This window comes from Klebsiella sp. CN_Kp066, assembly GCF_040065135.1.
GTDB lineage: Bacteria > Pseudomonadota > Gammaproteobacteria > Enterobacterales > Enterobacteriaceae > Klebsiella > Klebsiella oxytoca.
Window position 1 is genome coordinate 56,484 of the sequence record NZ_JBEAIU010000054.1, and the last position, 57,671, is coordinate 114,154.

At 54.7% G+C, this 57,671-nt stretch carries 53 protein-coding genes and 1 pseudogene (2 of these 54 cut by a window edge); 27 read left to right on the plus strand and 27 right to left on the minus strand.

Annotation, left to right across the window (positions count from 1 at the left end; translation table 11 throughout):
* A protein-coding gene (ptsP, locus tag ABLV75_RS21780) for a phosphoenolpyruvate--protein phosphotransferase (RefSeq protein WP_004105247.1) crosses the window boundary here: on the minus strand, positions 1-1,439 show its 5' portion. The gene continues 808 nt to the left of window position 1, outside the view; 1,439 of the gene's 2,247 nt are visible here — the first part of the coding sequence; the start codon lies at positions 1,437-1,439; its stop codon lies beyond the left edge, outside the window.
* A gap of 12 nt (positions 1,440-1,451) precedes the next feature.
* Complete coding sequence (gene rppH / locus ABLV75_RS21785; protein WP_004105248.1) at positions 1,452-1,982, minus strand: RNA pyrophosphohydrolase; 531 nt, start codon at positions 1,980-1,982, stop codon at positions 1,452-1,454.
* Between the two features lie 453 nt (positions 1,983-2,435).
* Between rppH and ABLV75_RS21790 the strand changes: the two are divergent.
* The 5 genes and pseudogenes from ABLV75_RS21790 to ABLV75_RS21810 all read left to right on the plus strand — a co-directional run.
* A pseudogene (locus ABLV75_RS21790) lies at positions 2,436-2,543 on the plus strand (hypothetical protein); the annotation flags it as partial.
* Between the two features lie 121 nt (positions 2,544-2,664).
* Positions 2,665-3,360: a DNA mismatch repair endonuclease MutH gene (mutH, locus tag ABLV75_RS21795; protein WP_004105252.1), complete on the plus strand. Its 696-nt coding sequence runs from the start codon at positions 2,665-2,667 to the stop codon at positions 3,358-3,360.
* Positions 3,361-3,546: 186 nt separating this feature from the next.
* Complete coding sequence (locus ABLV75_RS21800; protein ID WP_004105253.1) at positions 3,547-4,260, plus strand: TerC family protein; 714 nt, start codon at positions 3,547-3,549, stop codon at positions 4,258-4,260.
* A gap of 124 nt (positions 4,261-4,384) precedes the next feature.
* Positions 4,385-4,603: a YgdI/YgdR family lipoprotein gene (locus ABLV75_RS21805; RefSeq protein ID WP_004105255.1), complete on the plus strand. Its 219-nt coding sequence runs from the start codon at positions 4,385-4,387 to the stop codon at positions 4,601-4,603.
* 237 nt (positions 4,604-4,840) lie between these two features.
* A complete protein-coding gene (locus tag ABLV75_RS21810; RefSeq protein WP_004105257.1) occupies positions 4,841-5,881 on the plus strand; it encodes an NADP(H)-dependent aldo-keto reductase in 1,041 nt (346 codons plus the stop codon).
* Positions 5,882-6,185: 304 nt separating this feature from the next.
* On the opposite strand, the gene lplT is transcribed toward ABLV75_RS21810, so the two are convergent.
* Positions 6,186-7,379, minus strand: coding sequence for a lysophospholipid transporter LplT (gene lplT, locus ABLV75_RS21815; RefSeq protein ID WP_004105260.1), 1,194 nt, complete (start codon positions 7,377-7,379; stop codon positions 6,186-6,188).
* The gene (aas, locus tag ABLV75_RS21820; protein WP_004105262.1) at positions 7,372-9,531 is read right to left on the minus strand and encodes a bifunctional acyl-ACP--phospholipid O-acyltransferase/long-chain-fatty-acid--ACP ligase; all 2,160 of its coding nucleotides are present in this window, start codon (positions 9,529-9,531) and stop codon (positions 7,372-7,374) included. Before aas ends, lplT begins: the two co-directional genes overlap by 8 nt.
* A gap of 622 nt (positions 9,532-10,153) precedes the next feature.
* Here aas and galR point away from each other — a divergent pair.
* Entirely contained in the window at positions 10,154-11,170 is a 1,017-nt protein-coding gene (gene galR / locus ABLV75_RS21825; RefSeq protein WP_004105264.1) for an HTH-type transcriptional regulator GalR, read from the plus strand.
* Here galR and ABLV75_RS21830 read toward each other — a convergent pair.
* The 4 genes from ABLV75_RS21830 to ABLV75_RS21845 form a co-directional block, all read right to left on the minus strand.
* A complete protein-coding gene (locus ABLV75_RS21830; RefSeq protein WP_016809909.1) occupies positions 11,131-11,610 on the minus strand; it encodes a GNAT family N-acetyltransferase in 480 nt (159 codons plus the stop codon). The genes galR and ABLV75_RS21830 overlap by 40 nt on opposite strands.
* Positions 11,607-12,380: a GntR family transcriptional regulator gene (locus ABLV75_RS21835; RefSeq protein ID WP_004105268.1), complete on the minus strand. Its 774-nt coding sequence runs from the start codon at positions 12,378-12,380 to the stop codon at positions 11,607-11,609. The genes ABLV75_RS21830 and ABLV75_RS21835 overlap by 4 nt, the downstream gene beginning before the upstream one ends.
* A gap of 68 nt (positions 12,381-12,448) precedes the next feature.
* The gene (locus tag ABLV75_RS21840; protein ID WP_004105271.1) at positions 12,449-13,876 is read right to left on the minus strand and encodes a glycoside hydrolase family 1 protein; all 1,428 of its coding nucleotides are present in this window, start codon (positions 13,874-13,876) and stop codon (positions 12,449-12,451) included.
* A 7-nt stretch (positions 13,877-13,883) separates the two neighbouring features.
* Positions 13,884-15,221 carry a PTS transporter subunit EIIC gene (locus ABLV75_RS21845; protein WP_004105273.1) on the minus strand — a complete coding sequence of 446 codons (1,338 nt, stop codon included), beginning with the start codon at positions 15,219-15,221 and terminating at the stop codon, positions 13,884-13,886.
* Positions 15,222-15,524: 303 nt separating this feature from the next.
* Between ABLV75_RS21845 and ABLV75_RS21850 the strand changes: the two genes are divergently transcribed.
* The gene (locus tag ABLV75_RS21850) at positions 15,525-16,526 is read left to right on the plus strand and encodes a LacI family DNA-binding transcriptional regulator (RefSeq protein WP_162098332.1); all 1,002 of its coding nucleotides are present in this window, start codon (positions 15,525-15,527) and stop codon (positions 16,524-16,526) included.
* A 39-nt stretch (positions 16,527-16,565) separates the two neighbouring features.
* On the opposite strand, the gene lysA is transcribed toward ABLV75_RS21850, so the two are convergent.
* Positions 16,566-17,828 (minus strand): diaminopimelate decarboxylase, encoded by a 1,263-nt coding sequence (gene lysA, locus ABLV75_RS21855; protein WP_023321566.1) that lies wholly within the window; start codon positions 17,826-17,828, stop codon positions 16,566-16,568.
* Between the two features lie 134 nt (positions 17,829-17,962).
* Here lysA and ABLV75_RS21860 point away from each other — a divergent pair, with 134 nt between their 5' ends.
* Complete coding sequence (locus ABLV75_RS21860) at positions 17,963-18,889, plus strand: LysR family transcriptional regulator (protein ID WP_004105279.1); 927 nt, start codon at positions 17,963-17,965, stop codon at positions 18,887-18,889.
* On the opposite strand, the gene ABLV75_RS21865 is transcribed toward ABLV75_RS21860, so the two are convergent.
* Positions 18,876-19,568, minus strand: a complete 693-nt coding sequence (locus tag ABLV75_RS21865) for an aspartate/glutamate racemase (protein WP_004105281.1) — start codon at positions 19,566-19,568, stop codon at positions 18,876-18,878. The genes ABLV75_RS21860 and ABLV75_RS21865 overlap by 14 nt on opposite strands.
* A gap of 136 nt (positions 19,569-19,704) precedes the next feature.
* Here ABLV75_RS21865 and ABLV75_RS21870 point away from each other — a divergent pair, with 136 nt between their 5' ends.
* The 6 genes from ABLV75_RS21870 to ABLV75_RS21895 all read left to right on the plus strand — a co-directional run bounded on the left by ABLV75_RS21870 (position 19,705) and on the right by ABLV75_RS21895 (position 25,952).
* The gene (locus ABLV75_RS21870) at positions 19,705-20,031 is read left to right on the plus strand and encodes a cupin domain-containing protein (protein WP_004105284.1); all 327 of its coding nucleotides are present in this window, start codon (positions 19,705-19,707) and stop codon (positions 20,029-20,031) included.
* Between the two features lie 493 nt (positions 20,032-20,524).
* Positions 20,525-21,415 carry a sugar ABC transporter permease gene (locus ABLV75_RS21875; protein WP_004105287.1) on the plus strand — a complete coding sequence of 297 codons (891 nt, stop codon included), beginning with the start codon at positions 20,525-20,527 and terminating at the stop codon, positions 21,413-21,415.
* A complete protein-coding gene (locus tag ABLV75_RS21880; RefSeq protein WP_004105302.1) occupies positions 21,408-22,310 on the plus strand; it encodes a carbohydrate ABC transporter permease in 903 nt (300 codons plus the stop codon). The genes ABLV75_RS21875 and ABLV75_RS21880 overlap by 8 nt, the downstream gene beginning before the upstream one ends.
* 12 nt (positions 22,311-22,322) lie before the next feature.
* The gene (locus ABLV75_RS21885; RefSeq protein ID WP_004105304.1) at positions 22,323-23,450 is read left to right on the plus strand and encodes an ABC transporter ATP-binding protein; all 1,128 of its coding nucleotides are present in this window, start codon (positions 22,323-22,325) and stop codon (positions 23,448-23,450) included.
* 16 nt (positions 23,451-23,466) lie between these two features.
* Entirely contained in the window at positions 23,467-24,753 is a 1,287-nt protein-coding gene (locus ABLV75_RS21890) for an ABC transporter substrate-binding protein (RefSeq protein WP_004105307.1), read from the plus strand.
* Positions 24,754-24,821: 68 nt separating this feature from the next.
* Positions 24,822-25,952, plus strand: a complete 1,131-nt coding sequence (locus ABLV75_RS21895; RefSeq protein WP_032692184.1) for an oligogalacturonate lyase family protein — start codon at positions 24,822-24,824, stop codon at positions 25,950-25,952.
* A gap of 338 nt (positions 25,953-26,290) precedes the next feature.
* Here ABLV75_RS21895 and ABLV75_RS21900 read toward each other — a convergent pair whose 3' ends face one another.
* The 3 genes from ABLV75_RS21900 to ABLV75_RS21910 form a co-directional block, all read right to left on the minus strand.
* Positions 26,291-27,637, minus strand: a complete 1,347-nt coding sequence (locus ABLV75_RS21900; RefSeq protein WP_004115141.1) for a carbohydrate porin — start codon at positions 27,635-27,637, stop codon at positions 26,291-26,293.
* A 113-nt stretch (positions 27,638-27,750) separates the two neighbouring features.
* Positions 27,751-29,184 (minus strand): glycoside hydrolase family 32 protein, encoded by a 1,434-nt coding sequence (locus ABLV75_RS21905; protein ID WP_032729072.1) that lies wholly within the window; start codon positions 29,182-29,184, stop codon positions 27,751-27,753.
* Between the two features lie 18 nt (positions 29,185-29,202).
* Positions 29,203-30,444, minus strand: a complete 1,242-nt coding sequence (locus ABLV75_RS21910) for an MFS transporter (RefSeq protein ID WP_004105313.1) — start codon at positions 30,442-30,444, stop codon at positions 29,203-29,205.
* Between the two features lie 241 nt (positions 30,445-30,685).
* Between ABLV75_RS21910 and ABLV75_RS21915 the strand changes: the two genes are divergently transcribed.
* A complete protein-coding gene (locus tag ABLV75_RS21915) occupies positions 30,686-31,681 on the plus strand; it encodes a LacI family DNA-binding transcriptional regulator (RefSeq protein WP_004105314.1) in 996 nt (331 codons plus the stop codon).
* Here ABLV75_RS21915 and ABLV75_RS21920 read toward each other — a convergent pair whose 3' ends face one another.
* Entirely contained in the window at positions 31,682-33,100 is a 1,419-nt protein-coding gene (locus ABLV75_RS21920; protein WP_004105316.1) for a sugar porter family MFS transporter, read from the minus strand.
* A 311-nt stretch (positions 33,101-33,411) separates the two neighbouring features.
* Entirely contained in the window at positions 33,412-34,173 is a 762-nt protein-coding gene (gene kduD, locus ABLV75_RS21925) for a 2-dehydro-3-deoxy-D-gluconate 5-dehydrogenase KduD (RefSeq protein ID WP_004105319.1), read from the minus strand.
* A gap of 542 nt (positions 34,174-34,715) precedes the next feature.
* Between kduD and ABLV75_RS21930 the strand changes: the two genes are divergently transcribed.
* Positions 34,716-35,891: an oligogalacturonate lyase family protein gene (locus tag ABLV75_RS21930; RefSeq protein ID WP_049129055.1), complete on the plus strand. Its 1,176-nt coding sequence runs from the start codon at positions 34,716-34,718 to the stop codon at positions 35,889-35,891.
* 254 nt (positions 35,892-36,145) lie between these two features.
* Here the strand turns inward: ABLV75_RS21930 and ABLV75_RS21935 are convergent, their stop codons facing one another.
* From ABLV75_RS21935 to ABLV75_RS21945, 3 genes are all read right to left on the minus strand, one after another.
* A complete protein-coding gene (locus ABLV75_RS21935; protein WP_004105324.1) occupies positions 36,146-36,841 on the minus strand; it encodes a porin in 696 nt (231 codons plus the stop codon).
* Between the two features lie 243 nt (positions 36,842-37,084).
* On the minus strand, positions 37,085-38,260 hold the full coding sequence (locus ABLV75_RS21940; protein ID WP_016808901.1) for an acetyl-CoA C-acetyltransferase: 1,176 nt from the start codon (positions 38,258-38,260) through the stop codon (positions 37,085-37,087).
* A 290-nt stretch (positions 38,261-38,550) separates the two neighbouring features.
* On the minus strand, positions 38,551-39,423 hold the full coding sequence (locus ABLV75_RS21945; protein WP_004105330.1) for a LysR family transcriptional regulator: 873 nt from the start codon (positions 39,421-39,423) through the stop codon (positions 38,551-38,553).
* 96 nt (positions 39,424-39,519) lie between these two features.
* On the opposite strand from ABLV75_RS21945, the gene ABLV75_RS21950 reads away from it, so the two are divergent.
* From ABLV75_RS21950 to ABLV75_RS21975, 6 genes are all read left to right on the plus strand, one after another.
* The gene (locus ABLV75_RS21950; protein ID WP_348855152.1) at positions 39,520-39,981 is read left to right on the plus strand and encodes a multidrug/biocide efflux PACE transporter; all 462 of its coding nucleotides are present in this window, start codon (positions 39,520-39,522) and stop codon (positions 39,979-39,981) included.
* 135 nt (positions 39,982-40,116) lie between these two features.
* Positions 40,117-41,346, plus strand: coding sequence for an amino acid permease (locus tag ABLV75_RS21955; RefSeq protein ID WP_004105334.1), 1,230 nt, complete (start codon positions 40,117-40,119; stop codon positions 41,344-41,346).
* A gap of 115 nt (positions 41,347-41,461) precedes the next feature.
* A complete protein-coding gene (locus tag ABLV75_RS21960; RefSeq protein ID WP_348855154.1) occupies positions 41,462-42,334 on the plus strand; it encodes an aldo/keto reductase family oxidoreductase in 873 nt (290 codons plus the stop codon).
* Positions 42,335-42,721: 387 nt separating this feature from the next.
* The gene (locus tag ABLV75_RS21965) at positions 42,722-43,423 is read left to right on the plus strand and encodes a hypothetical protein (RefSeq protein WP_004105340.1); all 702 of its coding nucleotides are present in this window, start codon (positions 42,722-42,724) and stop codon (positions 43,421-43,423) included.
* A gap of 4 nt (positions 43,424-43,427) precedes the next feature.
* Positions 43,428-44,012: a helix-turn-helix transcriptional regulator gene (locus ABLV75_RS21970; RefSeq protein ID WP_024274662.1), complete on the plus strand. Its 585-nt coding sequence runs from the start codon at positions 43,428-43,430 to the stop codon at positions 44,010-44,012.
* 140 nt (positions 44,013-44,152) lie between these two features.
* Positions 44,153-44,869 carry an EAL domain-containing protein gene (locus tag ABLV75_RS21975; RefSeq protein ID WP_064370284.1) on the plus strand — a complete coding sequence of 239 codons (717 nt, stop codon included), beginning with the start codon at positions 44,153-44,155 and terminating at the stop codon, positions 44,867-44,869.
* 57 nt (positions 44,870-44,926) lie between these two features.
* On the opposite strand, the gene ABLV75_RS21980 is transcribed toward ABLV75_RS21975, so the two are convergent.
* From ABLV75_RS21980 to ABLV75_RS22010, 7 genes are all read right to left on the minus strand, one after another.
* On the minus strand, positions 44,927-45,577 hold the full coding sequence (locus ABLV75_RS21980; RefSeq protein ID WP_004115158.1) for a type 1 fimbrial protein: 651 nt from the start codon (positions 45,575-45,577) through the stop codon (positions 44,927-44,929).
* A 14-nt stretch (positions 45,578-45,591) separates the two neighbouring features.
* Positions 45,592-46,587, minus strand: coding sequence for a fimbrial protein (locus tag ABLV75_RS21985; RefSeq protein WP_004105348.1), 996 nt, complete (start codon positions 46,585-46,587; stop codon positions 45,592-45,594).
* On the minus strand, positions 46,578-49,064 hold the full coding sequence (locus tag ABLV75_RS21990) for a fimbria/pilus outer membrane usher protein (RefSeq protein WP_004105350.1): 2,487 nt from the start codon (positions 49,062-49,064) through the stop codon (positions 46,578-46,580). The genes ABLV75_RS21985 and ABLV75_RS21990 overlap by 10 nt, the downstream gene beginning before the upstream one ends.
* Positions 49,065-49,075: 11 nt before the next feature.
* Entirely contained in the window at positions 49,076-49,777 is a 702-nt protein-coding gene (locus tag ABLV75_RS21995; protein ID WP_004105352.1) for a molecular chaperone, read from the minus strand.
* A gap of 289 nt (positions 49,778-50,066) precedes the next feature.
* On the minus strand, positions 50,067-50,675 hold the full coding sequence (gene mrkA / locus ABLV75_RS22000) for a type 3 fimbria major subunit MrkA (RefSeq protein WP_004105354.1): 609 nt from the start codon (positions 50,673-50,675) through the stop codon (positions 50,067-50,069).
* Between the two features lie 394 nt (positions 50,676-51,069).
* Positions 51,070-51,792 (minus strand): winged helix-turn-helix domain-containing protein, encoded by a 723-nt coding sequence (locus tag ABLV75_RS22005; RefSeq protein WP_004105356.1) that lies wholly within the window; start codon positions 51,790-51,792, stop codon positions 51,070-51,072.
* 45 nt (positions 51,793-51,837) lie between these two features.
* The gene (locus tag ABLV75_RS22010; protein ID WP_004105358.1) at positions 51,838-52,149 is read right to left on the minus strand and encodes an antibiotic biosynthesis monooxygenase; all 312 of its coding nucleotides are present in this window, start codon (positions 52,147-52,149) and stop codon (positions 51,838-51,840) included.
* 383 nt (positions 52,150-52,532) lie between these two features.
* Between ABLV75_RS22010 and ABLV75_RS22015 the strand changes: the two genes are divergently transcribed.
* Positions 52,533-52,742, plus strand: a complete 210-nt coding sequence (locus tag ABLV75_RS22015) for a YdgH/BhsA/McbA-like domain containing protein (protein ID WP_004105360.1) — start codon at positions 52,533-52,535, stop codon at positions 52,740-52,742.
* Positions 52,743-53,103: 361 nt separating this feature from the next.
* On the opposite strand, the gene ABLV75_RS22020 is transcribed toward ABLV75_RS22015, so the two are convergent.
* Positions 53,104-53,988 (minus strand): EamA family transporter, encoded by an 885-nt coding sequence (locus ABLV75_RS22020; protein WP_004105362.1) that lies wholly within the window; start codon positions 53,986-53,988, stop codon positions 53,104-53,106.
* An 80-nt stretch (positions 53,989-54,068) separates the two neighbouring features.
* Between ABLV75_RS22020 and ABLV75_RS22025 the strand changes: the two genes are divergently transcribed.
* On the plus strand, positions 54,069-54,575 hold the full coding sequence (locus tag ABLV75_RS22025; RefSeq protein ID WP_004105364.1) for a MarR family transcriptional regulator: 507 nt from the start codon (positions 54,069-54,071) through the stop codon (positions 54,573-54,575).
* 106 nt (positions 54,576-54,681) lie between these two features.
* On the opposite strand, the gene ABLV75_RS22030 is transcribed toward ABLV75_RS22025, so the two are convergent.
* On the minus strand, positions 54,682-55,143 hold the full coding sequence (locus tag ABLV75_RS22030; protein WP_004105365.1) for an Lrp/AsnC family transcriptional regulator: 462 nt from the start codon (positions 55,141-55,143) through the stop codon (positions 54,682-54,684).
* A 149-nt stretch (positions 55,144-55,292) separates the two neighbouring features.
* On the opposite strand from ABLV75_RS22030, the gene ABLV75_RS22035 reads away from it, so the two are divergent.
* The 3 genes from ABLV75_RS22035 to ABLV75_RS22045 form a co-directional block, all read left to right on the plus strand.
* Complete coding sequence (locus tag ABLV75_RS22035; RefSeq protein WP_004105367.1) at positions 55,293-55,904, plus strand: LysE family translocator; 612 nt, start codon at positions 55,293-55,295, stop codon at positions 55,902-55,904.
* Positions 55,905-56,444: 540 nt separating this feature from the next.
* Positions 56,445-57,050, plus strand: a complete 606-nt coding sequence (locus ABLV75_RS22040; protein ID WP_004105369.1) for a tyrosine-type DNA invertase — start codon at positions 56,445-56,447, stop codon at positions 57,048-57,050.
* 441 nt (positions 57,051-57,491) lie between these two features.
* On the plus strand, positions 57,492-57,671 hold the beginning of the coding sequence (locus ABLV75_RS22045; RefSeq protein ID WP_004105371.1) for a tyrosine-type DNA invertase. 447 nt of this gene lie beyond the right edge of the window; the window shows 180 of its 627 coding nt (coding positions 1-180); it begins with the start codon at positions 57,492-57,494; its stop codon lies off the right edge, out of view.

Consider the following 57,671-nt stretch of genomic DNA (forward strand, 5'->3'; position numbering starts at 1 on the left):
ACCTGCTCCTCTTCAGAGGGGAAGCCGCTTTGCAGCATAAAGGGGATTTCGGTACGGTAAAGTCCAATCCCGTCGACGAAGTTGCCGAGCTTTTCTTCATGCTCGGGGCTCAGGCCCGCGTTGAGCATCACTTTTACCCGCTCGCCGCTTTTCAGTTCCGAAGCGCGTTCAAGATCGTCCTCAGCCAGGCGGCTAAGCTCGTTTTCTTCGCTGATCAGGCGCTGATACTCTTGCAGCAGCACCGGCTCCGGGTCGACCAGCAGCTCGCCGCGATAGCCATCGACAATCAGCGTATGGCCGTGCAGCAACGAAGGCTGGATATCCGCCCCCATCACCGTCGGAATGCCCAACGCGCGGACCATAATCGCGGCATGGGAGTTCGCCGCGCCATCGCGCACCACCACGCCGGCTAAACGATCCTGAGGAACCTCCGCTAAGGTGGTGGCCGACAGTTCATCCGCCACCAGCACGATGCGCTCCGGCCAGGTATTTGGCCCCTGAATACTGTCGTCGAGATGGAAAAGCAGCCGCTGGCCCAGCGTGCGCAGATCGCCCGCGCGCTCTTTCAGATAGCCATCGCTGAGCGCGGCAAACTGTTCGGCGAATTTCTCGATGATCTTTTTCACCGCCCATTCGGCCACCGCGCCTTTATCCACTTCGGCAAACAGCTCGCGGCGCAGGCGCGCGTCAGAGAGCAGGTGCGAATAGAGGTCAAAAATGGCCGCCGTCTCTTTCTGCGCGCCGGCAGAGTAGCGTTTGCTGTAGCGGCGAAACTCATTCGCCGCCTCTTCCAGCGCGCCGGTCAGCCGCTCGCGCTCGGAAGCGGTATCGAGGGTTGAGGCTTCATAAACCTGCTCCATCAGCGGCAGGCTGACGTCCATCCAGCCTTCGGCAATTGCTACGCCGGACGATGCGGGCAGCGCGCGGATGCGGGTCTGACGATACTGACCAAATAGCGCGTTTAGCTGGGACTGGGAGAGAATGCCGGCGATTTGCGTGGCCAGCGTGACAAGAAAAGACTCTTCGCTTTCGTCAAACTGGCGCAGCTCGCGCTGCTGTACCACCAGCACGCCGAGCAGCTGACGCCGCTGGATAATCGGCACCCCGAGGAAAGCGCGAAAGCGGCCCTCTTTTACGGCAGGAATATATTTAAAGCTGGGGTGCTTTTGCGCGTCGGCGAGGTTGATGGGTTCCGCCAGGCGGCCGACCAGGCCGACCAGGCCTTCATCAAAAGCAAGCGCAACGATGCGCCCGCGGGGCTTTTTCAACCCGCGCGTCGCCATCAGGTAATAACAGCGTCGGTCATGATCAGCCAGATAAACCGAACAAACTTCCGTCTCCATCGCAGCGCAGATATCGGTTACCAGGATATCCAGCGCCTCGTTTAAACGTGGCGCACTCGCGACCTTCTCGACTATTTCTCGCAACCGAGTGAGCATAATGTGCGTGGCTTAACCTCTTTTACGTCGATATGCAGGCGCGCTTTGCGGCTTAGGCGTGTTTTCCGCCAGCGCCATTGTGACGCTGGCAAACTCTTTCATCACCCTGCGGTATACGTCGCGCTTAAACGACACCACCTGACGCACCGGGTACCAGTAGCTTACCCATCGCCAGCCATCAAACTCAGGTGTACTGCTGGTTTGCATATTGACATCTGCATCACTGCCTATCAATTGCAGGAGAAACCACTTCTGTTTCTGGCCGATACATACCGGCTTTGTGTCCCAACGCACCAAACGTTTAGGCAATTTGTAACGCAACCAGTTACGGGTTGAAGCGAGGATCCGCACATCTTTGCGGCTAAGCCCGACTTCTTCGAACAATTCCCGATACATCGCCTGCTCTGCTGATTCTCCTGGATTTATGCCCCCTTGCGGGAACTGCCACGAGTGCTGACCATAGCGCCTGGCCCACATAACCTGGCCCTGGCGATTACAGATTACAATACCGACATTTGGGCGGTAGCCATCGTCATCAATCACCGGACTACCTCAAAATAAGCTTCAATGTGAATGATTGTTTCACACTCGCTGGAAACGGTAAACCACTCTGTGAGGGCGATGAGATCGAATAACATTTGAATAACTCACAGTAATACCCGGAGTTATAAACAGCGAAAGCCGTACCCGGACGATTTTATTCACTTTTTCTGTGGATAGAGTTGTGAAGAAGTACGGAATTAACCAGGGAAAACCCGGAATCATCCGAACGGCGTAGTCATAACCCTCGATAATAATGACCTAATTTTCATTAAGTTAGCATGATGAAATTTCATAATCCACTGCATAACGTGACGATCATCACATAAGCGATCCCGGAACTGATGAAAGATCGAGCAATGTTGGTTTTATCCACAGATTACGCAAGCGCTCTGGGCATATTTTGTCTAAAAACTCGATTTTCCTCTCACGTCAAGGCTGTAAATGGAAACAGTAGTGGGGCTTTTCCCCAGTTATCCCATTTTTCTGTGGATAACATGGTGTAAGATCCTGTTCATTGTCGGTGACCAGTTCTGGAAAACCCGGTTTTACAAATTTCATCGCGGCAAAAAATCGCAAAAAAAGCTATATGAATCATCAAATTGTCATACTTACCCAAGAAAAGGTAAACTCTATCCACAACGGATGAAATTACCGCTCATTTTTTAGCCAGAGGTTTTACGTTATGTCGACCATCGCGCCGCTGTTATCCCCCCCGCAAAGCCAGGCGCAGCTGCTGGCCCAGGCGCAGCAGCTGGCAGGCTATTCGCTGGGAGAGCTGGCGATGCTTGCCGGAATTCCCATTCCGCGCGATTTAAAACGTGATAAAGGCTGGATCGGTATTCTGCTGGAAATATGGCTGGGGGCGAGCGCAGGCAGCAAGCCAGAGCAGGATTTCGCCGCCCTCGGCGTTGAGCTGAAAACAATTCCCATCGATGCTTTTGGCCGGCCGCTGGAAACCACCTTCGTCTGCGTCGCGCCGCTAACCGGCAACAGCGGCGTTACCTGGGAGAGCAGCCACGTTCGTCACAAGCTTAAGCGCGTGCTGTGGGTACCGGTAGAGGGCGATCGTGCGATCCCTTTAGCCGACCGCCGCGTTGGGGCTCCGCTGCTGTGGAGCCCCAGCGAAGAAGAAGAGCGACAGCTACGTATGGATTGGGAAGAGCTGATGGACCTGATCGTCCTTGGCCAGGTCGAACGTATCACCGCTCGCCACGGCGAAGTTCTGCAGCTGCGCCCGAAAGCGGCCAACAGCAAAGCGCTGACCGAGGCCGTAGGCGCCCGCGGCGAACCGATCCTCACCTTACCGCGCGGTTTCTATCTGAAGAAAAATTTTACCGCCGCCCTGCTCGCCCGCCATTTTCTTCTTTACCCTAAATAAATCGGCTTGCTTCACGGCGGTCATTAAACGCCTGCCGAAGCGTAGAAACCTTACGCGACCTGGGTCAGCGCAATCGGCTAACAATAAGGGAAACCGAAGCTGAACGGCCTGGATGATGATTAATTTTTTGTTCTGCCATGACGGTTGCATATAATTGCTTCTTTCTATTTTGCAGGACTTTGAACGATGTTATTTGCATGGGTAACCGATCCTAACGCCTGGCTGGCGCTTGGTACGCTGACGCTGCTGGAGATAGTGCTCGGGATCGATAATATTATTTTCCTCTCTCTGGTGGTCGCTAAGCTGCCCACGGCGCAACGGGCACATGCCCGCCGCATTGGGCTGATGGGCGCGATGATCATGCGTCTGGCGCTGCTGGCGTCAATCGCATGGGTCGTCAAGCTCACTAACCCTCTCTTTACCGTATTAGGTCAGGAGATCTCTTTTCGCGATCTGATCCTGCTGCTCGGCGGGCTGTTTCTGATCTGGAAAGCGAGTAAAGAGATCCACGAATCCATCGAAGGCGAAGAAGAAGGGCTGAAAACCAACGTCCATTCATTTATGGGCGCTATCGTGCAGATTATGCTGCTGGATATTATTTTCAGCCTCGATTCGGTCATTACCGCCGTTGGGCTGTCGGATCATCTGTTTATAATGATGGCGGCAGTAGTTATCGCGGTGCTGGTGATGATGGTTGCCGCCCGCTCGATAGGCGATTTTGTCGATCGCCACCCTTCGGTAAAAATGCTGGCGCTGTCGTTTTTGATCCTTGTCGGCTTTACGCTGATGCTCGAAAGTTTCGACGTGCACGTGCCGAAAGGTTACATCTATTTCGCCATGTTCTTCTCGATTGCGGTTGAGAGCCTCAACCTGCTGCGAAATAAAAAAAATCCGCTGTAGAGCGCTAAAATGCAGCCCTGAAACGGGCTGCAATCTTTTTTTAAGACTTAACTGCTTTTTATGTCTCACAAATCAGGCTATTAATATACTGGTACGAGGTGCGGCTATAATAGGGGTGATAACGATGAAAAAATGGGCAGTATTGATTTCCGCCGTAGGACTGGCGTTCTCGGTTTCAGGTTGCAGCAGCGATTACGTCATGGCAACCAAAGATGGTCGCATGATTCTGACTGACGGCAAACCCGCTATAGACGACGATACCGGCCTTATCAGCTACGAAGATCAGCAGGGTAATAAAATGCAGATCAATCGTGATGACGTTTCGCAGATTATTAAACGTTAAGACTCGCCGCTACGCAGCGATGGCTCCTTTATCGCTCGCCTGAGCAGGTTTCAATATTCTTCAGCATTAAAATAAAAGTCGGGATACACCTGATCTGTCCGTGAGGATTCGTCAGGCCTGATTCCGCCAGCCCGGCTTTTTTGATTTTTTTACTTCCCCTTTTTCTTCCCCTCTGCCATTTTTATATTCCTTTGTCGGGGAACGCCTGACCTTGTTGATAAAAAAAGGAAGCCGGCTATGCAGTATCACCGTATCCCACACAGTTCTCTTGAAATCAGCACGCTGGGGCTGGGCACAATGACGTTTGGTGAGCAGAATAGCGAGGCAGACGCCCATGAGCAGCTCGATTACGCCGTGAGCCAGGGCATAAACCTGATCGATGTCGCTGAAATGTATCCCGTCCCGCCGCGCCCGGAAACCCAGGGTCTGACGGAAACCTACGTCGGCAACTGGCTGGCGAAGCGCGGTAACCGCGAGAAGCTGGTTATCGCCTCTAAAGTCAGCGGCCCTGCCCGCAATAACGACAGCAGCATCCGTCCTGACCACAAACTGGATCGTAAAAATATCCGCGAGGCGCTTCACGACAGCCTGAAGCGCCTGCAGACCGATTATCTCGATCTCTATCAGGTACACTGGCCGCAGCGCCCAACCAACTGTTTCGGCAAACTGGGCTACACCTGGGCCGATTCCGCGCCGGTCGTCACTCTCCTGGATACGCTGGATGCTCTGGCTGAATTCCAGCGTGCCGGCAAAATTCGCTATATCGGCGTTTCCAACGAAACAGCATTTGGCGTCATGCGTTACCTTCATCTTGCGGATAAACACGACCTGCCGCGCATTGTGACGATCCAGAACCCGTACAGCCTGGTGAACCGCAGCTATGAAGTGGGCCTGGCGGAAGTTAGCCAGTATGAAGGCGTTGAACTGCTGGCCTATTCCTGCCTCGCGTTCGGTACGCTGACCGGGAAGTACCTCAATGGCGCAAAACCGGCCGGCGCGCGCAATACGCTGTTCAGCCGTTTTACGCGCTATAGCGGCGAGCAAACGCAAAAAGCGGTGGCGGCCTATGTCGATATCGCGAAGCGGCATAACCTTGACCCGGCACAAATGGCGCTGGCCTTCGTGCGTCGTCAGCCGTTTGTCGCCAGTACCCTGCTGGGCGCGACGACCATGGAACAGCTGAAAACCAACGTCGAAAGCCTCCATCTGGAGCTGAGCGCAGAGGTGTTAGCGGAGATTGAAGCGGTGCATCAGGTCTATACCTACCCGGCGCCGTAAGAGCGTAAAGTCCCGGTCGCGGCGTGAACGCCTTGTCCGGGCGACAAAATGGCGCAACCATACAGGCCTCTTTCCCGGAGGCGATGCTAAGCATCTTTTCGGGCTACAAGTTCTAAAAGCTCCCGGATTGCGGCTGACGCCTTATCCGGGCTACAACATCGCCGCAGGCACGGAACGGCAGCCTGGCTAAACGCTGCGCATGCGGGGGGATATTCCCGGATTGCGGCTGACGCCTTATCCGGGCTACAGCGTCACCGCATAGGCGGAACGGTAGCCTGGCTAAGCGCAGCGCGAGCCGGGGATGTTATTTGCGCCGTCCCCAGATCCACAGGGCGGTAATTGCCAGCGCGAACACTACGCCAAAACCCATCCCCACGCCGACCACCGGAATGCCGATGCTCACCGCCAGCGAATAGAGCCCCAGCATCAGCAGCATCGCCACGTTTTCGCCCAGGTTCTGCACCGCGATAGCGTTGCCCGCGCCGACCGTATGCTTGCCGCGCTCCTGGAGCAGCGCATTGAGCGGCACGATAAAGAAGCCGCCAAACGCGCCGAGCAGCAGCAGCAGAGCAAACGCCGGCAGCAGCGCCTGCTGAATGGCGAAAAAGATGACCGCCACGCCAATTAATATCCCGGCAGGCATACAGCGCGACACCGTTTCCAACGTCACCAGCTTCGCCGCCGCGCCAGCTCCCAGCACGATCCCCACCGCCACCATCGCGTTAAGGTAGGTCGGCATCGCGTTGCTGGTAATGCCCAGCGCTACCGGGACCCACAGCACCAGCAGAAAGCGCAGCGTCACGCCCGCTCCCCAGAACAAGCTGGTGCCGACTAATGAAAAGCGGGTTTCGCCGTTGCGCCATAGGGTCGTACAGGCGCTGAAAAAGCTGTGGGTCATCGGCCTGAAGCGCCAGGATTGCCCCGGACGCGCCGCGGGCAACTTCGGGATCCACAGGTTGGCAACGACCGCCCCGGCGTACACCACCGCGCAGACGCTGAGCGCCGCCACAACGTGCCAGTCGGCGAGAATACCGCCCGCCATCGAGCCGAGCAGGATCGCCGCAATGGTGGATGACTCCATCAGGCCATTCGCTTTCACTAACTTATCGCCGGTGGTCAGCTCGCCAAGGATGCCGTATTTAGCCGGAGAATAAGCGGCGGCGCCGATACCGACCAGGGTATAGCCGAGAAACGGATTCACGCCGAAGCAGATGCAGCCCGCGCCGATAAGCTTCAGGCCGTTGGCTACCATCATCACTCGTCCCTTAGCGAAGCTATCGGCAAATTGCCCGACAAACGGCGCAAAAAGAATGTAAGCGCCCACAAACAACATCTGTAATACCGGCTGGCTCCACTCCGGGTAGGACAGCTGCTTCATCAGCGCCAGGGTAGCGAACAGCAGCGCGTTGTCGCCGAATGCTGAGAGAAACTGGGCGCAGATAACCGCTATCATTCCTTTCGAGTACAGCGAATTGTTAGTGTGTACTGACTCACTCATCCGAATCTTCCGTCCGATCAACCATACTTTTAAGAGTGACAAAGTCCGGCTTGCCGCTGCCCAATACCGGGAGCTGTTTCAGCCAGCGAATGTCGCGCGGTACCGCCAGCTCCGGTACGCCGTGTTCGCGGGCATAGCGCAGCAGTTTTTCACGATTCAGTTCATTATCGGTGGTAAACAGCACCAGCGCCTCGCCTTTGCTGGCGTCCTGTTTAATCGCCGTGGCGTGCATTTTGTCCGGCGAAACCGCCAGCGCCACCTGCTCGACCATCTCCAGCGACACCATCTCGCCGGCGATTTTGGCAAAGCGCTTCGCGCGGCCCTGTATCCGCACGTAGCCCTGCTCGTCAAAGCTGACGATATCTCCGGTGTCGTACCAGCCGTTTTCCACTTCTCCGTGCTGATTCTCCGCCGCGGGCGCTTCCAGTACGCCCGGATTTTCCACCCACAGATAGCCGTTCATGATGTTCGGCCCTTTAAGCTGCAGCCGGCCTCCCTCTTCAATTCCGGGCATCGCCAACAAACGCGCATCCATTCCAGGCAGAATTCGGCCAACGGTGCCCACTTTTGTCGCCATCGGCACGTTAATCGACACCACCGGCGCGCATTCGGTGACGCCGTAGCCTTCAAGAATGCGCAGACCAAACTTGTCCTGCCAGATCTGCTTCGTGCTCTCCTGCAGCTTCTCTGCGCCGGCGACAACGTAACGCAGGCGATAGAAATCATAGGGATTCGCAAAGCGGGCGTAGTTGCCGAGGAAGGTGGAGGTGCCGAACAGCACGGTACAGTTACGGTCATATACCAGTTCCGGCACCACGCGGTAGTGTAACGGGCTGGGATAGAGGAAGACTTCCGCGCCGGTAAACAGCGGGGTCAGCAGGCCGACCGTCAGGCCAAAGGAGTGGAACAGCGGCAGCGCCGACATAAAGCGGTCGTTAGCGGTAAAGTCGGCAATTGTTTTAATCTGTTCGACGTTGGCCAGCAGGCTCTTGTGGCTATGTACCACTCCTTTCGGATTGCCTTCCGAGCCGGAGGTAAACAGGATCATCGCCGCATCTTCCGGCTCCTGCTTCACCTGCGCCAGCTTCGGCATCAGCAGATGGCCAAAAATCCACAGCTTATCGGCGGCGGTAACGTCGCCTTTTAAATCTTCGAGAAACACCCAGCGCACCTGAGTCAACTGCTCGGGCAGGTGCCAGAGCTTGCCTTTATCGAGAAAGGTGCGTGAGGTAAAGATGGTTTTGATTTCCGCCGCGGTAATGGCGCTGCTCAGGCCTTTCACTCCGGCGGTATAGTTCATCATCGCCGGGATCCGTCCACGGGCGATCGCGCCGAAAATCACCGCCGCGCTAATTCCCGCATTCGGCAGCATCAGGCCGATTTTTTCGCCCTGAGCGCTGTATTTTTCCAGAATACGCGCCACGAACAGGGTTTTGGTCAGCAGCTTGCGGTAGGTGTCCGGCTGAAAGTTGATATCTTCCACGCAGTTTTTACGCGCGCCGAAGCGGTCCTGGGCCGCCAGCAGAGACTCGTACAGCGTTTCGCGCGGGCGCACCGCCATCCGCGCCTCCATCATGATCTGATGCAGCATCTCACCGGCAATTTTTCGCCGGTCGCGGGCGCGCGGCGCCTCGGGCATCGGCAAATGAGTCGGCGGCAGCAGGTGCAGCTGAATGCGCGGGAACAGGCGGCGTCTGACCAGCCCCTTCAGACGGCTAAAATGGGTTAATTCGGCGCCTTCGATTCTCAACGGCACTATGGTTGCCTGCGACTTCGCCGCCACAAAGGCCGCGCCGTCGTAAATCTTCATCAGCGAACCGCTCACCGAAATGCGCCCTTCCGGAAAAATCACCACCGGGCGCCCCTGCTCAATGAGGCGTACCAGATGCTTTATCGACATCGGTTTGGTGGGATCCAGCGGGACAAAATCAATCAGCGGCTTTAGCGCGCGCATAAACCAGCGCTCGCTAATCGAGGAATAGACCGCAAAGACCGGGCGCACCGGCAGGAAAAGCGCCAGCAGAACGCCGTCAATAAAAGAGACATGGTTTGGGGTGATCAGTACCTTTTGCTGGTACAGCGCCTGCGTGTCACCGGTAAGCCTTACCCGATACAATCCTTTGAATAGCAGTCTAAAAAATCCCAAAAGCATAACAACTCCGTTTGACCGGTTAATCAGTCAAAGCAGGTTACACGAGAAGCGGCGGGAAATGCAGTGTGGGGAGCGGAATTCAGGACAAAAAAAACCTGCGCATCCGCGCAGGTCGGTGCAAGATAATCAGTACGAAGAGCGTACGTAAAAAACTCACCAATCAATACCTCTGGGATCCTGATTGTCTCGTTTTTTCCTCCGCCGGTGCCAGCCATAAAACGCAAGGGAATAAGCCTAAGTGCAACCAGTTATTGCTATTTTCGCTAACTGTAACAACGGCAGCGGCAGGCAAAAAAAAACCTGCGCATCTGCGCAGGCTGGTGTAATTAGAGTGGTCAACCTGAAGTCGACTCCACCTATCAATACCTCTGGGATAGCCAGAGTATCAATGCACTGAATGGGTTAACCAGCGAACATTCGCAACAGCTAATCGCAAAGTGTAAGCAAAGGTGTGAATTATCGTTTCCCGGTATCATTCTCCGTTCCCCTGTGGGTAACTATTTCACCGGCAACGCTACTCTGCGTCACAATTGCATTAACCTGAAACGACCAGGCCTTGAATCTGCCGCGCTTTCCCGTACCATAACCGGTATGTAAACGCTTACCCTAAAAAAGGTCTGGTATGGCGACCATTAAGGATGTAGCCCGACTCGCAGGCGTTTCTGTCGCTACCGTCTCCCGCGTGATTAACAATTCACCGAAAGCCAGTGAAGCCTCGCGCCAGTCAGTAGGCGCGGCGATGGAAACGCTAAATTATCACCCCAACGCCAACGCCCGCGCGCTGGCGCAGCAGTCAACGGAAACCGTCGGCCTGGTGGTGGGTGATGTCTCCGACCCCTTCTTCGGCGCGATGGTCAAAGCCGTCGAGCAGGTTGCCTACAATACCGGCAATTTTTTGCTGATCGGCAACGGCTATCACAGCCTTCACAAAGAGCGTCAGGCGATTGAACAGCTGATCCGCCACCGCTGCGCTGCGCTGGTGGTTCATGCCAAAATTATCCCCGACGACGAGCTGGCCTCGCTGATGAAGCAAATCCCCGGCATGGTGCTGATTAACCGCATTCTGCCCGGCTTCGAGCAGCGCTGCGTGGCGCTGGATGACCGCTACGGCGCGTGGCTCGCTACCCGCCACCTGATTCAGCAGGGGCACACCCGTATCGGCTATCTCTGCTCAAACCACGCCATTTCCGATGCCGAAGATCGGCTGCAGGGCTACTATTCGGCGTTAAAAGAGAGCAACCTGCCGTGCAACGATCGGCTGGTGACCTTTGCCGAACCCGATGAGAGCGGCGGCGAACTGGCTATGACCGAGCTGCTGGGCCGCGGCAGAAATTTTACCGCCGTCGCCTGCTATAACGACTCAATGGCCGCCGGCGCGATGGGCGTCCTGAACGATAACGGGATTGATGTGCCGCGCGAGATTTCGCTGATTGGTTTTGATGACGTGCTGATTTCACGCTACGTGCGGCCGCGGCTGACTACCGTGCGCTATCCGATTATCACCATGGCGACTCAGGCCGCTGAGCTGGCATTAGCGCTGGCGGAACATCGGCCTCCGCCGGAGATAACGCATCTTTTCAGCCCTACGCTGGTCCGCCGTCACTCGGTGATTGCGCCTCTCGATAGCGACAAATCGTAGCGGTATAAACTGACGGCGGCGGCCGGATAATCCAGGCCTTCGCCGATGTACTGCCAGCCGAAACGTTCATAAAAATCGCGGCAGGCGGAGTAGAGAAACAGCTCGCCATAGCCCTGCTTTCGGGCATAGTCGATAACGTGCTGCTGTAGTTTCCCGGCCAGCCCCTGCCCGCGCGCTTCAGGAGCCACGTAGAGCGCCGCCATCCATGGATAAAGGTCCTGACGGCTGATTAAATCGCAGCGCCACAGGCCGACGGTGCCTAACAGCGTCTCCCCCTCAGCGGCAATAAAGGTCATCGGCAGCGCCCCTGGCGTCTGGCTATGCCCGACAATACTGGCGAAGAACGCCTGCGGCAGCGTTTCACCGCCAAAAGCCCGCCATAGCCATTCCGTCACGCGTGAAGCGTGCTGCGGCGCGGCGTAGAGGGGTTGGATCATCACACCAGCTTCCCCTGAAAAATAGGCACCGATTCAAAGAGGTAGCCATCAAAGTCCGGCGCGTCTTCATCGGACAGCTCCAGCAGACTGTTTTTAACGTTTTCGAGATGCTGCCACATAGCCTGCCAGGCCCCCATCACATCGCGACGACGCAGGGCGGCGAGAAGCGTTTGCCGATCGCCGAGCCACTTCAGGCGATACGCCCGGCTGGCAATATGCACGTTGAACTGCTGCCACAGCGGGCTGCTGTCCATCTGCAGCCAGATGCGCTCGACCGTCGCCAGCAGCATCTGATTTTGCGTCGCGCCGGCCAGCACCAGGTGAAACAGCCGGGCGTTGTCCTGGCTGGTATCGTTAGCGGCAATGGCCCGCTGCTCCTGCTCGATAATGCGCTTCAGGTTATCGATATCGGCGCGGGTGGCCATTTTGGCGGCAAAGGCGGCGATGTTGCTCTCCAGCAGCTGGCGGGCCTGCAGGATTTCGAAGGGCCCGACGTCGCTGCTCAGCATCTGTTCTTCCTCACTATCGTCCTCGTGCGGGATGCGCATCACATACACCCCTGAGCCCTGGCGGATATCAACCGTCCCCTGCAGCTCCAGCATCAACAGCGCTTCACGGACGATGGTACGGCTCACGCCGTAGGTCTCGGCGATATTGCGTTCCGGCGGCAGGCGCGACCCGATAGGATAGCGCCCCTGCGCAATCTGTGCGCGTAAATCATCACCTATTTCCTGGTAGGGTTTCTTTTCCGGCGGAATGATAGCCTTCTCCACAATATCACCTGTGCGTTATGAGCCTGCGAGTCAATATCGGCCGCTATCTTAGCAAAATTTCAGCCCGGCTAGCGCCACTCATCATCAATATCCAGCGTCAATTCGCGACTCTCGCCAAGCTTACGGAACCAGCTGGCGGAAGCCTTGGGCCGCCGGGCACGATTATTTTGCAGATCGATTTCAATCAGCCCGTAGCGGTTTTTAAAGGCGTTCATTGGCGAAACGTTATCGGTAAATGCCCATAGCATGTAACCCTGGCAGTTGGCTCCCGCTTCCCGCGCGCGCAGCGTCTGCCAAAGATGCTCGCTGATAAAACGGATCCGGTAGTCGTCGGCGATAGTGCCTTCGCTATTGCGAAACTGCCCTTCGTTTTCCACACCCATGCCGCTTTCCGCCACGAACCATGGAATATTGCGATAGTCCCGTTTGATCCGCATCGCCATATCAAAAATGATTTGCGGATAAATTTCCCAGCCGCGGGAGTGATTCATCCGCCGTCCCGGTAGTTCAAAGGGCTCATAGTAGTAAGCCGGATGGAACGGCGTCTGCGGGTGCCAGGCGCGCGATGGCGCTTTAACGCGATGCGGATAGTAAAGGTTAATCCCCAGCTCATCGACGGTGTTTTCGCGGATAATCGCCAGCTCTTCCGCTCGATAATCCCATGCAACCTCGTGCTGTTCGAGCAGGGCCAGCAGCTCGGGCGGGTATTCGCCGTGGACCAGCGGGTCGAGAAAAATCCGGTTATAGAACAGATCGTAGCGCTCGGCGGCGCGCACGTCATGCGGCGCTGTTGAGCGCGGGTACGTTACCTCCGGGTTAAGAATGCAACCTACCGTGCCGCGATAGCCTTTCTCGCGGAACAGCTGGACCACTTTTGCCGTCGCCAGCACCTTGTGGTGGTTCCACTGCATCCAGGTGCCGGTATTCTGCTCGTAGGGCCAGCGCAGCGCGTCCAGGTAAACGCGGGTCTGCACGACGATCGGCTCATTGAAAGTAAACCAGCGCGTAACCTTGCGGTGATAGCGGGCGAAAACTTTCTCTGCATACTGCACAAACAGCGCAACCACCTTTTTTGACGCCCAACCGCCGTACTGCTCCAGCAGATAGCCGGGGAGTTCATAGTGCTCAAGGCAGATCATCGGCTCGATGCCGTTGGCCAGCAGTTCATCGAACAACTGGTCGTAGTACGTCGCATAGGCTTCATCGACCGTGACGTTTTCATAATCGGTGAGAAAGCGCGACCAGTTTATCGACGTACGGTAGTGGGTGAGCCCGGCCAGCTTCATCAACTGCACATCTTCGCGGAAGCGGTTGATAAAATCCGTCGCCACAGCCGGACCGTAGCCGTTATGCCAGACGTGACGGTCGTTCTTGTACCAGAGATCGGGCCAGGAATCCTGACCCTCTTGCTTGCCGCTCCAGCCCTCGGTTTGCCACGCCGAAGCGGCGGCGCCGAGGATAAAGTCGCGGGGAATGGCCATCTTTACTGTCGTCATGGTGTCCTCATGCATTTTCGCTGGCTTGCGCGTTGTCCGCCTGACGCTGGGCGTTTTCCGCGCGACGGGAAGCAATTTTGACAAACGGCAGGTAGATAAGCACCGCGGTCAGGATGCAGATAAGCTGCGTCACCACCGCGCCCATCGAGCCCGCCGTTGACAGCCAGGCGTTGATCAGCGGCGGCGTGGTCCAGGGCACCATCACCACCGCTTTACCGGCAAAACCGGCGGCAGTCGCGAAGTAGCCGATGCTGCCGGTCACCAGCGGCGTAATAATAAAGGGGATCGCGAGGATCGGATTGAGCATGATCGGCATCCCGAAAATGACCGGTTCGTTGATATTGAACAGGCCCGGTCCAATCGATAGCTTGGCGATCTCTTTCATCTCTTTGCGTTTAGTGGCAATCATCACCGCAATCAGCAGACCAATCGTCAGTCCCGATCCGCCAATGCTCATATAGACATCCCAGAACGGCATGGTGATGATATTCGGCACTTCTTTGCCCTGCTCAAAGGCGCTCATATTGACGGTAATGGCTCCCAGCAGCAGCGGTTCGCGGATCGGTTTGATCATCTGATTACCGTGAATGCCGATAACCCAGAACAGCTGCGCGACAAACATCAGCAGCAGGATCCCCGGCAGGCTTTGCACCACCCGCTCCAGCGGCTGCTGCACCACCTGATAGACCGCGTCATACAGATACATGCCGGTCGCCTGATGAAAAATAAAGCCAAAGGTGGCAATCACCGTGGTGGTGATAATGGCCGGGATCAGCGCGGAAAATGATGCCGATACGTTGGGCGGCACGGTATCCGGCATCTTAATCTTCAGCCCCTTACGGCCCTCCAGCCAGCAGTAGATCTCCACCGACATAATAGCGATAAACATGCCAAGGAACAGGCTGCGGGTATCGGAGAACTGGCGCAGCAGGACATCCTTCACTTCATGCATTTGCCCGTCGACCATCATCTCGACGGTGGTCGGCGTGACGCAGATAAAGCAGATCACCGCCAGCAGTCCGGGGAACAGGCTCTTAATGCCGTTAATCCGCCCCAGCTCAATGCCAATAAGGAACACCGCGCCAATATTGAGAAAGTTAAGGGTGGCGTAGTTGATCGCGCTGGTAATAGGTTTGAGCGCCGCCAGAAACGAGAGCGCCTGAAAGCTGGCGAGGCCGTTTTTTGGATCCAGCACCATATTGGAGATCAGCACCGAAAAGGCGCCAACGATGATCACCGGCATCAGGGTAATAAAGGCGGATTTTATCGCCATGATGTAGCGGTAGCTGTTGAATTTCGTGGCGAAACTCCCCAGTGAGTCGATCAATTTGTCCTGCAATGCCATAGAGGATACCTCAGTTTTAAGGGCTTTTAGCGCACCAGGTGTACAGCCAAACACCTATTGGCATACCAAAAAATAGCCACTGGTGAGAATAAGTTCTGTGATTAAGCTCCCAACTCGTTTATTGGTATTCCAGAAAGGCGGAAATTGGCATACCGCATTTACAGTTTTATTTTCCGCGCGATCAATTCCTGTAAAAGCGTGATCGCGATAGTTTTTTGCGCCGCCATCAAGCCATATCCCCCTGAATGTCTGTGATAAACTGCGGGTTACCACGTGATATCAGGAATCGGATGAATGGCTACAATGCTGGATGTCTCAATTCGCGCAGGCGTCTCTAAAGCGACGGTTTCCCGCGTGTTGAACGGCACGGGTCAGGTGAAAGAGAGCACCCGCCAACAGGTTTTTAAGGCGATGGAAGAGCTGGGCTATCGGCCTAATTTTCTCGCCCGCTCGCTGGCGAACCGCACCAGCAACAGTATCGGACTGGTGGTTTCTACCTTTGACGGCTTCTATTTTGGCCGCCTGCTGCAGCAGGCTTCCCGCCAGACGGAAGCCTGGGGTAAACAGCTGATCGTTACCGACGGCCACGATGCGCCGGAACGTGAAGAAGAGGCGGTGCAGATGCTGGCCGACCGCCAGTGCGATGCTATCGTGCTTTACACCCGCCATATGAGCGAAAAGAAAATCATGTCGCTGATTGAATCCATCGACATGCCGCTGGTGGTGATTAACCGTGATGTAAGCCAGGCGAGAGAGCGCTGCGTGTTTTTCGAACAGCAGGATGCAGCGTTTCAGGCGGTGGAATATCTGATAACCCAGGGCCATCGCGATATCGCCTGTATTACCGTGCCGATGCACACGCCGACGGGTAAAGCTCGCCTGGAAGGCTATCGTAACGCGCTGAAAAAGCACGGCATTAAGTGGGATCCGGCGAAAGTGAAATACGGCGACTCCACCATGAGCCGCGGCTATGAACTCTGCTGCGAGCTGCTGGAAGAGAAAACGCCGTTTAGCGCGCTGTTTTCCTGTAACGATGATATGGCGCTAGGCGCTTCGAAGGCGCTGCACCAGGCAGGGCTGCGGATCCCGCAGGATATTTCGCTGTTTGGCTTTGATGACGCGCCGAGCGCTAAATGGCTGGAACCGGGGCTATCGACGGTCTATCTGCCGATCGATAACATGATCACCACCGCTATCGATCAGGCGATCAAGCTGGCTAACGGTCAGCCGATCGAAACCATACCGCCGTTTACCGGCAAACTGGTGCTGCGCGAGTCGGTCACCACCGGGCCGTATTACGCATAATTAGCGGGCCCGATAAGCAAAGCGCCATCGGGCAGCGCCTTACAGCTGCTCGAGCGCCAGCAGCTCTTCGATAGTCTGACGGCGGCGGATCAGCCGCGCTTTACCGTTGTCGAACAGCACTTCCGGCAGTAGCGGACGACTATTGTAGTTTGAGGACATCGACGCGCCGTAAGCGCCGGTATCGTGCAGCACCAGATAATCGCCCGGCACCACCGCAGGCAGCAGGCGGGTTTCCACTTTCCCTCCCTCCTGCTGGGTAAAGACATCGCCCGATTCGCACAGCGGCCCGGCCACCACGGTTTCTATCTCCGCTGCGGCGCTCAGATCGCGGCCGTCCGCGGCCAGAGCGGTAATATGGTGATAGCTGCCGTACATCGCCGGACGCATCAAATCATTAAAACCGGCGTCAATCAGCACGAAGTGGCGGCTGCCCATCTCTTTTACGCTGCGAACCTGAGAAACCAGCACGCCGGATTCCGCCACCAGGAAGCGACCCGGTTCGATCTCAAGCGCGACCGGATGGCCCAGGTGTTTAGCGACCTGTTCACGCGCCGCGTTCCACAGGCCGAAATAGTGATCGGTATCGATCGCCTCTTCGCCTTCGCGGTAAGGGATCGACAGCCCGCCGCCGGCGGAGATCGCCTGCAGATCCTGACCGAATTCGACAACCTGACGCACCATCGCGCCGCAGACCTGCTCCAGGTGGCCGTAGTCTACGCCGGAGCCGATATGCATATGAATTCCCACCAGCTGTAGCTGATAACGACGCATCACTTCCAGCGCCGCCGTTAAATGACTGTGCCAGATGCCGTGCTTGCTGTTTTCGCCGCCGGTATTGGTTTTTTGGCTATGACCGTGACCGAACCCCGGGTTAACCCGCAACCAGACGCGATGGCCCGGTGAAACTTCGCCCAGCTGGCTCAGCATATCAATTGAGCCGGCGTTGACCGGGATCTGCAGTTCTTTCACCCGCGCCAGGGTTGCATCGTCGATCAGATCAGCGGTAAAGACGATATCTTCCGGATGCTGATGCGGATCGTATCCGGCAGCCAGCGCGCGCTCGATCTCGCCCAACGACACCGAATCCACCTTCACGCCCTGCTCGCGCATCAGGCGAAGGATGTGGATATTCGAGCAGGCCTTCTGCGCAAAACGCACTACGTCGAACTTGCTCAACTGAGCAATCTGGCGGCGGATAATTTGCGCGTCGTAGACCCAAACCGGGCAGCCGAACTCGGCGGGCAAACGCAGCAGATTGTCTGCGTTCAGGTCGGTATTGGTGGCGTAAAGCGAGTGTGGCATAAAGAACTCCGGTGCTGTGTGTGCGTTATCTCTGTTTTTTTACGATTACGCCACAGCGCGTGGGGAATAAAAAATATCGTTTTATTGCCAGTCTATGCAAAAATGATATGGCTTGCGTTACTTAAGGAACACTCATGCCCGCCGTTAATCTGCGTCATATTGAAATCTTCCATGCCGTCATGACCACCGGCAATCTGACCGAGGCCGCAAGAATGCTGCATACCTCGCAGCCGACCGTCAGCCGCGAGCTGGCGCGTTTTGAAAAGGTGCTGGGATTAACGCTGTTCGCCCGCGCCCGCGGCCGTCTGCAGCCAACGGTTCAGGGTTTACGCCTGTTTGAAGAGGTGCAGCGCTCCTGGTACGGCCTGGACAGAATCGTCAGCGCTGCGGAAAGCCTGCGCGAGTTCCGCCAGGGCGAACTGTCGGTCGCCTGTCTGCCGGTATTTTCCCAATCATTCCTGCCGCTACTGCTGGAGCCTTTTTTGACGCGCTACCCGGAGGTCAGCCTGCAAATCGTCCCGCAGGAGTCGCCGCTGCTGGAGGAGTGGCTTTCCGCCCAGCGCCACGATCTGGGATTGACGGAGACCCTGCATACTCCCGCCGGAACCGAGCGTACGCCCCTGTTGACCCTGAATGAAGTGTGCGTATTGCCGCAGGGCCATCCGCTTGCCGCTAAGCAAGCATTAACGCCTGCAGACTTTAATGGTGAAAACTATATTAGCCTGTCGCGCACCGACAGCTACCGTCAGCTGCTCGATGCGCGGTTTCATGAACATCAGGTGAAACGGCGGATGGTGGTGGAAACGCACAGCGCCGCCTCCATTTGCGCTATGGTGCGCGCCGGAGTCGGCATTTCAGTGGTTAACCCGCTCACCGCGCTCGATTATGCCGGGAACGGCGTGGTGGTCCGACGCTTTAGCGTTGAAGTGCCTTTTACCGTAAGCCTGGTTCGCCCGCTCCACCGCCCGGGATCCGCGCTGGTCGATGCGTTTGCACTGCATTTGCAAAACAGCATGTCTCGCATCCTGACCCCGCTCGAAGCGGTACTTACGAAAGCATAAACTCAACCGCGTCCGCCGCATGAATCGCTGTGGTATCAAACACCGGCAGCGGACTGCTCTCTTCCGGTACCAGCAGGCCGATTTCGGTGCAGCCAAAAATGACCCCTTCCGCCCCCTGCTCCGCCAGAGCGTCAATGACCTGCAGATAGTAGTCGCGTGAATGCGCGTTAAAGACGCCGAGGCACAGTTCATCAAAAATGATCTGGTTAATCCGCGTGCGATCTTCAGCTTCCGGAATCAGCGTATCAATAGCAAACTGCTGCTGCAGGCGGCCGCGATAAAAATCCTGTTCCATGGTATAGCGCGTGCCTAATAGCGCAACGCGGCGCTGGCCCTTTGCGATAATCGCTCGTCCGGTAGCGTCGGCAATATGCAAAAACGGCACGTCGCAGCGCGTTTCTATCGCCTGCGCGACTTTATGCATGGTGTTGGTACACAGGACGATCCCTTCGGCGCCCGCCTGCTGCAGGCCGAAGGCCGCCTGCGCGAGGATCTCGCCCGCGCGTTCCCAGTCGCCGTTTGACTGACAGGCTTCAATTTCGTGGAAATCGACGCTGTGCAACAGCAGGCTGGCGGAGTGCAGACCGCCGAGGCGTGCTTTAATACCTTCATTTATCAACCGGTAGTAAGGAATCGTTGATTCCCAGCTCATACCGCCTAACAGACCAATCGTTTTCATCATCCCTCCTTGTGTGAGTTTTTCAGTAGAACAAAGTTGTGATCGACTTTCCACTTCTCCCGACGGTCGTTTCCTTTTTCAGGATTATGGGATAGATTAAATGAAACATTGTTTCATTTAATCACAGGACCATCGGATGTTTATTTTTCATAAAGAGACCACCCTTGAAGATCTGGGTAATGGCGTCACGCGCCGCATTCTTGCGCACGATGGCAAAATGATGGCGGTTGAAGTGAACTTCGAACAAGGCGCCATTGGGCCGATGCATAACCACCCCCATGAACAGCTTACCTACGTGCTCTCAGGCGAGTTCGAGTTCACCATCGGTGATGAAAAGCACGTGGTCAGCGCCGGCGATACGCTCTACAAGAAACCGGAAATTATGCACGGCTGCGTTTGCCTCAAGGCGGGAACGCTGCTGGATACCTTCACCCCTGTGCGTCAGGATTTTCTGCAAAAGTAGCCCTTCATCTCCAGGGCATGCCGCGCATGCCCACCATTTTCTGAACTTTTCCGCTACAAATAATTGTCATAAAGTATGTCGCACCGCAATGATTAGCAGCGCAAGCAATATCGCCTGACCAGCCTCTCTCCGTCTGACTCTCATCCGTATCTCTGACCTCTCATCTCTGCAAAATGCGCGCTCCAGCACCTTTTTGAAACATCGTTTCGACTTTGATCACATTTCCGCGATCAACCGAATGACTCCGTAATAAATAGCAATAAAATAAAATTAAAACGGCGTTTTACAAAATCAGGACGCCGGGTAAGACAAAATCAAAAAACACATGTTCTTCAGGGATAAGAAGAAAGAAAAGTTTTAACCAATCAACCATCGCCAGGGAAGGATTTACCGCTGACATACCAGGAACGCATTAACTTTCCGGCGGCACGGGCCGCGGGAAAGGCAGTAACCCCGAATCCGTATTACAAACTCGTAAGCCAGGTAGGTATGTATGAATGAAAACAAAATGCTGGGATTGGCATGGATATCGCCCTACATCATAGGGTTGATAGTCTTTACCGCCTTTCCCTTTATTTCATCTTTCTTCCTCAGTTTCACTGAGTACGATTTGATGAGTCCACCGGTGTTTAACGGCATCGAAAACTATCGCTACATGCTGACCGAAGATGGCCTCTTCTGGAAATCCATGGGCGTGACGTTCGCGTATGTCTTTTTAACCATCCCGTTAAAACTGGCTTTCGCTCTGGGGATCGCGTTTGTCCTCAACTTTAAGCTGCGCGGCATCGGTTTTTTCCGTACCGCCTACTACATCCCGTCGATACTCGGTAGCTCGGTGGCGATTGCCGTATTGTGGCGCGCGCTGTTTGCTATCGACGGCCTGCTGAACAGCTTTATCGGCGTGCTCGGCTTCGACCCGGTCAACTGGCTCGGCGAGCCTTCGCTGGCCCTGATGTCCGTTACCCTGCTGCGCGTCTGGCAGTTTGGCTCAGCGATGGTCATCTTCCTTGCGGCGCTGCAGAACGTTCCACAATCACAATATGAAGCGGCGATGATCGATGGCGCTTCAAAATGGCAGATGTTTATGAAGGTCACGGTGCCGCTAATCACACCGGTGATTTTCTTCAACTTCATCATGCAGACTACCCAGGCGTTCCAGGAGTTTACCGGCCCGTACGTCATCACCGGCGGCGGCCCAACCTACTCCACCTATCTGTTCTCGCTCTATATCTACGACACCGCCTTTAAGTACTTCGATATGGGCTACGGTGCGGCGCTGGCATGGGTGCTGTTCCTGGTGGTCGCGGTGTTTGCCGCCATTGCGTTTAAGTCTTCGAAATATTGGGTGTTCTACTCCGCCGATAAGGGAGGCAAAAATGGCTGATATCCAACAAATCACTGAAGCAAGGGACGTCGCTGAACGTGAAGTCGCGCGGACGCTGCGCCGTGAAAAAATAAGCCGCTCGATTCGCTATGTGATCCTGCTGTTCGTCGGCCTGCTGATGCTCTACCCGCTGGTATGGATGTTCTCGGCGTCGTTCAAACCGAACCACGAGATCTTCACCACCCTGAGCCTGTGGCCTGCCCACGCGACCTGGGATGGCTTTATCAACGGCTGGAAAACCGGCACCGAGTACAACTTCGGCCACTACATGCTGAACACCTTTAAGTATGTGATCCCGAAAGTGCTGCTGACCATTATCTCCTCCACCATCGTGGCCTACGGCTTTGCCCGCTTCGAAATCCCGTGGAAGAAATTCTGGTTCGCTACGCTGATCACCACCATGCTCCTGCCGAGCACCGTACTGCTGATCCCGCAGTATCTGATGTTCCGCGAAATGGGCATGCTGAACAGCTATCTGCCGCTGTATCTGCCGCTGGCCTTCGCTACTCAGGGATTCTTCGTCTTCATGCTGATTCAGTTCCTGCGCGGCGTTCCGCGCGACATGGAAGAAGCGGCGCAGATTGACGGCTGCAACTCCATTCAGGTGCTGTGGTACGTGGTGGTGCCAATTCTGAAACCGGCGATTATCTCGGTGGCGCTGTTCCAGTTCATGTGGTCCATGAACGACTTTATCGGTCCGCTGATTTACGTCTACAGCGTGGATAAATACCCCATCGCGCTGGCGCTGAAAATGTCCATCGACGTCACGGAAGGCGCTCCGTGGAACGAAATTCTGGCAATGGCGAGTATCTCCATTCTGCCGTCCATCATCGTGTTCTTCCTGGCACAACGCTACTTCGTACAGGGCGTTACCAGCAGCGGAATTAAAGGTTAAGAGGGAAATATCATGGCTGAAGTTATTTTCAACAAACTGGAAAAGGTCTACTCCAACGGCTTCAAGGCGGTACATGGTATCGATCTGAAAATCGCGGACGGCGAGTTTATGGTTATCGTTGGGCCGTCCGGCTGCGCCAAATCGACCACCCTGCGCATGCTGGCTGGACTGGAAACTATCAGCGGCGGCGAAGTGCGGATCGGCGAAAAAATCGTGAATAATCTCGCGCCAAAAGCGCGCGGCATTGCGATGGTGTTCCAGAACTACGCGCTCTATCCGCATATGACGGTGCGCGAGAACCTCGCCTTCGGCCTGAAGCTGAGCAAGCTGCCAAAAGACCAGATTGAGGCCCAGGTAAACGAAGCGGCGAAAATCCTTGAGCTGGAAGAACTGCTGGATCGCCTGCCGCGTCAGCTCTCCGGCGGACAGGCACAGCGCGTAGCGGTTGGCCGCGCGATTGTGAAGAAACCGGATGTATTCCTGTTCGATGAACCGCTCTCTAACCTTGACGCCAAGCTGCGCGCCTCAATGCGTATTCGTATTTCCGACCTGCATAAGCAGCTGAAAAAATCCGGTAAACCGGCGACCACCGTCTACGTCACCCACGATCAGACCGAGGCGATGACCATGGGCGACCGCATCTGCGTGATGAAGCTGGGCCATATCATGCAGGTGGATACCCCGGACAACCTCTATCACAAGCCGAAAAACATGTTTGTGGCCGGGTTTATCGGCGCGCCGGAGATGAATATTCGTCCCAGCCAGCTGGTTGAGCAAGCGGGTCGCCTGCATCTGACCGTTGGCGACGGTCTGCTGCCGCTAAACGACCGACTGCAGAGCAAGGTCGACACCCATAAGAACCAGCAGGTGTTCTTTGGCGTGCGTCCGGAATTTGTCTCCATCTCCGATGAACCGTTTGCTGAAGGCTCCTGCCCCGGCGAGATGGTGCGCGTGGAAAACATGGGCCATGAATTCTTCGTCTACCTGAAGGTGGCCGATTATGAACTGACCGCCCGCGTGCCTTCAGATGAAGCGAAGCCAATGATTGAGAAAGGACTTCATCGCACGGTGCATTTCAAATTCGATCTCAACAAGTGTCATATCTTTGACGCCAAAACTGAACAGAACATCTCTCTGTGAACCCTGGAGTATTAAAATGAAAAAAGTGCTTTTAAGCGCCGCAATCTCCGCCACTTTGGGCCTTACCGCGTTGCCTTCTATGGCAAAGGATGTCGACCTGCGTATGTCATGGTGGGGCGGCAACGGCCGTCACCAGGTGACCCTCAAGGCGCTGGAAGAGTTTCATAAACAAAACCCGGATATCAACGTTAAAGCGGAATATACCGGCTGGGACGGCCATCTTTCGCGCCTGACCACGCAAATCGCCGGCGGTACCGAGCCGGACGTGATGCAAACTAACTGGAACTGGCTGCCAATCTTTTCGAAAAACGGCGAAGGCTTCTACGATCTCAACAAGATGAAGGACGTGATCGACCTGAGCCAGTTTGATGCCAAAGAGCTGCAAACCACCACGGTAGACGGCAAGCTTAACGGTATACCTATTTCCGTGACCGCGCGCGTCTTCTATTTTAACGATGAAACCTGGAAAAAAGCGGGCGTCGAGTACCCGAAAACCTGGGACGAGCTGATGGCGGCGGGTAAAACCTTTGAGAGCAAGCTGGGTAAACAGTATTACCCGGTCGTGCTGGAGCACCAGGACACTCTGGCGCTGCTCAATTCATATATGATTCAGAAGTACAACCAGCCGGCTATCGATGAAAAAACCAAGAAATTCTCCTACAGCAAAGAGCAGTGGGTCGAATTCTTCCAGATGTATAAAAAGCTTATCGACAGCCACGTGATGCCGGACACCAAGTACTATGCCTCGTTCGGTAAGAGCAACATGTATGAAATGAAGCCGTGGATTCAGGGCGAGTGGGCGGGTACCTATATGTGGAACTCCACTATTAACAAATACTCCGACAACCTGAAGCCGCCAGCGAAGCTGGAGCTGGGCAGCTATCCGATGCTGCCGGGCGCTACCGATGCAGGTCTGTTCTTTAAACCTGCGCAGATGCTCTCCATTGGTAAATCCACCAAAAATCCGGAAGCGGCGGCGAAGGTGATCAACTTCCTGCTGAACAGTAAAGAAGGGGTTGAGACGCTGGGTCTTGAGCGCGGCGTGCCGCTGAGCAAAGTGGCGGTGCAATACCTGACCGAAAACGGCGCGATCAAAGAGGACGATCCGGCGGTATCGGGCCTGCGCCTGGCGCAGTCCCTGCCGGCCAAACTCTCGGTGTCGCCGTACTTTGATGACCCGCAGATCGTCGCCCAGTTCGGCACCTCTCTGCAGTACATCGACTACGGGCAGAAAACCGTGGAAGAGACGGCAATTGACTTCCAGCGTCAGTCTGACCGCATCCTGCGCCGCGCGATGCGCTAATTGCCTGTTATCGGAACCTACCCCGCAGCTCCGGCTGCGGGGTATTTTTTTAGCAAGGAGTGAAGTGAATCATGAAAGGCAAAATCATCCCGCTGAGCTTTCTGCACACGCAGGACAGCGAAACCGGTCACCAGGTGATCCGGATGACGCCACCGCATGTTATCTGCCATCGCAACTATTTCTATCAAAAATGCTTTACCCGGGATGGCGGCAAGCTAATTTTCGGCGGCGCGTTTGAAGGCCACTGGAACTACTATTTACTCGACATCGCCGGCCAGCAGGCGACCCAGCTCACCGACGGGCCGGGCGATAACACCTTTGGCGGTTTCCTTTCCGCCGACGACCGGTCGCTGTGGTATGTGAAAAACAACCAGCAGCTGCGCCGCGTGGATCTGGCCTCGCTGGAGGAACAGGTCGTATATCAGGTGGATGACCAATGGGTAGCCTACGGAACCTGGGTCGCCAACAGCGATTGCAGTCAGATGGTCGGAATCGAAATCAAAAAAAGCGACTGGCAGCCGTTGACCGACTGGGGCAAGTTCCGCGCATTCTACTTCACCGAGCCGGAGTGCCGGTTGATTAATATCGATCTGCGCAGCGGCGAACAGCGCGTGGTATTGCAGGAAAAACGCTGGCTCGGCCACCCGATTTACCGCCCGTTTGACGACAGCACCATCGCCTTCTGCCATGAAGGTCCGCGCGATGCTATCGATGCCAGAATGTGGCTTATCAACGCTGACGGCAGCAACATGCGCAAGGTTCGCCAGCACCAGCCGGGTGAGAGCTTTACGCACGAATTCTGGGTACCGGATGGCTCCGCGCTTTACTATGTCGCGCATCAGGAAAACGATCCGCATCGCTATCTGTATCGCGCCGACCCGGCAACGCTGGAAAATCGCCAGTTGATGGCGATTCCTCCGTGTTCGCATCTGATGAGCAATCACGATGGCAGCCTGGTGGTCGGCGACGGCGCGCCGCACAGCACCGGCGATATCCAGCTTAACGATCCGTTTATTTGGGTGTTTGATATTGCCGCCGATAGGCAGACCGCCGTGTGCCGCCACGACTCTACGTGGAAAGTGATTGAGGGCGAGCGCCAGGCGACGCATCCGCATCCGTCGTTTTCACCGGATAACCGCTGGGTGCTGTTTACCTCCGATAAAGAGGGTATGCCCGCGCTGTATCTGGCGGAGGTGTAGTGATTCGGCAACGTCCCGGCTCGCGCGATGCTTAGCCGGGCTACCGCCGTCAGCGATCCCGCTGCCCGGATAGATGCACAAGCGTCGATTCCGGGAAATTATGCCACTCTGCGCGCTGCTCCCGGGGGCGGCGCGCCTGCCCGGGCTACAGGTCAACAGCCCTCTGCGATCCCGTAGCCCGGACAGATGCGCAGCATCGCCTCCGGGAAACCTTATCCAGTACAGGCTCCGATTCTCTCCCCAGGGGCGGCGCAAAGCGCTTGCCCGGGCTACAGATCAACAGCTCTCTGCGATCCCGTAGCCCGGGTAAGGCGTTTACGCCGCGACCCGGGAAGATGTCAGAAGAAATATTTAAATCGCACCCGCGCGCCGTAGCGTTCATCGGTATTACCGCTTTTCGCCGCCGATGAATCGAGCCATGACGCATAGGCCCCGAGATAAATATTAAAGTTTGGCATATCCATAATATTCGGCAGCTGCCAGGAGGTATGAATAGTGTGGATGTCGTAGCGCCCCGGCGTCAGAATCGCGCAGTCGCCATCGCACTCCGCGCTCACGCCGGAAAGATTAAACTGGTCGATTTTGTTATGCGCATAGATATAGCCCAGCTCCACGCGATGCCATAAAGCGTTGATACCGGCGCTGAAATCCTTTTCATCCGCCGCGTCCAGATACGCGGTGCTCAGGTTCACCACCGCTCCGTCCTCGGCATCAGTCTTCAGCGTATTCCAGCTCATGGTCATACCGTAGCCGGTGCGGCTGGACTGATCGACCCAGCGCCCGTTCTGATTCTGATAGCCGTAAGCATTGTTAACGAGGTTACTCTCCATTGCTGCCGCCACCGACCAGGGGCCAGACTGCCAGGACGCCACCGGACGCACGTACACCACGTTTTTACGATTATCGAGCGCGTTGCCGTGATAGTTCTGATCGACAAACAGCGAGCTGCCGTCCTCCACCAGCGTATTCACCTCAAAATACCAGTTATCGATATTTTTACTCAGCAGGAAATTGCCGCCGCTGCTGCTGCGTCCGCGCCCCTCTTTCATCATATAAATATAGCCGTAGCCGTCGCTATACAGATCGTTGGCCGTGTTGCCGGAATATTCAATAAAGGTATCCTGATTAAGCGGGAACATATCGTAGGCTTCAAAACGACCGATTTTAATTTTCCAGTCATCCTGCTGACCGAAGAAAAATGCGGCATCATCAAGATTCATTTTGCCATTCATATCCGCCAGCGGCTGTACGCTGAATCCGGCATATTTACCGTTAGCCCCTTTGCGTAATCCATCAAAGCCCAAAAGAATGCGGCCGTTAATATCCCAGCGTTCCTTATCTCCCGGCGCCCAGTTTTTATTGGCACTGGTTTTCACCGACGTCAGGCTACCGGTACGACTGGCTCCGTCCATATTAAACTCAACGTCGCCATAGAATTTTAATTCACCATAATCATTAAGCTGTAAAGCAGGTTTAGCCGGTGCGGCGCTGGCCACCGTGGCCGCTGGCGTTTCCTGACCTTTCAGCGCGCGGATTTCTGCCTCCGCGCTGGCCGCCCGCTGCTCGGTCGCCTTTAGCCGTTGTTCCATTTGCGCCAGCCGTTCCTCAAGAGATAACGGCGCCTGTGCATTAGCCAGAGGGGTAAATAAAGACGTCAGAACACACCCGACCCAGATTTTATTCATCGGAAAACCCTTTATTATTTAGTTAAATGATATTTTTTATTTTATGGGTAAAGCACGATAATAATAACCCGTCCATCCTCGCAGACGGGTTATTAACGATCATTCAATAATTATTATTCCAGCTGCCACGCTCCTGCTTCAGTTAAATACGCCGAACCGCTCCAGGCAAATAGCGATAATTCACGGCGAGTGGCATCCGGATATATACGACTACTCAGACAGGCCTCGCCATCATTAACAAACACTTCGACGGAAGAGCTATCGAAAAATACCCTCAGCTTCAGATCGGCCCCCTCGGTCAATGGGACGCTGCGAGTGCCGCACAGGCCATACTGCGGATAATGCCGCTCCAGCACAAGGCGCTGCATCTGCGCATCCACGTAAACGCGCAGACCATCGCCTAAGCTCAGGCCATACTGCTCTGCGTTGCTGCTGGCGCAGTCCCAGTGGAGGATCGCTTCCATCGCCTCGCAGTTTTCCACCATCGTGGTCTGCTGGTTCTTCAGCGTCGTCACCGGCCACGGGAAGCTGGCGCCGCGCATGCTCTCGACCTCTTTCGCCGGACGCATTTGTAGCCGATTATCCGCGCTCAGGCTCAGTTCACGCGGCAGCGAAAGCATGCCCGCCCATCCATCCTGCTGCTCCGGCAACGGCGATTCCCACATATCCAGCCAGCCGATGACAATGCGGCGGCCGTCGGGAGTGAGGAAGCTTTGCGGGGCATAAAAATCATGCCCGTGATCCATTTCCACAAACGCCCCCTCGCGCACAAACGCCTGTCCCGGCTGCCATTCACCGAGCAGATAACCGCTCTGGAACAGGTTGCGGTTTTGATAGCCTTTAGCCGCAAGCCCCTGCGGAGAAAACATCAGAATATGCTTGCCGTTGAGGGCGAAGAAGTCCGGGCATTCCCACATGTAGCCCATCTCTTTTTCCGCCTCGTCTAGGACGCCGGCATCCTGCCACTGGCGCAGGTCGGCTGAACGATACAGCCGCACCTGGCCGGTATCGCCATCGCGAGCGCCGACGATCATGTACCAGCTGTCCCCTTCTCGCCACACTTTCGGGTCGCGGAAATGGTGCATACCCGGCGGGGTGTCGACCACAATCCCCTGACGTTCGAAGTGAATGCCGTCGCGACTGGTCGCCAGACACTGCACCTGATAAAGATTGGCTTCGTCGCTCGGGTCGCCGTGGAATTTGTGCCCGGTATAAATCAGCGCCAGCGTATCGCCATCCACCACCGCCGAGCCGGAGAAGCAGCCGTCTTTATCCTCCGGGCCTTCCGGGGCCAGCGCCACCGGCAGATGCTCCCAGTGCACCAGATCCTTGCTGCGCGCGTGGCCCCAGTGCATCGGCCCCCATTTGGTAGAGTACGGATGGTGCTGGTAAAACGCGTGATACCAGCCGTCAAACCAGACCAGGCCATTAGGATCGTTGATCCAGCCCGCGCGGGCGGCCAGGTGGTAGCGCGGATACCAGCGCAGGTTCAGCTTTTCATGTTTAGCCTGCAGTTCTTGCTCAGCCCGGGAAATGGAATAGGTCATATTCATTACTCTTTTGATTCAGATAGCGGAAGTTTGCGGCATCAGCGGGTCCGCAGAGGACTTGCTTGAACGCAACAAGAAGATGGAGATAAAGGTGGTGCAGAACACCAGCAGTCCCATAATCAGATAGGACTGGGCGAAGCCGTATTTCTCATAGCTATAGCCCGCCAGCGGCGACAGGACGGTGGCGATAACCGAGCTGGTGCAGGCAAAGCCGACCAGGTAGAGCGTGGATGAAAGACGCTTATCGAAGTTTAAACTGTTGTATTTAAAGATTGAGACCAGCAGCACCGGCAGTTCGACCGCGTGCAGCAGTTTCGTGATGGAGATTAGCAGCGGCCCTTCCACCAGTCCGGAAGCCACCATCCGCATGGCCATCACCATCCCGGCGAAGATCAGGCCGTTTTTCGCACCAATACGGTTAACCAGCCACGGCGCGCAGAACATACCGGCGGCCTCCAGGAACACCTGGAACGAGTTCAGATAGCCGTACATCTCATTACCTTCCTGCAGCGTCGGAAACTGGGAGGAGAAGTAGACCGGGAACTGCTGGTCATATACGCCGTAAATACAGGTGCCAATCACGAAGAAGACCAGCGCCCAAAAGCGCGGCAGGGTCAGCAGACGCAGAGCATCTTCCAGCGTCACTTTACCGCCCGATACCGCTTCCTGCATGGCGTGCGGCGCAGAAGAGACCCGCAGGCGCGCCAGGAGAATGAAGAATACCAGGCCAGAGCAGCTGGCGACGGCGAAGTTTAAATGCGGGTTAATGTTGAACAGTAATCCGGCGAAGAACGTCGCCACCGCCCAGCCCAGCGACCCCCACATCCGTGCTTTACCAAATTCAAACTGGCTCTGGCGCGCGACGCGCTCGGTGTAGGACTCCAGCACGCCGATGCCGCCGTTGAAGGTCAATCCAATATAAATCCCGCCGAAAATACTGCCGAGTAACACGTTAATTTTCAGCAGATAGCCAAACACCATATAGGCCGGCCCGGAGAGGATCAGCAGTACGGTAATGTACCAGAGCAGATTTTTCCGCAAGCCGAGCTTGTCCTGAATAAAGCCGTAACACACCTGCGCAAAAAGCGCGGAGACCGAAAGCACCGAAAAGATAATCCCGGTATCCCCCGGCTTAAGGCCCACTTCCTGGTGCAGCCAGATAGAGAGCAGCGAGCCTGAAGAGGACCAGGTCACGAAAAAGAAAAATAGTAACGCACTGAGTAACGGATAGCTGTGAGAGTGATGCGCTTTCATCATGACATTCTCATGTTGGAGTAATGCTATTATGGTAACGTTAACAAAAAGCGAAACTCACTTCGTTTTGCTGAGATTCATGATGTTAATCACAAAAGTTAACGTTAACATAGCAGGAATGCGATCGCGATCAAATATTCATCGCCTGCGCCCGCGCCAGCGGTACGATAGAATATCGTATGATCCTTTTACATCAGTAACTTAGTAATACCCGCCGCCGACGGCAAGGGTGGAGCACTTAAATATGGCATCTCTGAAAGATGTGGCAAAGCTGGCGAATGTATCGCTGATGACGGTCTCCCGGGCGCTCAATAGCCCGGAAAGGCTCAAGCCGGAGACCCTGGCGCGCGTCCAGGCGGCAATCGAACAGACCAACTATGTCCCCGACCTGTCGGCGAAAAAAATCCGCGGCGCTCATGCGACGCCAAACACTATCGGAGTGCTGGCGCTGGATACCGTCACCACGCCATTTTCAGTAGAGATTACGCTCTCCATCGAAGAAACCGCGCGGGCGCACGGCTGGAACAGCTTCGTGGTCAATATGTTCTCTGATGATAGCCCGGAAACCATTGTCGACCTGCTGCTCTCCCATCGCCCGGATGGCATTATTTACACCACGATGGGCCTGCGTCAGGTGCCGCTTCCGGCCAAGCTGTTAACCCTCCCCTGCGTACTGGCCAACTGCGAAAGCCTGCACGATCCGGTCGCCAGCTATATTCCGGACGACGAACAGGGCCAGTATACGGCGGTACAGGCGCTGCTGGCCGCTGGCTATCGCCGCCCGCTGTGCCTGCATCTTCCGGCCAATCATCTGGCCACCGTCCGCCGCCGCGAGGGACTGGAGCGCGCCTGCCGGGAAGCGGGTATTGACCCCGATACGCTCGACCACAGCTATATGGCCTACGGCGATGAGCACTATCGCGATATTCCCGCCATCGTGCTGGCGCACATCGTTCGACAAACGCCGCAGTTCGATTCAGTGATTTGCGGCAACGACCGCATCGCGTTTATGGTTTATCAAACGCTGCTGGCGCAGGGGCTGCGCATTCCGCAGGATGTGGCGGTTGTGGGTTACGATAATATGGTGGGAATTGGCGATCTGTTTTTACCGCCGCTCTCAACGGTGCAGCTACCGCACTATGATATCGGGCGCCTGAGCGCCCTGCATATTATAAACGGCGACAGCCATCGGGAGACAGTTCGGGTTGCCAGCCCCTGGCTGCCGCGCGACTCATTATAATTAATTGCCGATATTGCGCAGTTTCTCGCCGGACATCAGCTTACGTTCAATATGTTCCAGAGTGACGTTTTTGGTTTCCGGGATCAGCCAGAAAGTCACGCCAATGAAGGCGACGTTCAGCGCGGTATAGAGCCAGAAGGTTCCCGCCGCGCCAATAGCATCCAGCAGCGTCAGGAAGGTCGCGCCGATGATCATATTCGACACCCAGTTGGTGGTAGTGGAGCAGGTAATACCGAAATCGCGGCACTTCAGCGGCTGAATTTCCGAACACAGGATCCACACCACCGGCGCGGCGCTCATCGCATAGCCAGCGATGCACATCATGGTCATCCCCACCGACAGCCAGGAGAGGCCGCTGGAAGCGGTGCCGTTATCAAACTGCATCAGACAGTAGCCCAGCACCAGCGTGCCGATGGCCATCACGCTAAAGCCAATTTTCAGCGCCGGTTTACGTCCGGCCTTGTCGACGGTAAAGACGGCGATAAAGGTGGCGAACATAAAGGTCAGGCCTACCACCAGGGTCGCGACCATCTGCTGTTCCGTGGTGGTGAAACCCGCCATTTTAAAGATGCGCGGCGCGTAGTACATGATGATATTCATACCGGTAAACTGCTGCATCGCCTGCAACAGCATGCCGAGAAATACCGCCCGACGCACGTTGCGGTTGACCTTAAACAGCGCCCAACCGCCCTGCTTCAGCTTCAGGCTTTCACGGATCTCATTCAGTTCGTCGCGGGCTTTCTCTGACGTGTCGCGCAGCATTCGCAGCACCTCTTCCGCTTCCACGTGACGCCCTTTTTCCGCCAGCCAGCGTGGGCTGTTTGGCAGGAAGATCACCAGGATAATCAGCACCACCGCAGGCAGCGCCAGCACGCCAAGCATGGCTCGCCAGTTGCCGCTGTAGCTAAACGCGGTATCTGAGAGAAACGCCATCACAATCCCGAGAGTCACCATCAGCTGATACATACTGATCATCTTCCCGCGCACGTTTTCGCTCGCCATTTCCGACAGATACAGCGGCGCGGTATACGAGGCGATCCCCACGGCAACGCCGAGAACGATCCTCGCCACCAGCAGCATTTCAACGCTGGTCGCAAATGCAGAGCCCACGGAGCCGGCGACGAACAGCACCGCGCCAACCATCAGACTGTATTTACGCCCGAGGCGGAAAGAGAGCCAGCCGTTGAATAGCGCGCCAATAGCGGCTCCCAGCATCATGCTGCTCACCACCCACTCCTGCAGGCGGCTGGATAAAACGAAATGATCGGTGATAAAGGGCAGCGCCCCGGCGATGACCCCGATATCGAGGCCAAACAGCAGACCCGCCACCGCGGCGGCAATGGAGACAAACTGATTCATACGTCGGGTATCGCGCTGCGAACGCGGCATGGTTGTAGAGTCGTGACTGATAGAGGTCATTTTTTTCCTGCCAGACGAAGTAAGACATACGATGAAACTACGGGATCGGCGGCTTAAAGTGTCAGGCTGGACAAGCCAAAGATATGGATTAAGTTGCTACAGGCAGTGGTTTTGTGATGGACATTCAACTTTGCAAAGAACAGAAAATAAGCATTTCAATCGCAGAAACCCCTGGCATAGATAGATGATCACCGGAAAAACAAATAACCCATATGGACTATTCTCATTTAATGATATGGACAATACTCATTAGGACATAAAAAAACCCTGCCGAAGCAGGGTTTCTCATTGCGCGGATATCGCGGCAAAAATTAGCGCGCCAGCCAGCCGCCGTCCACCGCCACGGTATAGCCGTTGACGTAGTCAGACGCGCTGGAAGCCAGGAATACCACCGGCCCCATCAGGTCGCTCGGCAGGCCCCAGCGTCCCGCCGGGATACGGTCGAGGATTTCGCTGCTGCGCTGTTCGTCAGCGCGCAGCTGCTGGGTATTGTTGGTCGCCATATAGCCGGGCGCCAGCGCGTTAACGTTGATGCCGTGCTTAGCCCACTCGTTCGCCAGCAGACGGGTCACGCCCATCACCGCGCTTTTGGACGCCGTGTAAGACGGTACGCGGATACCGCCCTGGAAAGAGAGCATGGAAGCGATATTGATAATCTTGCCGCCGGTGCCCTGGGCAATAAAGTGTTTCGCCGCTGCCTGAGACATAAAGAACACGCTCTTAATATTCAGGTTCATGACGTCGTCCCAGTTTTTCTCGCTGAATTCGATCGCGTCTTCGCGACGAATCAGACCGGCGTTGTTAACCAGAATGTCGATATGACCGAACTCAGCTACCGCGCGCTCCAGCAGCTGCGGGATGCCGTCAATCTGACGCAGGTCGGCGGTCAGGCTGAGAAAACGGCGGCCCAGCGCCGTTACGCGCTCAATGGTTTCGGTCGGTTCAACAATATTGATACCGACGATGTCGCAGCCGGCTTCCGCCAGGCCGACCGCCATACCCTGGCCCAGACCGGTATCACAACCGCTCACAACGGCCACTTTGCCCTGCAGGGAGAATGCGTCAAGAATCATACTTGGTTCCTTAATCTTTCAGAGCCTGTGTAGGCACAGGCAAGGTTCTGATAGTTCAGCCTGCTGCTTACGCAGACCCTTATGGTTTGAAGAACTCTCAGGGATTTACCCTTCTAAAAATAAAACAGAGTTCCGTTTTACAGTGAGCACATCTTAGCCCCGGCTAAAGTCATTTTCAATTATTATTAAAACATCGTTTCAATTTTAAGACTGTTAAATGTTAAAAATGCAAAACAGATCACGAAGCGGTGATTGATAAACCGTGAAAACCCTATTTAACTCAATAAAATACAATTAGTTAGATAAACTTAAAAAAAAGACGAAGGATCGTAAAAAAACGGCAGGAAAACAAAGATCGTTCTGGCGAGAGCCAAAGCGGCGGAAAAAAAGTGCGATCCAGAGCAAATCGTTGTTGCGAATTGCGTCCGTCATCACAAATAATGAAACGACGTTTTGATAAATTAACACCCATCTTTTAAATCTACTTCCACTGGCCGGTCAACGCAGGCGGGCGATACCTCAGGAAGGAAAAGGAGTACATCATGGCTAAAGGCATGCGGGTTAAACTGAATTATGAAGTCAGCCGCGATCCGGACACCGGCGCGGAGATCACCCGTTTAACCCCACCGGAAGTGACATGTCATCGTAACTATTTCTATCAGAAGTGTTTTTTTAACGATGGCAGCCATTTGCTGTTTGCCGGCGAGTTCGACGGCAACTGGAACTACTATCTGCTTGATCTCGCCAAATCCGAGGCGGTGCAGCTAACGGAAGGCGCCGGCGATAACACGTTTGGGGGCTTCCTTTCCCCGGATGATAAATCTCTTTATTACGTGAAGAACGACCGTACGCTGCTGGAGGTTAACCTCACCACCCTGCAAGAACGTGAAGTTTATCGCGTGGCCGATGACTGGGTGGGCTACGGCACCTGGGTGGCCAACAGCGATTGCACCAAACTGGTTGGCATTGAGATAGCCAAAAGCGACTGGACGCCGCTTAACGACTGGCAGATTTTCCACGATTTCTTCCACAAAGGCCCCCATTGCCGCCTGCTGCGCGTCGACCTGCAAACCGGCGAAAGCAGCGTGATCCACGAAGAGAAGAAATGGCTGGGCCATCCGATTTATCGTCCTTTCGATGACCATACCGTCGCCTTCTGCCATGAAGGGCCGCATGACCTGGTCGATGCGCGGATGTGGATGGTAAATGAAGACGGTAGCAACGTGCGTAAAGTTAAAGAGCATGCGGAAGGCGAAAGCTGCACCCATGAATTCTGGGTACCGAACGGCTCGGCGCTGGTGTACGTCTCATATCTGAAGGGGCAGCAGGGTCGCACGATCTATAGCTTCAACCCGGATACCGGCGTTAATGAAGCGGTAATGCAGATGCCGGCCTGTTCACATCTGATGAGTAACTTCGACGGCACATTGCTGGTGGGCGATGGCTCCGGTACGCCGGTGGACGTCAAAGATACCAGCGGCTACACCATTGATAACGACCCGTATCTCTACGCTTTCGATGTCGCGAAGCAGGCTTATTTCCGCGTCGCGCGTCACGATACGTCCTGGGCAACCGTGGCTAATAGCCGCCAGGTTACCCACCCGCACCCGTCCTTTACCCCGGACGACAGCGCCATTTTGTTCAGTTCCGATAAAGACGGTAAACCCGCCGTATATATCGCGAAACTGCCGCCGCAGCCCGAAATGCTGAAGGCATAGCGTTAGCCACTGTTTGAGTTAGTGTTTCTGTAACTGGCCTTGCCCTCCTTTTGGAGGGCTTTTTTATGCCCGGGCGTTTTCCCCGGATCGCGGTACCTGTCCCGGAGGCGGCGCAATGCGCCTGTCCGGGTTACATGATGTGCATATGGGGTAGCCCGGACAGGTGCGCAGCACCGCCTCCGGGAAGAGGAGTTAATACCAACAGAAAACCCCGGCTGACCGCTCCGGGGTAAACGATGAGGACATTTTTTAAGTTAGAACGAGTAGGCAACACCTACGCGGAAACGGGTCTGGCGATCGCTGCGATCGTTGACGCCGACGTTGCCGAGCTCACCGTACGGCGCCCAGTTTTTATCCAGCTTGTAGGCAACCTTGAGGTTGTACTCCTGAGAGTAAGGTTTATTGTCGTTGCGTTTAACCCCTTCGGTACTGCGCGCATAAACATAGTTCAGCTCGGCACGCCAGTCGCCGAACACGTAACCGGCCCACGCATCGCCACGGTTGACTTTATCATCCTCTTTCCCTGCATTCGCCGGGTAGCGGGTGTAGTCATAACGATAACGGGCAGCAACGTAGAAACCATTATCGAAGCTGTATTGCACGCGTAGATTCGGCTTGTAGATTGAGCGACTATCGTTACTTTCAATATTGAACCCCGGCGTGACCGAGAAGTTCTTGTTAGCCTTCCACTGCCAGCTAATGCTCTCTTCATGACCATTACCGACGAAATCAGAATAAGGCTGGCTGGTGTTATCGCCGCCCGACTTCCACTTCGCCTCAACGGAGAAGCCAAAGCCGTTAGCGAAACGATGGGAGACGGAGACGCGGTCGGCGTTGGTCTTATCCGTTTTGCCTCCATCAATGAATTCGTGACGTAAATCTACCGTGACTGCCGAAGCTGCGAAAGACATGCCACAGAGTGCAGCAAGGGCCAGAGATCTTGCGAACATAAATTACCCCTCATAATTAAAATATCGTTTCGTTTTTATAAAACCGCATTTTATTTTTTAGGCAATAATGTTTTAGTGATCGCGATCGTAATTATTTGTTTCAAAAAAGGTGGCACAAAAAGACGTGACAAAGCTCAACAAAATAGAGCGTTACAAAGGAATTTTCAGGAGGGAAATGCCTGGCGGTAAAAACAAAAAAGCCTCCATCGGGAGGCTCAGTTTACTCATATCAGAAAGGGCTTATTAACGTTCAACCGCCAGGGCCACGCCCTGACCGCCGCCGATGCACAGCGTGGCCAGCCCTTTGCGGGCATCGCGTTTAATCATCTCGTGCACCAGTGAAACCAGAATACGGCAGCCGGAAGCGCCAATGGGGTGGCCCAGCGCAATCGCGCCGCCGTTCACGTTCACCCGCCGCTCATCCCATTCCAGAACCCTGCCGACCGAAATAGCCTGAGCGGCAAAAGCCTCGTTGGCTTCGATAAGATCGACCTCATCCAGCTTCCAGCCCGCACGTTCCAGGCAGCGACGGGTGGCATGGACCGGCGCGATGCCCATCAACGCCGGATCGACGCCAACGCTGGCGAAGGCGCGGATGCGCGCCAGAATCGGCAGCCCCAGCTCCTCTGCTTTGGCTTCGCTCATCATCATTACCGCCGCCGCGCCATCGTTAATGCTTGAGGCATTCCCTGCGGTGACCGAGCCCTGCAGGTCAAAGGTCGGAAGCAGGCTGGCGAGCGCTTCAGCGCTGGGGTCAACGCGCGGTTGTTCATCGGTGTCCACCAGGCGGAGGGTACCGTTGAGTTCACTGGCTACCGGCACGATTTCATCGCGAAAACGACCGGAATCAATCGCCCGCCGCGCTTTATGCTGCGAGCTGAGCGCCCAGGCGTCCTGTAGTTCACGGCTAATATTGTACTCGCGCGCCAGATTCTCCGCCGTCACCCCCATATGATAATCATTGAACGCATCCCACAGGCCGTCGTGGACGAGGCTATCGATAAGCTGACTATTGCCCAACTGCGCGCCGGTACGGCTGTCGGTCAGCACGTGCGGAGCGCGGCTCATATTCTCCTGCCCGCCGGCGATAACCACATCCGCTTCGCCGCACTGAATCGCCTGCGTGGCCAGGTGCAGCGCCTTGAGCCCGGAACCGCATACATCATTAATGGTAATGGCAGAAACGGTATTGGGCAGCCCGCCGCGGATTGCCGACTGGCGCGCAGGATTCTGGCCGGTGCCCGCAGTCAGTACCTGGCCGAGGATCACTTCATCTATACTCTGGGGATCGACGCCGCTGCGCTCAACTAACGCCTTGACGACCACGCTGCCCAGCTCTACCGCGGAATGACGCGATAACGTGCCCTGAAAACAGCCGATGGGCGTTCGCAACGCGCCGACAATTACGACATCTTTCATCCTCTACCTCTGCTCCGCCTCTGCGCAAAGAAACAGCATCATAGTAGTGAATTGTTATCAAAAAATTTCGCAATTGTTTAAAAAAAGTGAGGAGAATCACAAAGATTGTGGGCGATTTTAGCGCTTGCGGCTGGCGACAACGCCATTGTTACGCATCGTGCAGGCATTGTTGGCAGGTGGCGCCTTACCTGCCTGACGAAAAGTAGCCCCGCGCAATCAATATCGGGCCAGCTAGCGGCACCGAAGCCCCGCAAGGTATCGGCCGCCGGGCGATGCGAAAATAATGGGCGCTATTCACGCCGATGCCCCTGCAGATGCTGACGCAGCCAGCTTCCCGCCTCTCCCGGCGGCGCCTTTTTATTCCACAGCAAATCGGTCGATATCACCCGCGGCCAACCGGCAATGTCCAGCGCCACCAGACTGCCGCTACCGGCAAACTCCTCCACCAGCGCGCTGGGCAAAATACACCATCCCAGCCCCTGAGCCGCCATGCTGAACAGCAGAAGATAGTTAGGCGCCGACCATACCAGCCCGCGTGCCGGTTCCGTCGTGTTTTCCAGATAGGTGCTCAGGCGCAGCTCGCGCCAGCTAAACAGCTCGTCACGGGTCACCCTGCCCTGGGCCGCCAGCGGATGCCGGGGAGCCACGTAAATAGCCATTTCGGTTTGCATCGGCAGCCGGATGCTGCCGATTTCTGTCGGGTAGTTATCTCTGGCCTCAATCAGCCCCACCTGCGCCCGCTCCTTTTGTAGCAGGTCGATAACATCGTCATCTTCGCCAATCAGGCACTCAAATTCGGTATGCGGAAAATGGCGATCGAACTGCGCCAGCAGATCTTCCAGCACATCGGGATGCAGCGTATCGGAGAGCACAAAGGTCAGACGCGCTTCCGTCTTACCGGACAGCGAAATTGCCAGCTCATCAAGCCTGTCGCTGGCCGCCAGAATCGCTTTCACGTAGCTGAGCACCTGCTCGCCCTGCGGCGTCAGCGCGGGCTGCCTGGCGGTACGATCGAACAACGTCACCCCCAGATCGGCTTCCAGGTTGGCGATCGCGGTGCTGATGGTGGACTGGCTTTTGCGCAGCCGCCGCGCCGCGGCAGAAAATGAACCGCAGGCGACGGCTTCGACGAAAGCGGTTAAAGCTTCGGGAGAATAGCGCATGAACTATCTACTTTATCGATGGATACTATCTTTTGTTTATCATATTTATCCATAAAATGCCGGGTAATTTCTTATAAAGTCCGGAGGCAACAAGCCATGCAACAAGTTAACGCCCAGCGCAAAACGCTGACGGAACGGGTTATCCACGCTATCAGCTTTGAAGGTCTGGCGACGCTGATCCTCGCCCCTACCGCCGCGTGGCTTATGCAGCGCTCGGTCGTGGAAATGGGCGGACTGAGTATCCTGCTCGCCACGCTGGCGATGGTCTGGAACATTATCTATAACGCCCTATTCGACCGCCTGTGGCCGACCTCCCGGGTCGTGCGGAACCTGCGGGTCCGCGCGCTGCACGCTCTCGGCTTCGAGTCAGGCTTTATTATTATTGGCGTCACGATGGTCGCGCTGGTACTGGGCGTCTCGCTGATGCAGGCATTTATGCTGGAAATTGGCTTTATGCTGTTTTTCCTTCCCTACACCATGGCGTTTAACTGGGCCTGGGATATGCTGCGCGAACGCGTCATAAAGGTTCGCCAGCAGCGAATCGCCGCCCGCCAGTAATTTTTGCAACGCGCCCGGCCGGTAACGGGCGCTCTGCGGCTTCACTTCTTCGCCAGAAACTATCGCCCCAGCTCATCCATAAATGTGATAAATTGCACTCCTTTTTGTTCGTTTTCTGGTTGATAAAGTCGCATAATGTCTAAAATTTGGTCTAAAGAAGAAACTCTGTGGAGTTTCGCCTTATATGGCACTGCTGTAGGCGCTGGCACGTTATTCTTGCCGATCCAACTGGGATCCGCTGGCGCCATCGTTCTGTTCATCACCGCGCTGGTCGCCTGGCCGCTGACCTACTGGCCGCATAAAGCGCTGAGCCAGTTCATTCTTTCCGCTAACATCGCTCCGGGCGCGGGGATCACCGGCGCCGTTAATCACTATTACGGTAAAAAGATCGGCAGCCTGATCACCGGTCTCTATTTCCTCGCCTTTTTCGTGGTCGTGCTGATTTACGCCGTCGCCATCACCAACTCGCTTGCGGAACAGCTTGCCAGACACGTGCCCATCACTTCGCAAATACGCGCGCTTCTCAGTCTGGGCGTGGTGCTGGTGCTGAATCTGATCTTTTTAATGGGCCGCCACGTCACGATTAAAGTCATGGGCTTTTTGGTCTTTCCGCTGATCGCCTGTTTCCTGTTTCTCTCCATCTATTTAATGGGCAGCTGGCAGCCAGCCTACCTGACCAGCCAGATGCAGCTGTCTTCGCACACGTTCCACCAAATCTGGATCTCTATTCCCGTGATGGTTTTCGCTTTTAGCCATACGCCGATCATTTCGACTTTTGCTATCGATCAGCAGGAGAAATACGGCGAGCAGGCCATGGGTAAATGCAAAAAAATCATGAAGGTGGCCTACACCCTCATCTGCGCCAGCGTGCTGTTTTTCGTCTTCAGCTGCCTGCTGTCGATACCGGCTACCTATATTCAAACCGCGCGTGATGAAGGGGTCACGATTCTTTCCGCGCTGTCGATGATGCCGGGTTCACCGGCGTGGCTGGCGGTCACTGGGATTATTGTGGCGGTGGTAGCGATGTCGAAATCGTTCCTCGGCACCTATTTTGGCGTGATTGAAGGCGCCAGCGAAATGGTCAAAACCGCTCTCGCCCAGGCGGGGATTCGTAAAAGCCGCGCGTTCAATCGGGCGATGTCGATCCTGCTGGTCTCGACGCTGACCTTCGCGGTGTGCTTTATCAATCCCAACGCCATCTCAATGATTTATGCGATCAGCGGCCCGCTTATTGCGATGATCCTGTTCATCATGCCCACCCTGTCCACGTATCTTATTCCGGCGCTGAAGCCTTACCGTTCAGTGGGTAACTTCATCACCCTGGTGGTCGGTTTGCTCTGCGTATCGGTGATGTTTTTTAGCTAGTCCCTGACGTGCGGCTAATTCTTTATTCGCCGCACGTTCTGCCAATATTCTCATCCCACCACTCTCCCTGACGGCATACACTTATCCTTTGCATACAATGAAAGCGAGGATGGCTATGTCCAGCGTAAAATTATCCGGTACCGCGACGTTAGGCGATCGTCAGGTTTATCGCCTGGGATACGGGGCGATGCAGCTTGCGGGACCCGGCGTCTTCGGTCCGCCAAAAGATCCGCAAACCGCTATCCGCGTCCTGCAGGAAGCGGTCGAGTCGGGAGTTAATCATATCGATACCTCCGATTTTTACGGCCCCCACATCACTAATCAGCTTATTCGCCAGGCGCTGCATCCCTACCCCGACGATCTGTGTATCGTGACCAAAGTCAGCGCCCGCCGGGACGATAAAGGCAACTGGCTACCCGCCATGTCGCCCGCGGAACTCACTCAGGCGGTAGAGGATAATCTGCGCAATCTGGGTCTCGACGTGCTGGAGGTGGTGAATCTGCGCAGTATGCTCGGCACTCACGGCCCGGTTGAGGGGTCGCTGGAAGGGCCTTTAACCACCCTGCTGGAGCTGAAAGAACGCGGACTGATTCGCCATATCGGACTGAGTAACGTCACCGCCAGACAGGTAAGCGATGCGCAAAAAATGACGCCTGTCGCCTGCGTTCAGAACCAGTACAACGTAGCAAACCGTCAGGATGACCCGCTTATTGACGAGCTGGCGGCGCAGAATATCGCCTGGGTCCCTTTTTTCCCGCTGGGCGGCTTTACCCCGCTCCAGGCCCGGGAGCTTAATGAAGTTGCCGCTTCGCTGGATGCCACGCCGATGCAGGTAGCGCTGGCCTGGCTGCTCCAGCGCTCGCCAAATATTCTGCTTATTCCGGGCACCTCTTCGCTACAGCACCTGCACGAAAATCTTGCCGCCGCGGAATTAACCCTTCCGGCCGATGCGTTAGACATTCTGGATAACCTCCAGCCTCACGCCTGATTCTCAGGCTTCTGCCAATGGATATTCGCAGAAGCCTGCTCCTCAATATTTGCCTGGAATTACCTTTACGCCACTGGCACTATACATCCTACAATTAGGTGTTATCTGCATTATTCCTTCACGGATAACCCCTATGCAAAGCATAGCTTTATCCTTTTCCGACTGGCCTCCTAAATGGAGGCTTCTGTCGTTTTTGTCTCGCCAAACTTTTTGAACTCTTGATTACAGGAAAAACAATATCGCATTCAAAGTTTATACAAATCAATTTAGCTGCAAAGATAGCTAACAACATCAAACGCTCATAAAAACATCTGGTTAACACAATCAGAATGTTTGTATTGCCATATAAAAAATCAACCACACAATAACAATTTACAAGGATTTCACATGACAGAGGGAACGATAAAGACGAGTAAGTATGAAATCATTGCTATTTTCAGGGAAGAGCTTCGAAAGCAGGCGGAGATAGAAGTTTTTGTTAATAACAAAAGCACGATAACCCAGCTGACGCGGGTGGATTTTGCCGAGTTTCATATCACCACCACCTGCAAAATCCCCGCCGGGCATAAAGTTAAATTTATTCTGCATAGCGATTCAGGGAAAATCGAATTTTGCTCTACGCTAAAGAAAATCTATGCCAGCAGCGAAGGGAAAGGCAATAAAGTCGCGTTTACCCTGCCTGAATGTATCCAGGTGGTCCAGCGCCGCCGCGATCCCCGATTCCGTCTGCGCCACGAGCATGAATTCTTCTGTCACGGCAGGCACAAAAATGGAGAAAATTATCTTTTCGAAATCAAAGACATTTCGGATGGCGGCTGCGCGCTGATGACCCAAAGCCCTAATCTGAAATTCCTCAGCCATAACGCCATTCTCAAGAATGCGATCCTCGCCCTCGCCGAATATGGCGAAGTTACCGTAGATTTAGTCATAAAAAACGTTGTCATGGTGACTTTAGATGATAACGAGAAGCCGGACAGCTACTACCAGATTTCTTGTCAGTTTAAATTTCGTAACCTCGATAACAAGAAGAGAATTGAGAAAGTGCTGCTCGACTTGATTATGGAAGCCAAAAGAAAAAAGAGAGTCTGAACCCTTGGACAGTATATTACTCTACACTGATGACAATATCATTGGACAAGCCATTCACGATTATATGATCGATCGCGCCAGGCGCATCACGACCCTGAACTTTCAGGATATTGTCAAAGGTATCTGCGCCCCACCGACCGCGACGGTCATTATCAATATCATTCACAAAGATATCTCTGCGGCCACCACGGTCGCATTACTCAACACTCTACGAAAGCGCCTGACGCACTGCGCGCTGCTGGTGCTGATTGTAAAAAGCGAGCTCTCCAGCCTGTTTCGGGAACTGATTGATATGGACAACCTTATGATTCTTACAGAAAAATCTTCTTTGTCAGACTATTCAGCTATCCTCAGCAAACCCTTGACCGCCGAAGGCTGCCAGGCGTTATGCACCCAACGCAGGCTGACCGCCAGGGAGCTTCAGGTACTGGAGTTAATCATCGCCTGCAACAACAGCAAACGAATCGCAGCGCTCCTTGATATTGACCACAAAACGGTACACAGCCACCGGGTACATATTATGAAAAAATTGGGAATGAATAGCTCACGAATAATGCATAAAAGCATAGTCAATATGTATCACTGCTGAGACTAAAAATATGTGGGTGACCAATCAAAAGCCGATCATTTATTGGCAATCAGCCTTTAATAATCATTCCCATTGGCAGAAAGGTCACCTATAATAATATTACCCTCTCCTGACCTCTGACCCCATTTTGACGAGAGATAATGAACGCAACTCTGTTTACCAGCCATAATCTATCACGTAGCGATATATCCGTGCGTTATGTCTTTCAAAAGATGTTTTCCCCAAAAGGCACGCTCGTCGCCGTTGAATGCCTGAGTCGTTTTGACCGCCTGGCGATATCTCCGGAAAACTTCTTCCGCTATGCCAATACTGGTTTACGTGAAAGCATTTTTATGGAACAACTGGCGCTTATCGAAAAACATAAACAGTGGTTTAATAAAAACGGCATCTCGGCAACCATCAATGTTGATGACCATATTCTTAGCGTATTGCTAAGGCCGGAGATTAAAACGCTGGTCGACCATATCGGCTGCGTTCATTTTGAAGTTACCGAGAACTCCAACAAATTATTGAATAATGCTCTCGCCGCCTGGAATGATCCGCAAAGCACCACGCTCTGGCTCGATGATTTCGGTTCAGGCAACGCGGGTATTAGCGCTATTTGCGGTTATCACTTTGATTATGTCAAAATCGATAAAGATTTTTTCTGGCATTTAATGCATAAAGAGTTTGGTCGGCCATTAATGGATGCGCTGGTCACGTTCCTTTCCCGTAACCACCATAACGTGATTATTGAGGGCGTAGAAAGCGAAGCGCATAAGAAATGGTTACAGGGTATGGAGTGGTTTGCTATTCAGGGCCATTACTGGCAGGAAGTCAGCATTGAACAACTGATCCAGGAAGAGATCGCGGTTTAAAAAAATGCCGGAAAATTCCGGCATCAATATTATCCCTCGGGCCATCCCACCGGCGACTCAATTATAAACCAGCTCCCAGGTCGCCCAGCTGGTCAACGGACCGCTGGTGGCTTTTTCCGGCGCTGGCGTCACGTAGCCAATGTAATAAGTAAATACGCCGCCATCTACCGCCTTTTCTACCAGCGGTACGCGGTTTTGTTGAGGATCGGCCGGAACAATTTTATTGCTTTTATCCAACGTATTATTGTCGTTGGTTGAGAGCGCGAGGAAGATATGGCTGGCCCCGTCCGCTCGCGTATTCGCCAGATAACCGGCATTTTCATTGCTGACCGCCTTGACCATATATCCATCAACCCAGCGTACGCTGACCAGGCGGATCTCATCTTTATCGGCCGCGCCGCCGTCGTACCGTAGCTGGCAGTTAGAGAGTTCCAGGGTAAAGGGCTGCGGTTTCATAAATGCGCCGGCGCCGCGATCGTGTACTTCCGCCAGACTGACCGGCGCCAGCCAGACGCTGCCGCTCCCCGCGTTGTGACCGCCGTTGAGCGCAACGCTACAGGAAATATCGGTCACTCGTCCGGCAAAATCCACCCGCCCGCGATCGTAATTGGTTTCGAAACCCCACGCCGTTGAGGCCATCAGCGCCCCGCTTATCAGGGTCAGCTGAATGAGTCGTTTGCTAATTTTGAATCGTGCTGCATCACTCATACCCGCCTCCCGAATTAATCGTACGTCAGGTTAAAGATCATGTGCGACTCCACCTCACCGGTACTGGTGGTCGGCGCATATTGATAGAAACGCGCATGCAGAGGCAGGGTGATATAGCGGGTCTCCTGCGTGCGCAGCGTACCGACGCTGTACTTTTTGTTGAACTCCAGCGGCACGCCATCTTTCAAAACCTGAATACCAATCCCTTTCGCCAGCGAGCTACCGGATTTTTCATTCAGCAGCGCGCCTCGGGCGTTCGTGGTGCCGGTCGCCAGCGTACCGGAAAATGAGGTCTGGATATTGGCATACCCCGACTCGCTTAATCCGCCGCTGCACTGCAGCTCAATATTAAAATCCTTACCTCCGGCGGTAGTGCCGACGCCGTTAAGATCGCTGCGCTTAATGGTGCCAACATCAACGTTCATATTTTTGCCGCTCAAGATAGTGCATGAGGGCGACACCACGGTGATCGCGTTGGCGCTCAGGTACGTCACCAGAATCGGGTTGTTACCGTTCTCCCAGTCATAAGAGGTATATTTCCCCGCCGCCAGAGTACCGCTCCCGGTCACGCTGGCAGTTTTAATCACTTCCAGCGTAAAGCGTGAGCCTTCCAGCGAGTAATTCGTGGTCCTGCTGGCGTAGCTCGAGTAAACATCCGGGTAGATAATATTCACCGTCGCCCCGCCGCGGCTAAAGCGCAGGCCGATACCGGGCACGTTGGTAGAGTAAATTTTATTTCCCAGATCCGTCGCGCCGGTGGAAACGATTTTGGCCGCAAAGCGGTTATTGCCGCTGCTGCAGCTATAGCTGGCCCCGCCCGGCGCCGACATAGTCCAGTTACGGGAAACGATCACCGATCCTACCGGCAGGTCCGGTGGAACCACCACCCTCCCCACCACCATGTCGAGGTTAACGGTCGGCTGCGACAGACGCGTACAGTACGCCCATGCCGACGTGGTTCCCATTGCCATTAAGCCAATAAAAAGCGTCAGTTTTTTCATTAGCGACATAGCGTTTCCTTTGTTTTTTGCTGACTTAACTCTACCGAACACTGTCCACCGCTCCATTTGACCGTAGCCTGCGGCGCGCTGGCGTCGCTGATAAACATCATGCTGCCCTGGCCCACCACGCCAATCTCTTTCCCGGATGGGGCATATATCGTGGCGGCGAACGGTAACGGCAGGCCGTTTGCCTGGCGCGCCTGCAGAGTGATGTTGTTCTGCACCGTGGTATCGAAAGAGACCTTAACCACGCTCCCTTCCCACGGCACGACCTGCGCCACGGTACTGCCGAAGGCGACGTCGTCGCTGCTGCCTTTGGGATCAATTTCAACCGAGTTAATCCGGTAAGGCCGCAGATACGGCAGGATGGCATAGCCGTTGCTGTCGATGCGGGTCCCCGGCGAACCGGGCAGCATCGCGCCTGCGGCATCTTTTGCTTCAATCAGCGCCATCGTGGTGCCGCTTTCCGGCGAGAACACGACGCCATGCCGATGAGCAATTAGCGTTCCGCTGGCGCCCACGCCGCTCTGGCGATACCCTTCGCCCTGGCTATAGCTGCCGTTCAGCGTGGTCCACGGGGTACGGTAGCTGCCGTTCAGCGCCACGTCGTGCTGGCCGCCGGTCGAGGTCGTTGTCGACACGCCGTAGTTGAGGTTATTTTCGCTATCCAGCGAACCGTTGACCCCAATCTGCGAGCTGGCGAAGCGCGAGTTATTAAACGAGGTGTTTGACGTCAGGTTAGCCGTACGGTTTTCGCCGAACCACAGCGGGTAGCTAAAGTTGAGTGAAACGCGATCGTCACGACGGTGGCCGGAGCTATCCGGGGTATAGACGCGCTGGGCGCTGACCGACCACGAGAGCCGACCGTACATATTGTTGTAACTAAATTGATACTGCTTCTCCGTTCCCGAACGGTTCCAGTAATCCGCCACCCGACCGCTAAGGTAAAAACCGCCCCAGCCGTCCGGCAGGTTCTGGTTAACGGTAAACGTCATCCCGTTTTTCTGCCGCCATACGGTGTAGCTGCTGCGGTGGTTCTTTTCCTGATCGACGGCGTACAGCGCGTCGTTCAGGTTGTAGTAGCCTTTGGTGGAGTAGCGATACGCCGCCAGCACGATACTGGTCTGGGTTTCGGTAAACATACGGTTAAAGGTGGCGCGATAGCTCTGCCCCTGCTCATCAAGGGTATCGCTCTTCAGCCGCGAGTGGGTAACGTCGAAGGAGAGCGCGCCGATGCCGGTATTCATCCCGGTTCCCAGCAGGAAGGCCTGATAGTCATCAAAGCCGGTGACGCCAGTATAGCCGGTGAACAGGTTATTCAAACCGTGCTGAAAGGTTCCCTGGTAAAGCATCGGTTTATTACGCAGGGAACTATCGTCGACCTTACCGGCAGAAAGCGCATAGCGGGTCATTCCCGGACGCAGCAGCTGCGCCACTGAGGCGTAAGGCACGCTGAACACCTCAACCGAACCGTCGGCCTCTTTTACCGATACTTCAAGATCGCTACCGTAGCCGGAAGGATAGACATCCTGCAGGGTAAACGGCCCCGGCGGTACCGTGGTCTGATAGATAATATTGCTGCCCTGGCGCACCGTCACCAGGGCATTGCTTTGCGCTACGCCGCGAATTTCGGGAGCGTAAGAGCGCATGCCGTCCGGGAACATATTGTCATCGGTCGCCAGGTTGACCCCGCGCAGGCCAATCGTGTCGAAGAACTCGCCGCTGGTAAAAATCTGCCCGCCGCTGACTATCGAATTAATCTGCGGAACAGGACGCTGCAGCCAGGTCTGGTTGCTGTTCCAGTGAGCTTTCCCCTGCTGCTGCTGCCAGTTCAGGTTACCGATATGCTTGAGCAGCCAGCCGTCCCACGACAGGCCCGCGTTAACGCCAAGGTACGCGCTGCTGTTATCAGAGCCGTTGTTCGACGACGTGTGGCTATTCCAGGCGTTCGCCATCCAGCCTAAATTCAGCGCCGCAACGCCTTTATCCCAGAACTCCGGGCTGACAAAGTTTTTCAGGCGCTGATCTTCATAGATTTGCGGTACGGAAATATCCAGTCGCAGAGAGGACTGAATCAGCGTGTCTTTAACATTATCTTCGTTACGCCACTCCTGCAGGCGTCCGCAGAATCCCTCTTTTTCGCTGAGCTGCGGGTTAAACTTTTCCGGCGAGATCCCGTACTGCATCAGCATCGCTTTGGTGTAGCAGACGCCCATTTTGCCATCTTTACCGGCAGTGATTTTCAGGTCGTAGCGCCCTTTCCATTCGCCGTTGGTATACACATCGAGGGAATAGACGCCCTCGCTGATAGCGCTGGTCGAGAAGCGCGACAGGTCGACCTTTTCGCGACTACCGACGATAAAACCATCGTTAAACTGATAGACCGTTCCCGGGTTTTCCTGTCCGCTGGAAAATGGCGGCAAGCAGCACAGCGCAACCGCAATCGCCGTGCTTAATCTTCCCGGGCAGATTGACCTCTGCTTCATGATCGTTTCCCTTATTTGACGGTAACTTTCACTGCGACGTCTGCGCCATAATCATTAATATTGTTAACGGTCAGGGTCTCACCTTTGCTCACCGCAGAAGAGAGGGCGATGGTCTGACTGGACTGCGGGGCAAGCATGACCGTTTTGCTATTCAGCGCTTTGCCGCCGTTACGGGAGATACGGCTTACGGTGATATAAAAGGGCGTTGGATTACCGATCGACAGGCTGCTGCCGTTAGCGGAGAGCGCTAATTTGTCTGCCGCCGCGTCGCGATTGCCTAAACCGGCAGGACGATAAATAAACTTAAAGCGCGAACGAATCGCCAGCTGCAGAATATTCTGTCCTTCATTTTTCTGGCTGGCCTCGACCGGCGGTATTTCCAGAAGATTCAGCCACCATAGCGTCTCTTTATCTTTAGCCAGTCCCGCATTGCTGCCGAGCTTAATACGCAGGGTCTGGCCGCTTTTCGCATCAACGCGGGAAATAGGCGGCGTGATAATAAATGGTGTGGTAATGGTATCCGGCGTCGCATCGGCATTACCGTTGTCCAGCCAGGCCTGCGCCAGCGCCGGACGGTCGGCGGTGTTAGAGAGCTGCACCGTTATTTCTTTTTCATTTCCTGGGTAAATAAAACGGGTGCCGTTAACAATAATATTGTTGGCATGGGCCGCAAAACTAAAAATGAAACAGAAAAAAAGGGCAATACGCTTCATGCTGACCTCAGAATAAAAAATAAGCGGCAGCAGTGGCCGCTTTATTATTGTTGTATACCCTGAATAATTCGAATTGCAGAAAGGCGGCAAGAGCGTGACAAATGCGTTCCCGACGAATTTGTCCAGCCGAAGGCTGGCCTTCGCTGAGAGGCAGGAGCCTCTCATTAATCCCCGGGAGCTTCCTCCAGTAAGTGACTGGGATGAGCGAGCGTCGCCAGCGCCTGTGCTATTCGAAAGATTGCGGATATAAACCGCCCCGGCACGAGGCGGCTTTATCTCTCAGTCGATATTACTGATAAGTAATTTCGTAAGTCGCGTAGCTGTTAACTACACCGGTGGTGACAGTCGTCGGGGTGCTGGTAGCGTAGCCAACGTAGTAAGTGAAGCGCGCGCCGTCCTGAACGGCAGAAGCATCGCCGGTCGCTTTAGGCTGGGTGGCATCACCCGGGATGATTTTGTTGGTCAGCGCGGTCGCGTTGTCGGTGGACAGAACCAGCTGGATATTCTGCGCGCCAGCGGCTTCGGTGTTCGCCAGGTAGCCCTGCTGCTTAGCAGTAGCGCCGGCCAGCAGGTTACCGCCAGTCCAGTTCACGCCCAGTTTGCTCACATCGTCCTGTTTGGTACCGTCAGCGGCCTGGCAGTCAGACACATCGATAGTGAAAGATTTCGGTTTCAGATAGGTATCCGCAGCGGCGGCTTTAACTTCAGTTAAAGTCACCGGTGACAGATAAACGTTTGCATCGCTGCCCTGGCCATTTACGGAAACAGTACAAGATACATCGGTAACTTTACCGAAGAAATTAACCTGACCGCCGCCTACATTGGTATCAGCAGCATTTGCTGCAGCCATACCAAAAAACGCAGTCGCCATTGCAGCAGAGAGAAGAACCTTTTTCATTGCCATTTCCTTGTCAGAGTGAATTAAGTATCGATGAGCAAACAGTTAATTCGCACAAAAGTCAGAAGCGATTTGCGATGCTCACTTGTGCAACTGTTAATAGAAACTTCGACTGACCGGAAGCCGCAATATTTAAGGCGTCAGGAACGAATTCTAATAAAGAAATCGTCAAGGCTGTCGGCGTCAAAGAATGCTATTTTTCGCTGACAAATATACATATGTTCACGAGCTGTTAATCAATGTAACAGATAGCTGACAACTATTAATGATTCAGGATTGATAGCAAGAAACAAAGTTATTGTTATTTACACGGAAGGGGAAAAGACGATATAGAATTAACAATATAGCAACCTATATTGGCATAAAAACTATTCCCCCCCCTGTCAGAACACTCTTAATCACTCGCTGATCGGGTATTTTTCGCCAGCTGAAAATGCTGATGTAGCGCTCGCCATCCTGCTGACGTAATCGTCACTTCGCGGAATCCCGGGGTAGTGGTAAACCAGCCTTTCTGCAGACCGTGCTGCAGCAGCGCCGCGCCTGCCGCCCCCCCGAGATGAAAGCGACGTTCGCTCCAGTCCAGGCAGCCGCAGCACGCTTTGCGCCGGGAGCCGCTCTTCGTCATTATCCCCAGGCGCGCAAACTGCGCTTCGCCGACGGGCGTCAGAGCAGTGCCATCAGGCGCTATCCACGCTTCGCGCAGCAGAAAATCATACAGTGATACCGCCACTTCGCCGGCCAGATGATCGTAACAGGTACGCGCGACGCGTAAATTAACCGGCGTTGCGGTGGACAGCGCCACCGCACGCTTGCCAGCCATGGTCATCATATTTTCCAGCAATCCGGCAACATCGCTACCGGCGAGGCGGTAGTAGCGATGGCGGCCCTGGGCAAGGCACATCAGCAAACCGCTGCTGACCAGCCGGCTAAGATGCGCGCTGGCGGTGGAGGGGGAAATGTCGGCCACGGTGGAAAGCTCGGTAGCCGTCCACGCCCGGCCATCCATCAAGGCGCAAAGTATCTTCAACCGCGAGGCATCCGCCATTGCCGACGCCACTGCCGCCATCGCCAGGGCCAGCGATTCATCGTCTTCAATCCGCTCAACAGGTTTTAACATAGCGCCTCGCTTATTTTCCCAACGGCAAACTGCCGCCATAATACGTTAATCGGCATGTTGAGAACGATATTCGCGCAGCACCCGGGCAACCCGAATTTGATAGCAGGCGAAGATGCTCTCCCGTCCCTCTTTCTGCGCAGCCTGATGGCAAAGGTTGCGCCTCCACGCCAGTACCGCATCCTCATCCCGCCACCAGGAGAGCGACAGAATTTTGCCTGCCGCAGTCAGGCTTTGAAAACGCTCAATGGCAATAAAACCGTCAATATCGCTCAGCAGCGGCTTCAGCTCTGCCGCCAGCCTTAAGTAGCGCTCCTGGCTCGCCGGGGTAACCTCAGCTTCAAAGAGTACTGCAATCATACCGTCGTCCTCACGCAATCAGTGTGAAGGCCAGGATATCTTCTTTGCCGGGCTCAATGCTTCGCTGATGGGCGAAGTATGATGGCTTTTATTGCGCAAAAAACGCCCTACATATTCACAAAAGCAATAGTTAATAACCTGAAGAAAGCCAATCGCGCCTCTTTTGAAACTATTTTCTAAGGCCTGAAACAGGTCTCAAAAGAGAGCATCCATATGTTTTTATTGGAAATAAAAAAACAAAATCAGGTAATTCATCATCATACTGTCACAAAAGTGTGATCTAAATCGCACTTTTTGCAACGCGCGTTATAGTTAGCAGACTTATTATAAGTCCATCGAAAGCAACCACGCTTTCCACCATAAAAGTTAAAAGGATAAACACCATGAAAAACGTAAAATTACTTGCCGCTGCCGGTATGCTGTCTCTGGTCTCTTTTGCTAGCTTCGCTCAGCCTGTTAGCGTAACCGCAGATACTCTGGACAACGCCGAAGCCAAAATCGCTGCCATTGCTAAAGACCAGGGTGAGTCTTACCACATTACCGAAGCTTATACCGGTAACCAGGTACATATGACCGCCGAGCTGTCTAAATAACCGAATGGTTGCAGAGGGAGCTGCCGGACAGGTCGCCTGAAGGCGGCTGGTCTGGCTCCCGCCACATAATAAGCACCCAGCAATGTCGAGCCCCTTGATGGGGCTTTTTTTGTTTTTGGCGAACAGTGAACCCGCAGCCCGGTTTGTGGGTTCACCGCCGTCTGCGGTGCAGTAGCCCGGACAGATGCGCAGCATCGCCTCCGGGAAATTTGGCCACTCTGCGCGCTGCCCCCGTGGGCGGCGCTTGACGCGCCTTGCCCGGGCTACAGGTTCATCGCCGTCTGCGAGCCGGTAACCCCACTATTCACCGCCGCCTGCAGGTCTGGTCGCCCGGACAGATGCGCAGCATCGCCTCCGGGATTTACCGACCCGCTACAGCTCTCTTATTCGATAATGCGCGCTGAATCGACAGCACGCTGAATAGCACAATCACCAATCCTGCCAGCGCCAGCCCCTCAATTTTTTGTCCGAGGAAAACCCAGCCTAATAGTACCGCTGTCACCGGACTCAGCAGGCTCATTGCCGATACCGCTACCGGAGAAAGACGGCCAATACCGCGGAACCAGAGGCCATACGCCAGCATTGCTCCGGCAACGCACAGCCACAAATAACCCGCCGCCTGAGTCAGCGTTACCTGATGCAGCGGCGGATCGACCAATAACGCAATCGGCGCCAGTACAATACCGCCAATCAGCAGCTGCCAGCCTGTCAGGGCAATAACCGGCAAGGCGATCGCCCAGCGCCGCGACAGCCAGGTCCCAAGCGCCATACTCATCGCCCCCAGAAACGCCGCGCCGATCCCAAGCGGATCGAGCGTCATTTGCGGCGATAGCAGCAACATAGCCATTCCCACGATCCCCGTCATTGCTGATAGCACCGCGAGCCAGGGCGATCGCTGACGATCGACGCACCATGCCAGCAGCATCACCAGCAGCGGCTGGATAGCGCCAATCACCGCCGCCAGTCCGCCCGGCAGCCGATAAGCGGCAATAAACAGCAGCGCCTGGAACGCGCCGATATTCAGGATCCCGGTGACAATCAGTTTCCACCACTCGCCGCGCAGCGGGAGGCGGCGGCTCCAGATCAGCAGGGCGATCCCGGCCGGCAGCACCCGCAGCAGCGCGGCGATAAACGGTCTATCGGGCGGCAGGAACTGCGAGGTGACAATATAGGTGCTGCCCCAGATGGCGGGCGCCAGCGCGGTTAAGAATAGATCTACAACAAGGTTGCGCGAAACAAAGGCCATGATTTTATCTTCATATCAAGGTAAATTATGGCCTAAGTATGTATCGATATTTATCTTGATATCAAGACAAGAGGGCATTAATGGACAAATCACCGCAGACCGACGCCGTGGATCGCATTCTTGAACAGTGGAAACGGGAACGCCCCGATCTCGATTGCACTCCAATGGGACCGTTCGGTCGTCTGAAGCGCTGCGCGCTGCTGCTGGAACCGCGTATTGAAGCGGCTTTTCTTCGCCATGATTTAGTGCGCTGGGAGTTTGACATGCTGGCGACTTTGCGACGGGCGGGCGATCCGTTCGTGCTGTCGCCAACCCAGCTCTTTTCAACGTTAATGATCACCTCCGGCACCATGACCCATCGTCTTAAGGCGCTGGAAAAACGAGGGTTTATTCGCCGACTGCCAAACCCGGACGATGCGCGCAGCATGCTGGTCGCGCTGACGCCTGAGGGGCGGAAGTTAATCGACAGGGCGGTAGAGAGCCACGTGGAAAATGAGCGGCAGCTGCTGGATGGCCTTTCTGCGGGGCAGCGCCAGCAGCTTGATGAAGCGCTGACGGTGTTTATGCGTCTGCTGGAAAAAGAGTAATACCACTCTGCTTTGACAGGGTGCTCATACTGCTGCCGGCTCACCTTTGATGACGCATCACCGTTATTTCCCCGGAGGCGATGCTACGCATCTGTCCGGGCTGCGGTTACCCATTACCGAGCGGAAAAGGGCGATCCTGCACGACCGTCTTCATGACCAATGTCGAACGTAAATGCTGCACGCCGGGCATTGCGGAGAGTTTATCATCGTACAGCTTCTGGAAGGCCGGAAGATCGCGCGTCACCACATGCATCAGATAGTCCGGATCGCCAAACAGACGCTGCGCCAGCACGATTTGCGGGATCTCTTCGACCGCTTCCTCAAACGCGCTTACCGCTTTTTTGTCCCCCTCTTTTAGCGTCGCGAAGACGATGGCCAAAAAGTTGAAGCCCATTTTGGCCGGATCAAGGTTGGCCCGATAACCGGTAATCACCCCCTCCTGCTCCAGCGTGCGCAGCCGGCGATGACAGGGCGAAAGACTGAGATTCACCCGTTCGGCCAGCTCGGTTATCGATAGTCGCCCGTCGGCCTGCAGCTCAGCAAGAATTTTTCGATCGATGCTATCCATTTGGAATATTTTCCCTCAGATTCCCCTTCCAGAGCATAACATTGAAAGCTCATTGCGCAATAAACCCGATATTCTTTTCCTCAAATAATCGCCGCTTTACGAGGGAAAACGATGAGAAACTGCCATCAACACGCAGGGGTGCGCTGGCCATGGAAATGAGCTTTATCGCCAGCTTTTGGCTGGTTTCCTTTCTGCTGATCATCACGCCGGGGGCTGACTGGGCCTACACCATCAGCGCAGGGATCAACGGTCGGCGCGTGATACCCGCCGTCGCCGGACTAATGTCCGGTCACCTGCTGGCCACGCTGATCGTCGTCGCCGGAATCGGCGTGTTAATCGCCGGCCACCCGCTGGCGCTATCGACGATTACCCTGCTGGGCGCGGGCTATCTGATGTGGCTGGGGATCGCTATTTTGCGCCATCCGCCAACGCCAGGCACACAGCAATACAGCGCGGATAGCTGGAATCGCTGGGCGATTAAGGGGCTATGCATTAGCGGCCTCAATCCAAAAGTCTTTCTTCTGTTTCTGGCCCTGCTGCCGCAGTTTACCGACCCCCAGGGAAGCTGGTCGGTCGCGCAGCAGATGTCGGCGCTGGGCGGTATTCACCTTATCACCTGCACGCTGGTCTATTTACTGGTCGGCTACGGCGCCAAAGCGCTGTTAGCGACCCGGCCTCAAATCGCGCAAAAGGTCAGCATCGCTTCGGGGGTGATGATGGTCGCCATAGCCGCCCTGCTGTTTCTGGAGCAGCTGAGGTAGCCTGCCATATAAGGCGCGAGCGCGTGTCCTGTTCGCGCCACGGCATTATTACGGCAAAAACGCATTGCTGTACGGTTATTTTGCATTCGTCATCACCCCACTCTAAATTAGCCAATGCGCATCTCTCGCTTCCTTATCAGCCAGATTTTTTGGCTACGCAACCCTCCGATATACCCCCCTCTTAGCGGCAGTTAAGGTTTATCTCATATGAAATAAAACAATTCTTAACGCTCCCCACAATTGTTGCGCTTCCTGTTTTCCCTATTCATAAGATGGTTTTTGCAGTATGGTTAACATTATTAGAAGTTATATACTGCTGCCTACCCAGTTAAGGAGAAAAAGAATGAGCAGGATATGGGCCCTACCCCAAACCGCAACGCCGAATATATATATAAAAATAAGAACTGCCTGTCCAAAAGAAGTCATATCGCTTAAATATTGCCAGCAGCAGCAATAAATAATGCACATGCAGCCGAATCTTATCATTATCTTATGATGGCCAAATAGTGCGCTCGCCGGCTGTATAATAAAGGGAACTCAATGAAAAGCAATGCTATTTTAAAAAAAAGGAACTTCCTGACTCACAATGAAATAGAGTCATTGCTCAAAGCGGCCAACAGTGGTGCACATGCCACGCGCAATTATTGCCTGACATTATTGTGTTTTATTCACGGATTACGCGCCAGTGAAATATGCCGCCTGCAAATTTCCGATATCGACCTTAGTTCTAAATGTATCTATATTCACCGGCTTAAGAATGGATTTTCGACAACGCATCCTTTGCTAAATAAAGAAATCCGCGCATTAAAAAACTGGCTACAGGTCCGCGCCTCGTACCCGCAGTCCGACAGCGAATGGTTATTTCTCTCACGAAAAGGTAATCCTTTGTCTCGCCAGCAGTTTTATCAGATTATTTCCGCCTCTGGTGATAATGCCGGGCTATCGCTCGAAATTCATCCGCATATGCTCCGTCATTCATGCGGCTTCGCCCTGGCCAACATGGGCATTGATACCCGCCTTATCCAGGACTACCTGGGCCACCGCAACATTCGCCATACCGTATGGTATACCGCCAGTAACGCTGGCCGTTTCTATGGTATCTGGGACGAAAGCAGAGACAGACAGCGGAGCCCTGTTCTGCCGTAATGCTCGATGCCAGGGAGGGCGTCAAAATAACCGTCAGGCAGCGGTAAACATTAAAAAAAATTAACCATGCGGTGTTTATGATTATTGTTCCGGCAAGTTCACAGCGCAACGATGATTTATCTTATTACCCCCGGGCATGGCCCTGCATATAAATGCGTCAACGCCCTTCCGTTTAAAATAGCCGCAATCATGCTTTTTTCCTTTTAATTTTATGCACCTGAAAAAGAACCGCGGCCCAGAGGTTGTCGCCATCAATAAAATCTATAAGAATAAGATTTATCATCTGTAATATTCTGCCCCACAGCCGCTACAATGTCATTATTCAACTATGCTTAAGCCCCTTCGTATAATACGCGATTAACCTTGCGGATTATTTGTGAGCGCCCCCTGCGGTCCGCAGGGTCGTGTTAATTTTCAAGATCATATCAGGAGTTATTTATTGTGAACCGACGTCGTTTTCTTACTGGTAAAGAAGTTCAGGCGATGATGCTGGCAGCCCGCCACGGGCAAACGGGAGAGCGGGATTACTGTCTAATCCTGCTCGCTTTTCGTCATGGTATGCGCATTAGCGAATTACTCGATCTGCACTACCCCGACCTCGATCTTGTCGAAGGCCGCATC

Coding starts and splice junctions, on each gene's coding strand:
- kduD (WP_004105319.1), bottom strand. CDS start 34,173: ATGATTCTTGACGCATTCTCCCTGCAGGGCAAAGTGGCCGTTGTGAGC.
- ABLV75_RS21940 (WP_016808901.1), bottom strand. CDS start 38,260: ATGAAAGATGTCGTAATTGTCGGCGCGTTGCGAACGCCCATCGGCTGT.
- mrkA (WP_004105354.1), bottom strand. CDS start 50,675: ATGAAAAAGGTTCTTCTCTCTGCTGCAATGGCGACTGCGTTTTTTGGT.
- ABLV75_RS21955 (WP_004105334.1), top strand. CDS start 40,117: ATGTCTAAAATTTGGTCTAAAGAAGAAACTCTGTGGAGTTTCGCCTTA.
- ABLV75_RS21800 (WP_004105253.1), top strand. CDS start 3,547: ATGTTATTTGCATGGGTAACCGATCCTAACGCCTGGCTGGCGCTTGGT.
- ABLV75_RS21920 (WP_004105316.1), bottom strand. CDS start 33,100: ATGACCTCTATCAGTCACGACTCTACAACCATGCCGCGTTCGCAGCGC.
- ABLV75_RS21935 (WP_004105324.1), bottom strand. CDS start 36,841: ATGTTCGCAAGATCTCTGGCCCTTGCTGCACTCTGTGGCATGTCTTTC.
- ABLV75_RS22015 (WP_004105360.1), top strand. CDS start 52,533: ATGAAAAACGTAAAATTACTTGCCGCTGCCGGTATGCTGTCTCTGGTC.
- ABLV75_RS21865 (WP_004105281.1), bottom strand. CDS start 19,568: ATGAAAACGATTGGTCTGTTAGGCGGTATGAGCTGGGAATCAACGATT.
- ABLV75_RS21930 (WP_049129055.1), top strand. CDS start 34,716: ATGGCTAAAGGCATGCGGGTTAAACTGAATTATGAAGTCAGCCGCGAT.
- ABLV75_RS21885 (WP_004105304.1), top strand. CDS start 22,323: ATGGCTGAAGTTATTTTCAACAAACTGGAAAAGGTCTACTCCAACGGC.
- ABLV75_RS22030 (WP_004105365.1), bottom strand. CDS start 55,143: ATGGATAGCATCGATCGAAAAATTCTTGCTGAGCTGCAGGCCGACGGG.
- galR (WP_004105264.1), top strand. CDS start 10,154: ATGGCGACCATTAAGGATGTAGCCCGACTCGCAGGCGTTTCTGTCGCT.
- ABLV75_RS21985 (WP_004105348.1), bottom strand. CDS start 46,587: ATGTCGCTAATGAAAAAACTGACGCTTTTTATTGGCTTAATGGCAATG.
- ABLV75_RS21965 (WP_004105340.1), top strand. CDS start 42,722: ATGACAGAGGGAACGATAAAGACGAGTAAGTATGAAATCATTGCTATT.
- ABLV75_RS21975 (WP_064370284.1), top strand. CDS start 44,153: ATGAACGCAACTCTGTTTACCAGCCATAATCTATCACGTAGCGATATA.
- ABLV75_RS21890 (WP_004105307.1), top strand. CDS start 23,467: ATGAAAAAAGTGCTTTTAAGCGCCGCAATCTCCGCCACTTTGGGCCTT.
- ABLV75_RS22010 (WP_004105358.1), bottom strand. CDS start 52,149: ATGATTGCAGTACTCTTTGAAGCTGAGGTTACCCCGGCGAGCCAGGAG.
- ABLV75_RS21860 (WP_004105279.1), top strand. CDS start 17,963: ATGCCCGCCGTTAATCTGCGTCATATTGAAATCTTCCATGCCGTCATG.
- ABLV75_RS21960 (WP_348855154.1), top strand. CDS start 41,462: ATGTCCAGCGTAAAATTATCCGGTACCGCGACGTTAGGCGATCGTCAG.
- ABLV75_RS21950 (WP_348855152.1), top strand. CDS start 39,520: ATGCAACAAGTTAACGCCCAGCGCAAAACGCTGACGGAACGGGTTATC.
- ABLV75_RS22020 (WP_004105362.1), bottom strand. CDS start 53,988: ATGGCCTTTGTTTCGCGCAACCTTGTTGTAGATCTATTCTTAACCGCG.
- ABLV75_RS21840 (WP_004105271.1), bottom strand. CDS start 13,876: ATGACGACAGTAAAGATGGCCATTCCCCGCGACTTTATCCTCGGCGCC.
- mutH (WP_004105252.1), top strand. CDS start 2,665: ATGTCGACCATCGCGCCGCTGTTATCCCCCCCGCAAAGCCAGGCGCAG.
- ABLV75_RS21990 (WP_004105350.1), bottom strand. CDS start 49,064: ATGAAGCAGAGGTCAATCTGCCCGGGAAGATTAAGCACGGCGATTGCG.
- ABLV75_RS21905 (WP_032729072.1), bottom strand. CDS start 29,184: ATGACCTATTCCATTTCCCGGGCTGAGCAAGAACTGCAGGCTAAACAT.
- ABLV75_RS22005 (WP_004105356.1), bottom strand. CDS start 51,792: ATGTTAAAACCTGTTGAGCGGATTGAAGACGATGAATCGCTGGCCCTG.
- ABLV75_RS21915 (WP_004105314.1), top strand. CDS start 30,686: ATGGCATCTCTGAAAGATGTGGCAAAGCTGGCGAATGTATCGCTGATG.
- ABLV75_RS21880 (WP_004105302.1), top strand. CDS start 21,408: ATGGCTGATATCCAACAAATCACTGAAGCAAGGGACGTCGCTGAACGT.
- ABLV75_RS21910 (WP_004105313.1), bottom strand. CDS start 30,444: ATGATGAAAGCGCATCACTCTCACAGCTATCCGTTACTCAGTGCGTTA.
- ABLV75_RS21845 (WP_004105273.1), bottom strand. CDS start 15,221: ATGGCATTGCAGGACAAATTGATCGACTCACTGGGGAGTTTCGCCACG.
- aas (WP_004105262.1), bottom strand. CDS start 9,531: ATGCTTTTGGGATTTTTTAGACTGCTATTCAAAGGATTGTATCGGGTA.
- ABLV75_RS21805 (WP_004105255.1), top strand. CDS start 4,385: ATGAAAAAATGGGCAGTATTGATTTCCGCCGTAGGACTGGCGTTCTCG.
- ABLV75_RS21870 (WP_004105284.1), top strand. CDS start 19,705: ATGTTTATTTTTCATAAAGAGACCACCCTTGAAGATCTGGGTAATGGC.
- lysA (WP_023321566.1), bottom strand. CDS start 17,828: ATGCCACACTCGCTTTACGCCACCAATACCGACCTGAACGCAGACAAT.
- ABLV75_RS22025 (WP_004105364.1), top strand. CDS start 54,069: ATGGACAAATCACCGCAGACCGACGCCGTGGATCGCATTCTTGAACAG.
- ABLV75_RS21900 (WP_004115141.1), bottom strand. CDS start 27,637: ATGAATAAAATCTGGGTCGGGTGTGTTCTGACGTCTTTATTTACCCCT.
- ABLV75_RS21810 (WP_004105257.1), top strand. CDS start 4,841: ATGCAGTATCACCGTATCCCACACAGTTCTCTTGAAATCAGCACGCTG.
- lplT (WP_004105260.1), bottom strand. CDS start 7,379: ATGAGTGAGTCAGTACACACTAACAATTCGCTGTACTCGAAAGGAATG.
- ABLV75_RS21945 (WP_004105330.1), bottom strand. CDS start 39,423: ATGCGCTATTCTCCCGAAGCTTTAACCGCTTTCGTCGAAGCCGTCGCC.
- ABLV75_RS21850 (WP_162098332.1), top strand. CDS start 15,525: ATGCTGGATGTCTCAATTCGCGCAGGCGTCTCTAAAGCGACGGTTTCC.
- ABLV75_RS21875 (WP_004105287.1), top strand. CDS start 20,525: ATGAATGAAAACAAAATGCTGGGATTGGCATGGATATCGCCCTACATC.
- ABLV75_RS22035 (WP_004105367.1), top strand. CDS start 55,293: ATGGAAATGAGCTTTATCGCCAGCTTTTGGCTGGTTTCCTTTCTGCTG.
- ABLV75_RS21980 (WP_004115158.1), bottom strand. CDS start 45,577: ATGAGTGATGCAGCACGATTCAAAATTAGCAAACGACTCATTCAGCTG.
- ABLV75_RS22040 (WP_004105369.1), top strand. CDS start 56,445: ATGAAAAGCAATGCTATTTTAAAAAAAAGGAACTTCCTGACTCACAAT.
- ABLV75_RS21995 (WP_004105352.1), bottom strand. CDS start 49,777: ATGAAGCGTATTGCCCTTTTTTTCTGTTTCATTTTTAGTTTTGCGGCC.